60 protein-coding genes (1 of these 60 only partly in view) are annotated in these 53,910 nt (G+C 65.5%); 30 read left to right on the plus strand and 30 right to left on the minus strand.

The features are described from left to right. Window positions 1–94: 94 nt before the first annotated feature. Complete coding sequence (locus tag ACE3TJ_RS04435) at window positions 95–253, minus strand: hypothetical protein (RefSeq protein ID WP_374594252.1); 159 nt, start codon at window positions 251–253, stop codon at window positions 95–97. 175 nt (window positions 254–428) lie between these two features. Between ACE3TJ_RS04435 and ACE3TJ_RS04440 the strand changes: the two genes are divergently transcribed. Further along, the gene (locus ACE3TJ_RS04440; RefSeq protein WP_374594254.1) at window positions 429–1,373 is read left to right on the plus strand and encodes an aldo/keto reductase; all 945 of its coding nucleotides are present in this window, start codon (window positions 429–431) and stop codon (window positions 1,371–1,373) included. Here ACE3TJ_RS04440 and sdhA read toward each other — a convergent pair. The 5 genes from sdhA to ACE3TJ_RS04465 form a co-directional block, all read right to left on the minus strand. After that, window positions 1,370–3,172, minus strand: a complete 1,803-nt coding sequence (sdhA, locus tag ACE3TJ_RS04445; RefSeq protein ID WP_374594256.1) for a succinate dehydrogenase flavoprotein subunit — start codon at window positions 3,170–3,172, stop codon at window positions 1,370–1,372. The two genes, ACE3TJ_RS04440 and sdhA, sit on opposite strands and share 4 nt — an antisense overlap. A gap of 14 nt (window positions 3,173–3,186) precedes the next feature. Then, window positions 3,187–3,564: a succinate dehydrogenase, hydrophobic membrane anchor protein gene (gene sdhD, locus ACE3TJ_RS04450; RefSeq protein WP_374594258.1), complete on the minus strand. Its 378-nt coding sequence runs from the start codon at window positions 3,562–3,564 to the stop codon at window positions 3,187–3,189. Between the two features lie 11 nt (window positions 3,565–3,575). Then, complete coding sequence (gene sdhC, locus ACE3TJ_RS04455) at window positions 3,576–3,962, minus strand: succinate dehydrogenase, cytochrome b556 subunit (protein ID WP_374594260.1); 387 nt, start codon at window positions 3,960–3,962, stop codon at window positions 3,576–3,578. A gap of 100 nt (window positions 3,963–4,062) precedes the next feature. Then, window positions 4,063–4,422: a DUF6285 domain-containing protein gene (locus ACE3TJ_RS04460; protein ID WP_374594262.1), complete on the minus strand. Its 360-nt coding sequence runs from the start codon at window positions 4,420–4,422 to the stop codon at window positions 4,063–4,065. Window positions 4,423–4,425: 3 nt separating this feature from the next. Then, window positions 4,426–5,436 (minus strand): phosphotransferase family protein, encoded by a 1,011-nt coding sequence (locus tag ACE3TJ_RS04465; protein WP_374594264.1) that lies wholly within the window; start codon window positions 5,434–5,436, stop codon window positions 4,426–4,428. A gap of 129 nt (window positions 5,437–5,565) precedes the next feature. On the opposite strand from ACE3TJ_RS04465, the gene ACE3TJ_RS04470 reads away from it, so the two are divergent. After that, on the plus strand, window positions 5,566–6,894 hold the full coding sequence (locus tag ACE3TJ_RS04470) for a methyl-accepting chemotaxis protein (protein ID WP_374594266.1): 1,329 nt from the start codon (window positions 5,566–5,568) through the stop codon (window positions 6,892–6,894). Between the two features lie 57 nt (window positions 6,895–6,951). After that, window positions 6,952–7,665, plus strand: a complete 714-nt coding sequence (locus ACE3TJ_RS04475; protein WP_374594269.1) for an SDR family NAD(P)-dependent oxidoreductase — start codon at window positions 6,952–6,954, stop codon at window positions 7,663–7,665. A gap of 3 nt (window positions 7,666–7,668) precedes the next feature. Here ACE3TJ_RS04475 and ACE3TJ_RS04480 read toward each other — a convergent pair whose 3' ends face one another. Beyond that, on the minus strand, window positions 7,669–8,640 hold the full coding sequence (locus ACE3TJ_RS04480; RefSeq protein ID WP_374594271.1) for an NADPH:quinone oxidoreductase family protein: 972 nt from the start codon (window positions 8,638–8,640) through the stop codon (window positions 7,669–7,671). A gap of 76 nt (window positions 8,641–8,716) precedes the next feature. On the opposite strand from ACE3TJ_RS04480, the gene ACE3TJ_RS04485 reads away from it, so the two are divergent. Further along, complete coding sequence (locus ACE3TJ_RS04485) at window positions 8,717–9,748, plus strand: 2-dehydropantoate 2-reductase (RefSeq protein WP_374594273.1); 1,032 nt, start codon at window positions 8,717–8,719, stop codon at window positions 9,746–9,748. Here the strand turns inward: ACE3TJ_RS04485 and ACE3TJ_RS04490 are convergent. Continuing rightward, window positions 9,718–10,620: a hydrogen peroxide-inducible genes activator gene (locus ACE3TJ_RS04490; RefSeq protein ID WP_374594275.1), complete on the minus strand. Its 903-nt coding sequence runs from the start codon at window positions 10,618–10,620 to the stop codon at window positions 9,718–9,720. The genes ACE3TJ_RS04485 and ACE3TJ_RS04490 overlap by 31 nt on opposite strands. A 139-nt stretch (window positions 10,621–10,759) precedes the next feature. Beyond that, window positions 10,760–11,503, minus strand: coding sequence for a sulfite exporter TauE/SafE family protein (locus tag ACE3TJ_RS04495; protein WP_374594277.1), 744 nt, complete (start codon window positions 11,501–11,503; stop codon window positions 10,760–10,762). Between the two features lie 202 nt (window positions 11,504–11,705). Here ACE3TJ_RS04495 and epsC point away from each other — a divergent pair, with 202 nt between their 5' ends. Next, window positions 11,706–12,404: a serine O-acetyltransferase EpsC gene (epsC, locus tag ACE3TJ_RS04500; protein ID WP_374594279.1), complete on the plus strand. Its 699-nt coding sequence runs from the start codon at window positions 11,706–11,708 to the stop codon at window positions 12,402–12,404. Then, on the plus strand, window positions 12,401–12,742 hold the full coding sequence (locus tag ACE3TJ_RS04505) for a DUF2794 domain-containing protein (RefSeq protein ID WP_374594281.1): 342 nt from the start codon (window positions 12,401–12,403) through the stop codon (window positions 12,740–12,742). Before epsC ends, ACE3TJ_RS04505 begins: the two co-directional genes overlap by 4 nt. Here ACE3TJ_RS04505 and ACE3TJ_RS04510 read toward each other — a convergent pair. From ACE3TJ_RS04510 to ACE3TJ_RS04540, 7 genes are all read right to left on the minus strand, one after another. Beyond that, the gene (locus tag ACE3TJ_RS04510; RefSeq protein ID WP_374594283.1) at window positions 12,739–13,647 is read right to left on the minus strand and encodes an SDR family NAD(P)-dependent oxidoreductase; all 909 of its coding nucleotides are present in this window, start codon (window positions 13,645–13,647) and stop codon (window positions 12,739–12,741) included. The genes ACE3TJ_RS04505 and ACE3TJ_RS04510 overlap by 4 nt on opposite strands. A 66-nt stretch (window positions 13,648–13,713) precedes the next feature. Continuing rightward, window positions 13,714–14,421: a phosphate regulon transcriptional regulator PhoB gene (phoB, locus tag ACE3TJ_RS04515; protein WP_121051814.1), complete on the minus strand. Its 708-nt coding sequence runs from the start codon at window positions 14,419–14,421 to the stop codon at window positions 13,714–13,716. A 4-nt stretch (window positions 14,422–14,425) separates the two neighbouring features. Next, on the minus strand, window positions 14,426–15,160 hold the full coding sequence (phoU, locus tag ACE3TJ_RS04520; protein WP_374594286.1) for a phosphate signaling complex protein PhoU: 735 nt from the start codon (window positions 15,158–15,160) through the stop codon (window positions 14,426–14,428). 14 nt (window positions 15,161–15,174) lie between these two features. Then, window positions 15,175–15,975 (minus strand): phosphate ABC transporter ATP-binding protein PstB, encoded by an 801-nt coding sequence (gene pstB, locus ACE3TJ_RS04525; protein WP_374599307.1) that lies wholly within the window; start codon window positions 15,973–15,975, stop codon window positions 15,175–15,177. A gap of 5 nt (window positions 15,976–15,980) precedes the next feature. Beyond that, complete coding sequence (gene pstA, locus ACE3TJ_RS04530) at window positions 15,981–17,279, minus strand: phosphate ABC transporter permease PstA (protein ID WP_374594288.1); 1,299 nt, start codon at window positions 17,277–17,279, stop codon at window positions 15,981–15,983. Further along, a complete protein-coding gene (gene pstC / locus ACE3TJ_RS04535; protein ID WP_374594290.1) occupies window positions 17,272–18,678 on the minus strand; it encodes a phosphate ABC transporter permease subunit PstC in 1,407 nt (468 codons plus the stop codon). The genes pstA and pstC overlap by 8 nt, the downstream gene beginning before the upstream one ends. A 133-nt stretch (window positions 18,679–18,811) precedes the next feature. After that, the gene (locus ACE3TJ_RS04540) at window positions 18,812–20,068 is read right to left on the minus strand and encodes a sensor histidine kinase (protein ID WP_374594292.1); all 1,257 of its coding nucleotides are present in this window, start codon (window positions 20,066–20,068) and stop codon (window positions 18,812–18,814) included. A gap of 133 nt (window positions 20,069–20,201) precedes the next feature. On the opposite strand from ACE3TJ_RS04540, the gene ACE3TJ_RS04545 reads away from it, so the two are divergent. Genes ACE3TJ_RS04545 through ACE3TJ_RS04560 form a run of 4 tightly spaced genes read left to right on the plus strand, consistent with a single transcriptional unit; the run spans window position 20,202 to window position 22,934 of the window. After that, window positions 20,202–20,717 (plus strand): hypothetical protein, encoded by a 516-nt coding sequence (locus tag ACE3TJ_RS04545; protein ID WP_374594294.1) that lies wholly within the window; start codon window positions 20,202–20,204, stop codon window positions 20,715–20,717. Between the two features lie 50 nt (window positions 20,718–20,767). Beyond that, entirely contained in the window at window positions 20,768–21,010 is a 243-nt protein-coding gene (locus ACE3TJ_RS04550; protein ID WP_374594296.1) for an HPr-rel-A system PqqD family peptide chaperone, read from the plus strand. Continuing rightward, complete coding sequence (locus ACE3TJ_RS04555) at window positions 21,007–21,897, plus strand: HprK-related kinase A (RefSeq protein ID WP_374594298.1); 891 nt, start codon at window positions 21,007–21,009, stop codon at window positions 21,895–21,897. Before ACE3TJ_RS04550 ends, ACE3TJ_RS04555 begins: the two co-directional genes overlap by 4 nt. Beyond that, on the plus strand, window positions 21,894–22,934 hold the full coding sequence (locus tag ACE3TJ_RS04560; protein WP_374594300.1) for a nucleotidyltransferase family protein: 1,041 nt from the start codon (window positions 21,894–21,896) through the stop codon (window positions 22,932–22,934). Before ACE3TJ_RS04555 ends, ACE3TJ_RS04560 begins: the two co-directional genes overlap by 4 nt. On the opposite strand, the gene gph is transcribed toward ACE3TJ_RS04560, so the two are convergent. Then, window positions 22,903–23,586 carry a phosphoglycolate phosphatase gene (gene gph, locus ACE3TJ_RS04565; RefSeq protein WP_374594302.1) on the minus strand — a complete coding sequence of 228 codons (684 nt, stop codon included), beginning with the start codon at window positions 23,584–23,586 and terminating at the stop codon, window positions 22,903–22,905. The genes ACE3TJ_RS04560 and gph overlap by 32 nt on opposite strands. A 152-nt stretch (window positions 23,587–23,738) precedes the next feature. Here gph and glmU point away from each other — a divergent pair, with 152 nt between their 5' ends. From glmU to ACE3TJ_RS04580, 3 genes are read left to right on the plus strand one after another with little or no spacing between them, the layout of a single operon-like run. Beyond that, window positions 23,739–25,094: a bifunctional UDP-N-acetylglucosamine diphosphorylase/glucosamine-1-phosphate N-acetyltransferase GlmU gene (glmU, locus tag ACE3TJ_RS04570; RefSeq protein ID WP_374594304.1), complete on the plus strand. Its 1,356-nt coding sequence runs from the start codon at window positions 23,739–23,741 to the stop codon at window positions 25,092–25,094. Continuing rightward, complete coding sequence (glmS, locus tag ACE3TJ_RS04575; RefSeq protein ID WP_374594306.1) at window positions 25,094–26,917, plus strand: glutamine--fructose-6-phosphate transaminase (isomerizing); 1,824 nt, start codon at window positions 25,094–25,096, stop codon at window positions 26,915–26,917. Before glmU ends, glmS begins: the two co-directional genes overlap by 1 nt. A 2-nt stretch (window positions 26,918–26,919) precedes the next feature. Then, complete coding sequence (locus ACE3TJ_RS04580) at window positions 26,920–27,288, plus strand: GFA family protein (protein WP_374599309.1); 369 nt, start codon at window positions 26,920–26,922, stop codon at window positions 27,286–27,288. Here the strand turns inward: ACE3TJ_RS04580 and ACE3TJ_RS04585 are convergent. Beyond that, a complete protein-coding gene (locus tag ACE3TJ_RS04585; protein ID WP_374594308.1) occupies window positions 27,285–27,680 on the minus strand; it encodes a response regulator in 396 nt (131 codons plus the stop codon). The genes ACE3TJ_RS04580 and ACE3TJ_RS04585 overlap by 4 nt on opposite strands. Window positions 27,681–27,772: 92 nt before the next feature. Here ACE3TJ_RS04585 and gor point away from each other — a divergent pair, with 92 nt between their 5' ends. Continuing rightward, window positions 27,773–29,116 carry a glutathione-disulfide reductase gene (gene gor, locus ACE3TJ_RS04590; protein ID WP_374594310.1) on the plus strand — a complete coding sequence of 448 codons (1,344 nt, stop codon included), beginning with the start codon at window positions 27,773–27,775 and terminating at the stop codon, window positions 29,114–29,116. Here the strand turns inward: gor and ACE3TJ_RS04595 are convergent. Next, window positions 29,113–29,730, minus strand: a complete 618-nt coding sequence (locus tag ACE3TJ_RS04595; RefSeq protein ID WP_374594312.1) for a TetR/AcrR family transcriptional regulator — start codon at window positions 29,728–29,730, stop codon at window positions 29,113–29,115. The genes gor and ACE3TJ_RS04595 overlap by 4 nt on opposite strands. 219 nt (window positions 29,731–29,949) lie before the next feature. Here ACE3TJ_RS04595 and ACE3TJ_RS04600 point away from each other — a divergent pair, with 219 nt between their 5' ends. Both ACE3TJ_RS04600 and ACE3TJ_RS04605 read left to right on the plus strand, forming a co-directional pair. Next, on the plus strand, window positions 29,950–31,335 hold the full coding sequence (locus tag ACE3TJ_RS04600; protein WP_374594314.1) for a class II 3-deoxy-7-phosphoheptulonate synthase: 1,386 nt from the start codon (window positions 29,950–29,952) through the stop codon (window positions 31,333–31,335). 78 nt (window positions 31,336–31,413) lie between these two features. Beyond that, on the plus strand, window positions 31,414–31,809 hold the full coding sequence (locus ACE3TJ_RS04605) for an MAPEG family protein (RefSeq protein WP_374594316.1): 396 nt from the start codon (window positions 31,414–31,416) through the stop codon (window positions 31,807–31,809). 152 nt (window positions 31,810–31,961) lie between these two features. On the opposite strand, the gene ACE3TJ_RS04610 is transcribed toward ACE3TJ_RS04605, so the two are convergent. Then, window positions 31,962–32,243: a hypothetical protein gene (locus tag ACE3TJ_RS04610; RefSeq protein WP_121051845.1), complete on the minus strand. Its 282-nt coding sequence runs from the start codon at window positions 32,241–32,243 to the stop codon at window positions 31,962–31,964. Between the two features lie 72 nt (window positions 32,244–32,315). Continuing rightward, complete coding sequence (gene lepA / locus ACE3TJ_RS04615) at window positions 32,316–34,121, minus strand: translation elongation factor 4 (RefSeq protein WP_374594319.1); 1,806 nt, start codon at window positions 34,119–34,121, stop codon at window positions 32,316–32,318. Window positions 34,122–34,371: 250 nt separating this feature from the next. Between lepA and ACE3TJ_RS04620 the strand changes: the two genes are divergently transcribed. Next, on the plus strand, window positions 34,372–35,283 hold the full coding sequence (locus ACE3TJ_RS04620) for a PEP-CTERM sorting domain-containing protein (protein WP_374594321.1): 912 nt from the start codon (window positions 34,372–34,374) through the stop codon (window positions 35,281–35,283). Between the two features lie 14 nt (window positions 35,284–35,297). Here ACE3TJ_RS04620 and ACE3TJ_RS04625 read toward each other — a convergent pair whose 3' ends face one another. From ACE3TJ_RS04625 to pnuC, 3 genes are read right to left on the minus strand one after another with little or no spacing between them, the layout of a single operon-like run. Then, window positions 35,298–35,987, minus strand: a complete 690-nt coding sequence (locus ACE3TJ_RS04625; protein ID WP_374594323.1) for an RluA family pseudouridine synthase — start codon at window positions 35,985–35,987, stop codon at window positions 35,298–35,300. Further along, a complete protein-coding gene (locus ACE3TJ_RS04630) occupies window positions 35,984–36,520 on the minus strand; it encodes an AAA family ATPase (RefSeq protein ID WP_374594325.1) in 537 nt (178 codons plus the stop codon). The genes ACE3TJ_RS04625 and ACE3TJ_RS04630 overlap by 4 nt, the downstream gene beginning before the upstream one ends. Beyond that, complete coding sequence (pnuC, locus tag ACE3TJ_RS04635; protein WP_374594327.1) at window positions 36,517–37,077, minus strand: nicotinamide riboside transporter PnuC; 561 nt, start codon at window positions 37,075–37,077, stop codon at window positions 36,517–36,519. The genes ACE3TJ_RS04630 and pnuC overlap by 4 nt, the downstream gene beginning before the upstream one ends. A gap of 139 nt (window positions 37,078–37,216) precedes the next feature. Between pnuC and rpoZ the strand changes: the two genes are divergently transcribed. After that, window positions 37,217–37,558: a DNA-directed RNA polymerase subunit omega gene (rpoZ, locus tag ACE3TJ_RS04640; protein WP_374594329.1), complete on the plus strand. Its 342-nt coding sequence runs from the start codon at window positions 37,217–37,219 to the stop codon at window positions 37,556–37,558. Between the two features lie 132 nt (window positions 37,559–37,690). Then, the gene (locus ACE3TJ_RS04645; protein WP_374594331.1) at window positions 37,691–38,485 is read left to right on the plus strand and encodes a class III extradiol ring-cleavage dioxygenase; all 795 of its coding nucleotides are present in this window, start codon (window positions 37,691–37,693) and stop codon (window positions 38,483–38,485) included. A gap of 23 nt (window positions 38,486–38,508) precedes the next feature. Here the strand turns inward: ACE3TJ_RS04645 and ACE3TJ_RS04650 are convergent, their stop codons facing one another. Continuing rightward, window positions 38,509–40,458, minus strand: coding sequence for an alpha/beta hydrolase family protein (locus tag ACE3TJ_RS04650; RefSeq protein WP_374594333.1), 1,950 nt, complete (start codon window positions 40,456–40,458; stop codon window positions 38,509–38,511). A gap of 201 nt (window positions 40,459–40,659) precedes the next feature. Between ACE3TJ_RS04650 and ACE3TJ_RS04655 the strand changes: the two genes are divergently transcribed. The 6 genes from ACE3TJ_RS04655 to ACE3TJ_RS04680 all read left to right on the plus strand — a co-directional run bounded on the left by ACE3TJ_RS04655 (window position 40,660) and on the right by ACE3TJ_RS04680 (window position 45,831). Beyond that, on the plus strand, window positions 40,660–42,765 hold the full coding sequence (locus ACE3TJ_RS04655) for a bifunctional (p)ppGpp synthetase/guanosine-3',5'-bis(diphosphate) 3'-pyrophosphohydrolase (RefSeq protein ID WP_374594335.1): 2,106 nt from the start codon (window positions 40,660–40,662) through the stop codon (window positions 42,763–42,765). Further along, window positions 42,762–43,346 (plus strand): orotate phosphoribosyltransferase, encoded by a 585-nt coding sequence (gene pyrE / locus ACE3TJ_RS04660; protein WP_374594337.1) that lies wholly within the window; start codon window positions 42,762–42,764, stop codon window positions 43,344–43,346. Before ACE3TJ_RS04655 ends, pyrE begins: the two co-directional genes overlap by 4 nt. Next, window positions 43,343–44,092, plus strand: a complete 750-nt coding sequence (locus tag ACE3TJ_RS04665; RefSeq protein WP_374594339.1) for a pyridoxine 5'-phosphate synthase — start codon at window positions 43,343–43,345, stop codon at window positions 44,090–44,092. The genes pyrE and ACE3TJ_RS04665 overlap by 4 nt, the downstream gene beginning before the upstream one ends. Before the next feature lie 2 nt (window positions 44,093–44,094). Further along, window positions 44,095–44,502: a holo-ACP synthase gene (gene acpS, locus ACE3TJ_RS04670; RefSeq protein ID WP_374599311.1), complete on the plus strand. Its 408-nt coding sequence runs from the start codon at window positions 44,095–44,097 to the stop codon at window positions 44,500–44,502. After that, entirely contained in the window at window positions 44,499–45,320 is an 822-nt protein-coding gene (gene lepB / locus ACE3TJ_RS04675; RefSeq protein WP_374594341.1) for a signal peptidase I, read from the plus strand. The genes acpS and lepB overlap by 4 nt, the downstream gene beginning before the upstream one ends. A 151-nt stretch (window positions 45,321–45,471) precedes the next feature. Next, window positions 45,472–45,831: an endonuclease domain-containing protein gene (locus ACE3TJ_RS04680; protein WP_374594343.1), complete on the plus strand. Its 360-nt coding sequence runs from the start codon at window positions 45,472–45,474 to the stop codon at window positions 45,829–45,831. A gap of 48 nt (window positions 45,832–45,879) precedes the next feature. Here the strand turns inward: ACE3TJ_RS04680 and ACE3TJ_RS04685 are convergent, their stop codons facing one another. Together ACE3TJ_RS04685 and rpsU are read right to left on the minus strand one after the other, a co-directional pair. Continuing rightward, the gene (locus tag ACE3TJ_RS04685) at window positions 45,880–46,371 is read right to left on the minus strand and encodes an FKBP-type peptidyl-prolyl cis-trans isomerase (RefSeq protein ID WP_374594345.1); all 492 of its coding nucleotides are present in this window, start codon (window positions 46,369–46,371) and stop codon (window positions 45,880–45,882) included. Between the two features lie 64 nt (window positions 46,372–46,435). Then, on the minus strand, window positions 46,436–46,642 hold the full coding sequence (rpsU, locus tag ACE3TJ_RS04690; RefSeq protein ID WP_004208618.1) for a 30S ribosomal protein S21: 207 nt from the start codon (window positions 46,640–46,642) through the stop codon (window positions 46,436–46,438). A gap of 180 nt (window positions 46,643–46,822) precedes the next feature. On the opposite strand from rpsU, the gene ACE3TJ_RS04695 reads away from it, so the two are divergent. The 4 genes from ACE3TJ_RS04695 to ssb all read left to right on the plus strand — a co-directional run bounded on the left by ACE3TJ_RS04695 (window position 46,823) and on the right by ssb (window position 50,212). After that, window positions 46,823–47,491, plus strand: coding sequence for a COQ9 family protein (locus ACE3TJ_RS04695; protein ID WP_374594347.1), 669 nt, complete (start codon window positions 46,823–46,825; stop codon window positions 47,489–47,491). 73 nt (window positions 47,492–47,564) lie between these two features. Beyond that, complete coding sequence (locus tag ACE3TJ_RS04700; RefSeq protein WP_374599313.1) at window positions 47,565–47,831, plus strand: ferrous iron transport protein A; 267 nt, start codon at window positions 47,565–47,567, stop codon at window positions 47,829–47,831. After that, on the plus strand, window positions 47,828–49,681 hold the full coding sequence (locus tag ACE3TJ_RS04705; protein WP_374594349.1) for a ferrous iron transporter B: 1,854 nt from the start codon (window positions 47,828–47,830) through the stop codon (window positions 49,679–49,681). The genes ACE3TJ_RS04700 and ACE3TJ_RS04705 overlap by 4 nt, the downstream gene beginning before the upstream one ends. A gap of 21 nt (window positions 49,682–49,702) precedes the next feature. Continuing rightward, window positions 49,703–50,212 carry a single-stranded DNA-binding protein gene (gene ssb / locus ACE3TJ_RS04710; protein ID WP_374594352.1) on the plus strand — a complete coding sequence of 170 codons (510 nt, stop codon included), beginning with the start codon at window positions 49,703–49,705 and terminating at the stop codon, window positions 50,210–50,212. 231 nt (window positions 50,213–50,443) lie between these two features. Here the strand turns inward: ssb and ACE3TJ_RS04715 are convergent, their stop codons facing one another. Both ACE3TJ_RS04715 and ACE3TJ_RS04720 read right to left on the minus strand, forming a co-directional pair. Next, window positions 50,444–50,971, minus strand: coding sequence for a DUF177 domain-containing protein (locus ACE3TJ_RS04715; RefSeq protein WP_374594354.1), 528 nt, complete (start codon window positions 50,969–50,971; stop codon window positions 50,444–50,446). After that, window positions 50,968–51,483: a ubiquinol-cytochrome C chaperone family protein gene (locus ACE3TJ_RS04720; protein WP_374594356.1), complete on the minus strand. Its 516-nt coding sequence runs from the start codon at window positions 51,481–51,483 to the stop codon at window positions 50,968–50,970. Before ACE3TJ_RS04720 ends, ACE3TJ_RS04715 begins: the two co-directional genes overlap by 4 nt. A 136-nt stretch (window positions 51,484–51,619) precedes the next feature. On the opposite strand from ACE3TJ_RS04720, the gene ACE3TJ_RS04725 reads away from it, so the two are divergent. Continuing rightward, a complete protein-coding gene (locus tag ACE3TJ_RS04725) occupies window positions 51,620–52,078 on the plus strand; it encodes an outer membrane protein assembly factor BamE (RefSeq protein WP_374594358.1) in 459 nt (152 codons plus the stop codon). Between the two features lie 80 nt (window positions 52,079–52,158). Here the strand turns inward: ACE3TJ_RS04725 and ACE3TJ_RS04730 are convergent, their stop codons facing one another. Next, window positions 52,159–53,910 carry the 3' portion of a sodium-translocating pyrophosphatase gene (locus tag ACE3TJ_RS04730; RefSeq protein WP_374594360.1) on the minus strand. The gene runs 336 nt beyond the window's last position, so the window shows 1,752 of its 2,088 coding nt (coding positions 337–2,088); its start codon lies beyond the right edge, outside the window — the gene reads right to left on this strand; its stop codon occupies window positions 52,159–52,161.

Here is a 53,910-nt window from a genome sequence, read left to right on the forward strand (position 1 = left end):
GTTCCGGTTCTGAGTGAACCGGAACGACTCTAAATATCTTTTGTTTACCGTTATTTCCGAGCCGGCCGGTGATTCCACCTGCCTCGAAATCACTCTAGGCGGCTTCGTCCTTGGCCTTTTCTGCCCGCGCAGCAAACTGGTCCGCGAGCGATTCATGGATTTTCCGCAAGGCGGGCGCAACGGCACGGGCCGCCATCTCACGACATTCGGCCTCCCTCCGCAGGAGATATTCACGCACTTCGGGGACTGACATGAGACTCTCCTGGTGCCGCGGCTGACGCCGCGGAGCCGAGCGGTTCGGGAATGAGTCGCTGGTATGCGTGCCTTATAGCACGCGCGGCGGAATGTGCCGAATCGGGACAGATTTGAAGGGGTTGCAGCACAGGCGACAACGCGGGATGCTTGCCGCCTTGCGACAGGAGACACGGATGAAACAGCGCACGCTCGGCGCCAGCGGCCTTTCGGTCGCGCCCATCATGCTCGGCGGCAACGTCTTCGGCTGGACCGCCGACGAGAAGACGAGTTTCGCGGTGCTCGATGCCTTCGCCGCGGGCGGTGGCAATTTCATCGATACGGCAGACGTTTATTCGGCGTGGGTGCCGGGGAACAGCGGCGGCGAATCCGAAACGCTCATCGGCAAATGGCTGCGGGCGCGCGACAGGCGCGATAGCACCGTGATCGCGACCAAAGTTGGAATGCTCGATGGCGAAGGCGGCGCAGGACTGAAAGGTGGCCGCATCGCGGCGGCGTGCGAAGCCTCCCTGAAACGCCTGCAAACCGATGTGATCGATGTTTACTTCGCACACAAGGATGATCCCGAGACGCCGCTGGAAGAGACGCTGGCCGCGTTCGATGCGCTGGTGAAGGCGGGCAAGGTGCGCGCAATCGGGGCGTCGAACTACAGCCCCGCGCGGCTTGCGGAGGCGCTGGCGATCAGCGACCGGAACGGCTGGGCGCGCTTCACCGTGCTGCAGCCGCAATACAACCTGTTGAAACGCGACGAATATGAAGGCGCACTGCAGCGGCTCGCCATCGACGAGACGATCGGCGTGGTGCCCTACTACGGCCTTGCGAGCGGGTATCTCTCCGGCAAATACCGGACGCCCGCCGACCTCTCCGGGCCGCGCGCGGGCGCTGTGAAAAAATGGATGGAAGGCCGGGGCCCCGCTGTCCTCGCCGCGCTGGACATGGTTGCGGCGGAAACCGGCGCCAGCCTCGCCGCCATCGCGCTCGCTTGGCTGAAAGAGCAGCCCGGCATCACTGCACCGATCGCCAGCGCGAGCCGGCCGGAACAGGTCGCGGATTTGATTGCCGCGGCGACGCTGACGCTAACACCCGATCAGCTTGACCGTCTGACGGCGGCAGGGCGTTAGTAAACGCGCGCCTTCGGCTTGATGTACTCGATCTCGTCGGTGAGCGTGTAGGTGTGGACCGGGCGGTAATCGAGCTTCACGCCGCCACCCTTGCCGCCCCAGCCGTCGAACCATGAGACCGTGTGCCGCATGAAGTTCTCGTCGTCGCGGTTCGGGTAGTCCTCGTGCATGTGTGCGCCGCGGCTTTCCTTGCGGTTCGCAGCGCCGTGGATCGTCACCATCGCCTGGCTGATGAGGTTGTCGAGTTCCAGCGTTTCGACGAGGTCGGTGTTCCAGACGAGACCCTTGTCGGTGACGCGGATGTCCTGAACGCGCTCGTAGGTCTTCGTGAGCTTGCCGATGCCTTCCTGCAGCAGCTCGTCCGTGCGGAACACCGCGCAGTGCGCCTGCATGGTCTTCTGCATCTCGAGCCGCACGTCGGCAGTCGGCGAGCCGCCTGACGCATTGCGGAAGTGATCGAGGCGGCCGAGCGCGAGGTCGGTGGAGTCGCCCGGCAGCGGCTTGTGTGCGGTGCCCGGCTTGATGGTCTCGGCGACGCGGTGCGCTGTGGCGCGGCCGAAGACGACGAGATCGATGAGGCTGTTGGAGCCGAGACGGTTGGCCCCGTGCACCGAGACGCACGCCGCCTCGCCGACCGCGAACAGGCCGGGGACGACCGTGTCCGGGTTGCCGTTCTTCAGCGTGACGACCTCGCCGTGATAGTTCGTGGGGATGCCGCCCATGTTGTAGTGGACGGTCGGCACCACCGGGAGCGGCTGGCGCGTAAGGTCCACGCCCGCGAAGATCTTGCCGGTTTCGGTGATGCCGGGCAGGCGCTCGTGCAGGATCTTGGCGTCGATGTGGTTGAGGTGAAGGTAGATGTGGTCCTTCTCCTTGCCGACGCCCCGGCCCTCGCGGATTTCCATCGCCATCGAGCGCGAGACGACGTCGCGGCTGGCGAGATCCTTCGCCGACGGCGCATAGCGCTCCATGAAGCGCTCGCCTTCGGAGTTGGTGAGGTAGCCGCCCTCGCCGCGCGCGCCCTCGGTGATGAGGACGCCCGCGCCGTAGATGCCGGTCGGGTGGAACTGGACGAACTCCATGTCCTGCAGCGGCAGACCCGCGCGCAGCACCATGCCGCCGCCGTCACCCGTGCAGGTGTGCGCTGAGGTGGCGGAGAAGTAAGCGCGGCCGTAGCCGCCCGTCGCCAGCACGACGCTGTGCGAGCGGAAGCGGTGGATCGTACCGTCTTCCATGCACATGGCGATGACGCCGCGGCACTCGCCGTTCTCCATGATGAGATCGAGCGCGAAATATTCGATGAAGAAATCGGCGCTGTAACGCAGCGACTGCTGGTAGAGCGCGTGCAGCATGGCGTGCCCAGTGCGGTCGGCGGCGGCGCAGGTGCGCTGCGCAGGCGGACCGGCGCCCATGTTCTGCATCATGCCGCCGAACGGGCGCTGGTAGATCTTGCCCTCGCTGGTGCGGCTGAACGGCACGCCCGCGTGCTCAAGCTCGTAGACGGCGGCGGGCGCCTCGCGGCAGAGATACTCGATCGCGTCCTGATCGCCGAGCCAGTCCGACCCCTTGACGGTGTCGTACATGTGCCAGGTCCAGTGGTCCGGCCCCATGTTGCCGAGCGATGCAGCGATGCCGCCCTGCGCCGCGACAGTGTGCGAGCGCGTGGGGAACACCTTGGTGATGCAGGCGGTCTTCAGGCCCGCCTCGGCGATGCCCATCGTTGCGCGGAGCCCTGAGCCGCCTGCGCCGACGACGACGGCATCATAGGTGTGATCGATGATCTGATAGCTGCTGGTCATGCGTATTCAGTCCGTCAGGCGCCGAGCGCGATCTTGAGAATGGAGAAGACGCCGACGAGGCCGCCGGCAACCGCGAAGGCGCTGAGCGCGAGGAGCGAGGCGACCTTGGCGCCATCATGCAGATAGTCTTCGATCAGAACCTGAAGACCAAGCCGCAAGTGCCAGAAAACACTCACCACGAACAGGATGAGCGGTACTGCGACCAGCGGCTGCGCCATCCAGTCCGTAACCGTCTTGTGACCAAGATCCGGCAGGCGGACGAGCGACACGATGAACCAGACGACGAGCAGCAGGTTCGCAATCGCGGTGACCCGCTGGAGCCACCAGTGGTGCACGCCGGTTTTCGCCGCGCCGAGGCCGCGCACGCGGCCGATTTCGGTTCCACGTCCCATGGGTCGGCTCCTCAGAGGTACAGGATTATCGCCCAGGTGATCGCGGTAAGCGTCAGCGAGGCAAGGATGGTGAGCGTGGCGGTCAGCTTCGAGGTGGCGAGGTCGTAGCCCCAGCCCGTGTCCATCGCGAGATGGCGGATGCCCGACATCATGTGCTGATAGACCGCCCACGTCATCGCAACGAGGATCGTGATCCCGAACCAGCCCGACGCGATCGACAGGAACGTCTCGTAAGCCTCCGGTCCGGTCGCAGCGGCGACCAGCCACCAGAGGAACAACAGTGTACCGCCGATGGCGAGGCCGTCGCCCGTGGCGCGGTGCAGGATCGAAACCAGCATGTGGACGCGCCAGCGCCAGATGCCGAGGTGCGGTGAAAGCGGCCGGTTTACGGATGCCACGCTTTTATCCCCAGTTGAGTGCCCTTTTCACGGGTGCTTTTAGGGCGCGCGGCGAGTCGTGCAACTCTTATGCTTGCGAACGATTCTCAACTATGCCGATTCAGGCGCCGCGAAGGCGCTGGAGCGTCGAGAAGCGCGGGTTATCAACGGCAAGGCGCGCTGCGACACCCGCCTCCAGCGCATCGAGAAGCCCCGGCGTTTCCGCCGTCCACGCGCCCGAACGAATGCGCGCGCAGGCGGCGGTCACACGTTCCTCTGCCGGGACATCCGGCAGCAGCGCGCTGAGGGCCGCCGCTTCAACCTCACCAGGCCGTTCGCGCAGTTCGCGGGCCGCGATGGCAAGCGCATTCGCGGCAACCTTGGCGTGAAAGGCCATGCGGCCCGCGAGTTCGGCCTCGGCCTCTTTCAGAAAGGCGGCGGCGGCCTCGACAAGGTCAGCGGCTTCGATTCTCGACCGCATCGTTCAAAGCGCTCCGTGCTTCAGCATGAAGAGAATATCGGCTTCAGTTTCCGAGACGCGGCGCGCGATCGCGGCACGCTCGACGGACGCCACCTCGCCCGAAAGATGTGCGGCACCCATCTGCATACACATCACGCCCCAGCGCAGCGAACCCAGCATTTCGAACGCGAACGCAAGATCGCGGTCCACCGGCCTGCCGCCGGCCGCTTCATAGGCCGCGTAAAACGCCTCACGCTCCGCGAAGCCGCCAACGGGCATCTGCGTCTGGCCGAAGCGCCACGTGTTGGTGGAAAGCCATCCGATATCGAGCAGCGGATGGCCGACATGCGCGAGTTCCCAGTCGACGACCGCCGCAAGGCCGGTATCGCCGACAATGAAGTTCCCCGAACGGAAATCACCGTGGACGAGCACAAGATCGCCATCTTCGGGCAAACGATCGGCCAGCATGGCAAACGCCAGTTCGAACACCGGCACGGCGCCCTCGCAGCGATCATAGGTCTCGCGAAGCGCGCGAAGCTGCGCCTGCGGCGTCAACACGGGAAGCCGGAGGTCGGCGACGGCTTCGGCGCCGATCGCGTGGATGCGGGCGAGCGCTTCCGCGCAATCGGCGAGCATCGCGGCCCGCGCCTCGGCATAGGCATCGTCGCGCAGCCAGCGCGGCGCGAGCGTTTCGCCCTCCACGAACGCCATGACGAAGCCCTCGCCAAGGCCATCCTGCGGCGTCAGCACAGCGACCACCTCGGCAACGCGCACGCCCGCATTTCCGGCCCGTGTCTGCAGTGCGGCCTGCACTGCCCGCGACATGCCCTCCGCCGTCTGGCCGGGCGGCGTTACCTGCAGGATGAGCCGCCACGTCTGGCCTTCGCGAATGGCATCGACCGCATAGGTGAGCGAACTGGCCCCGCCCGAAAGCGGGATGACCGCCTCCACATCGACATGGCCGGGCACGGCCCGCTCGAGCACACGGGCAAGACGTGCGCGCGCTGCCCCCGGATCGGTCCTGTCTTGTTCCATTATGGATACGGTAGCGCCTCTTCGTAGCGCCGCAACTGCGCGATCTAACGGGGCGTTAACCCCGATCGGCTATATCGTTTCGCACTCGGCACCCCTATTTGCGCGAAAAGCAGGCGACAGAACCAACGCATGATCGACAACGAAACGGTCTCCTGGCGGGAGCGGCTGCGCTCTTATCGCATCACGGACGAGGATCAGCGTCTGATGCCCGAGCTTTGGCACGCGCTGGAACCGGTCGCGCCGCAGATGGCGCAGGCGTTCTGGGAGGTCTTCGGGCCTTCCGCGGGCGCGGGCGACGACCTGACGCCCGAACACAAGCGCATCATGATCGAAAACAGCGTTGCTTACACGCGCCAGAACCTCACCGATCCGCTCGATGCCGCGTGGATGGAGCGCGTTGCCCTGCACGGCAACGGCGTATTCGCGGCGGGCGCCAAGAGCCATGAGGCCGTGGGCGCATTCAGCTGCGCTTACGATGTCGCCTACGAACATCTGCCGCACGTGATCGAGGACCGCACGAAGCTCGCCAAGATGCTGCGCGTGCTTTCCAAGATATGCGAGCTTGAAGTGGACCTCGTGCTGACGCGCGTGCTGGTGCTGCGCGACAAGCAGCGCACCGACGAGATTCATGCGTATGGCGAGAAGTTCCGCACGCTGATCGCAAGCGCGGTCGAGCGCACCTCGCAGCGCTCCGCCGCCGTGCGCACACAGTCCGCGACCGCCGCGATCAAGGCGCGCGACATGCTTTCGAAATCGGCCGAAGTCGCCGCCGCTGCCGAGCAGTCCGCGATGGCGATGCGGCAGGCCGCAGAGACCGCCGCAGGCCTCATCCGCACCATCGAGGAAACCCGCGCGGAGGTGGACGGCGCCGCGACCGTTGCCGACCGCGCCACCGCGCAGGCTGGCGATGCGGTCGATTCCGTGACGCTGCTCGCCAAGCACAGCGAGACAATCGAATCGATCGTGAGCCTGATCCGCGACATTGCGGGGCAAACGAACCTCCTCGCCCTCAATGCCACGATCGAGGCGGCGCGTGCGGGTGACGCCGGGCGCGGCTTTGCCGTGGTTGCGCAGGAGGTGAAGTCGCTCGCCGGGCAGACGGCGCGCGCCACCGACGATATCGCCAAGCAGATCGCCGCGATTCAGGCCGCGACGCAGAGCACGGTCGCCGCGAACGGTTCGATCCGCGAGACGGTGGATGGCGTGCGCAAATCCGCCGATCGCATCAAGGGGGCGATGGACAATCAGGCAGCGACGGTGACGATGATCACCGGCTCAGTCGACGAGACCGCACTTTCCGCCGACGCGATGTCCGCCGCCATTGCCAGCATCCGCCTTTCGACCGAAAGCGTCGCGAGCGAGGTGGATACGGTGCGCGTGGTGTTCGCCGAGGTGGACGAACAACTGACGCAACTTCAAAGCGCGGTCGGCGAGTTCATGGCGGCCATCGCCGCCTGACACATTCCCCGCCGGGGATGGTGACAGGGCAGCCACGCGGCGGATAGACTCGCGCGCATGGCACGTCCCCACATCTTCATCACCGGCGCTTCGCGTGGCATCGGCGCAGCGACCATGGCCCTTATCCGCGAGGAAGACGCCCGCGTCGTCGGCCATGCCACAAGCGATGGCGGCGGACTGATCGGCGCCGATCTCAGCCTGCCGGGCGCGGGCCGGGCACTTTGGTATAGGGCGCTGGAGGCGCTGGATGGGCGCATCGACGTGCTCGTGAACAACGCGGGCGTCTTCGAGGACAACCCGCTGGACGCGAGCGATCCCGACTGGGACGCGCAGTGGGAGCGCGGCCTCGCCATCAATCTCAAAGCCGCGGCGGACCTCTCGCGCGCGGCGATCCTGCACTGGCGCGAACGCGGCAGCGGCGGGCGCATCGTCAACGTTGCAAGCCGCGCCGGGCACCGGGGCGATTCGCCCGCGCACTGGCACTATGCGGCGGCGAAGGCCGGCATGATCGCCATGACGAAAACAATCGCGCGGGCCCATGCGAGCGAAGGCATCCTCGGCTACGCAGTCGCGCCCGGCTTCACGATGACCGGCATGGCGGAAGACTATCTTTCGAGCCGCGGCGGCCAGCAGCTTCTCGCCGACATTCCGCTCGGCCGCGTCGCCGACCCCGGCGAGGTGGCGAACGCGATCATCTACCTGTCGCTGAAAGCGCCCGCCGCGATGACGGGCGCGACGCTCGACATCAACGGCGCGAGCTACGTCCGCTAAACCTCAGGCTTCGATGAGCACCTTGCCCATCGCCTTGCGGTCCATCATCCAGCGGATCGCCTCGGCACCGTCGGCCAGGCTGAAACGCCGGGAGATGTGTGGGTGCAACTTGCCCTCGGCAAGCCACTCGATCAGCTCTGCCATGTTCGCAGCGTGCAGCTTCGGCTCACGCATCGTGAACGCGCCCCAGAACACCCCGACGATCGACGCGCCCTTGATGAGTGCGAGGTTGAGCGGCAGCTTCGGAATCTCGCCGCCCGCGAAGCCGACGACGAGATAGCGGCCGTTCCAGCCGATCGAGCGGAACGCGGGCTCGGCGAACTTGTCGCCGACGGGATCGTAGATCACATCCGGCCCGGCGCCGCAGGTGCGCTTGATGCCCTCGCGGAGGTCTTCGGTGGAATAATTGATCGTCTCGTCCGCGCCGTATTCGCGGCAGAGCGCCAGCTTCTCGTCGGAAGAAGCAGCGGCCACGACACGCGCGCCCATCACCTTGCCAAGTTCCACCGCCGCGAGGCCGACGCCGCCCGCCGCGCCGAGTACGAACAGTGTTTCGCCCGGCTGGATGTTCGCGCGCTGCTTCAGCGCATGATGCGAGGTCGCGTAAGTCATGGTGAAGCCGGCCGCGATGTCGAGCGGCATCGAATCGGGCAGCGGCACGGCCTTCGATGCCTCCGCGATCAGATATTCGGCGAAACCGCCCGTTCCGATCATCGCGAGCACGCGATCGCCCGGCTTCAGGTGCGTGACGCCCTCTCCCACCGCATCGACCGTGCCCGCCGCCTCGCCGCCAGGCGAAAACGGCAGCGGCGGTTTGAACTGGTAGAGGTTCTGAATGATGAGCACGTCCGGGAAATTGACGCCCGCCGCCGCCACCCGGATGCGCACCTCTCCCTTGCCGGGTTCCGGCGTCGGCACCTCGCGCACGACCAGCTTTTCAGGGGGGCCGTGCTCCACGCAAAGCAGTGCCTTCATATTCTGTCCCTTTCACGATCCGCAGGTTGCCATTCGGCGTTCGGTCGGCACAATAACCGCATGAAGGGTGGGGACAATGCACGACAAAGATAGGCTTTCCGTCGCCGTGATGGGTGCCGGGCTGATCGGCTGTTACATCGGCGGGGCGCTTGCGGCGGGCGGCGCGCGGGTGACGCTGATCGGCCGCCCGACCTACATGGATGCGATCCGCGCGGAGGGCCTGCGCATTTCCGACGCGAGCGGGCGCGATACACTCGTTCCGGCTTCGGACGTTGTGCTGACGGAGAACCCGGCGGCCGCAGCGGGCGCGGACGTGGTGCTGGTGACGGTGAAGAGCGACGCGACGGCGGAAGCGGCCGCGGCGCTCGCGCCGTACCTTGCGGCGGGAACGCCGGTGCTGTCGCTTCAGAACGGCGCGGACAACGTTGCCGCCATTGCTGCCGCATTGCCGGAGGTACGCGCCTTTGCGGGCATGGTGCCGTTCAACGTCGCTGCGCGCGGCCCCGCCCATTTTCACCAGGCAACCGGCAGCCCCGTACAGATCGATGCCGACCCTGCGCTCGACCGGTTCGCAGACGTGCTTGCCGCAGGCGGCCTCCCGCCTGTGCGCAGCGCCGACATGGAGGGCGTGCTGTGGGGCAAGCTGCTCGTGAACCTCAACAACGCGATCAACGCGCTTTCGGGCAAGACGCTGGCGCAGGAGTTCGCCGACCGCGATTACCGGCGCGCGTGGGCGCTTTCGATGCGCGAAGGGCTCGGGCTCGTAAAGGCGGCGGGCATTCGCCCGGCGAGCGTGCTGCCGCTGCCGATCGAGCGGATGCCGCTCCTGCTGTCGCTGCCGAATTTCCTCTACCGGCGCATCGCCGCGCGGCAGAAAACCACGGTGGATCGGCACGCCCGCTCATCAATGGCGGACGACCTTGCGCGCGGGCGGCGCACGGAAGTCGATCACCTGAACGGCGCCGTCGTGCGACTCGCTGCAAGGCTGGGGCGCAAGGCGCCGGTGAACGCGAAACTTGTCGAGCTGGTGCGCGCTGCGGAAGCGGGCGCGCCGCCGATCCCCGGCAAGACGCTGCGTCAGACGCTCGCGGCGTCGACGAGGGCCTGAGCGAGCAGGCGGAACTCCTCCTCGCGCGGGCTCGATTTGCGCCAGACGAGTGCGATCTCGCGGAACGGCTTTTCGCCGTCGATCGGCCGCGTTTCGACATCGGTGCCGTTGAGGATACCCGCCTTCAGCGCCATGTCCGGCACGAGCGTGGTGCCCAGGCGATTGTCGACCATCTGGATGAGCGTGTGCAGCGAGGTGCCGACGACCGACGTTTCCGCACGGTACTCCGGCCGGCCACAGGCGGCGAGCGCGTGCTCCTTGAGGCAGTGCCCGTCCTCCAGCAGCAGCAGCCGGTCGGTATCGATGTCCTCGGGGTGGATCACCTTGCCGGCGCCGTGAATGTCGTCCTTGTGCGCAGCGATGTGGAAATAATCGCGGAACAGCTTCACACTTGCCACGTCGCCGCAGGGAAACGGTAGCGCGAGCAGCACGCAGTCGATCTGTCCCCGCCCGAGCGCATCGCACACCGAGGCACTCGTTTCCTCGCGCAGGTAGAGCTTGAGATCGGGCCAGGAGGCGCGCAGGCGCGGCAGCGCCTTCGGCAGGAAGAAAGGCGCGATCGTAGGGATCACGCCCATGCGGATCTCGCCCGTCAGCGGCCGCGCTTCGGCCTGCGCCAGCGCGGCGAGGTCTTCGGCCTCACGCAGCACGAGGATCGCCTTGCGCGCGATCTTCTCGCCGAGCGGCGTGAAGCGCACGACGCGGCGCGTGCGCTCGACGAGTGCGGCGTCGAGCAACGTTTCAAGCTCGCGGATGCCCGAAGAGAGCGTCGACTGGGTGACGAAGCAAGCATCGGCAGCGCGGCCGAAATGCTGGTGCTCGTGAAGCGCCGCAAGGTACTGGAGCTGCTTGAGCGTGGGCAGAAACGTCATCGGCTTTTTCGATCAGTCTGACCAGAATTATCCATTGGCTCCATAACGCGCCAGACGGATATACACAAGTCACTGAAGCCCCCGCGGCCCGCCGGATCATCCCCCTCCCGGCGGGCCGCATCCGTTTTGGGGATCGACGTTAAAAGAAGGCGCGCCAGATTCCATAGCCGCTGGTCAGCGTGAGAATGACGCCGACAATCATCAGGAGCGGGCGCGGCTCGACCTTTTTCGCAAGCCAGGCGCCGAGCGGCGCCGCGAGAACGCCGCCAATGAGGAGGCCAAGCATCGCCTTCGTGAAGAACTCGATGCCGAGCGAGAACAGGAATGTCGCCGAAACAGTGAGCGTCAGAAAGAACTCGGCGGTGTTGACCGTACCGATCGTCTTGCGCGGCGAGGCGCCCTGGATCAGCAGATTCGAGGTGACGACCGGACCCCAGCCGCCGCCGCCCGCCGCATCGAGAAACCCGCCGGCGAGACCGAGCGGCTCGACGATGCGCGGGTTCTTGATTTTCGGCGGATAACGCCAGCTGCGCCACATCAGCAGGATGCCGATGCACGACAAATAAGCCAGCACCATCGGCCGCGCAGCCTCCGCGGAAACCTGCGTGAGCAGATAGGCGCCGATGACACCACCGATGACGCCGGGAATGACGAGGCGCGCGAACAGCTTCCAGTCGACGTTGCGGTGTAGCGCATGGCTGATGCCCGAAACCGCCGTCGTGAACGTCTCCACCGTATGAACGCCGGCCGAGGCCGCCGCAGGCGGGACACCCAAGCTGACGAGGAGCGTCGATGAAATCACGCCGAACGCCATGCCAAGGGCACCGTCGACGAGCTGAGCCGCGAAACCCACGGCAATAAAAGACAAAAGTTCCGTCGACATAGGCGAGAGCGAATCCATCCTCGGCAATTCTCTACCGCTTTGATGGCATATAGCATCGCGGCGACAAACGAATTTTTCTTGGTCGCGCCAAACCCATATCCTTGCCGGGCTTTCAGCAGCCTCTGCACGGGGGCTGGCAATTCCGCCTTGCGCGCCTTAGATTCGGCTACGATCAGACCGAACCGGGGAAGCGTTCATCGCCATGTTCGAAACATTTGTTACCTACCTCGATTCGGTGAAGGCGCGGGACCCCTCGCCGCGCTCGCGCTGGGAAATCCTGCTGTATCCGGGCGTCCTCGCGCTTGGTCTGCACCGGGTGGCGCACTGGCTCTACCGTGGCGAGATGTTTTTTCTCGCGCGCTTCGTGAACCATCTTTCGCGGGCGCTGACGGCCATCGACATCCACCCCGGCGCGAAGATCGGCGAGCGGCTCTTCATTGACCACGGCTTTGTCGTGATCGGCGAAACCGCCGAGATCGGCGACGACGTGACGATGTACCAGGGCTCGACGCTCGGCGGCACGAATCCCACGAACGGCGTCGGCGGCAAACGCCACCCGACGATCGGCGACGGCGTCATCATCAGCCTCGGTGCGGCGATCCTCGGCCCGATCACGGTGGGCGCGGGCGCGCGTATCGGCGCGAACGCAGTCGTCACCAAGGACGTGGCGGAGGGGGCGACGATGGTCGGCATCCCGGCGCGCTCCACGCTTGTCGAGGTGAAGCCGGAAACGCAGGACTTCGTGCCCTACGGCACGCCGTGCAGCGAGAAGTTCGATCCGCAGACGCAGCAGCTCGAAATCCTGCGCTGCGAGGTGGAAACGCTGCGCAAGCGGCTCGCGGAGCTGACCCCCGCCGACCTCAAGCCCGCCAAGCCGGGGGCCTCCGCCCGGAAGGCATGAACAACGTCACGCCCCTTTTCGCGGGGCGTGGCCCCACTCAGGTCATCTTCGACCGCCACGAGCTGAACCACATTATGAGCCTGTACGGCCGCATGGTGGCCGCTGGGCTGTGGCGCGACTACGCGGTGGACATGAACCGTGACGAGGCTGTGTTTTCCGCCTTCCGCCGCGCGTCCGAACGCCCGGAAATCCGCGTTGTGAAACGGCCCGAACTGCGCGCACGACAGGGGCAGTACCTACTTCTCGGCGAAGCTGGCGCCGTGCTGCGCCGGGGCCACGAGCTGCCGCCGCTGCTTGCGCCGCTGGAGCGCAAGCTTTTGAAGCTGGTCGAAGTCTAGCCCTTCAGCTCGCCGAGCCGCGACATAACGAGGCCGCCCTGCTCGGCGCCGTTCGTTGGCACGGTTTCGCCAGTGCGGTCGGTGATCTCGGCGATCCGCGCTGCGACAGTTTCCACCGTGCGATCGGCTTCGGGCACCATGATGCCGTGCGTCAGCGTAACGTGGGCGGCGTGGAAGCCCCCTGCCCCAGCGCCAAGGATCGTGCTCGTCGGCGCCACGTTGCTGACGAGATAGAGCGCCGCAGGAACCACGTTTTTCGGCGCGAGCAGCCGCAGCATCTCTTCGGGCATGATGTCCTCGGTCATGCGCGTGCCCGCGACCGGGAAGATCGAATTGACGTGGATGTTCGACTTGGCGCCCTCAAGCGCGAGTGTCTTCATAAGGCCTACCAGGCCGAGCTTCGCCGCACCATAGTTCGCCTGTCCGAAATTGCCGTAAAGGCCGGTCGACGACGAGGTCATCAGGATGCGGCCGTAGCCGGCATCGCGCATCGCGTCCCAGACCGCCTTGGTGCAGTTCACCGAGCCCATCAGGTGCACATCGAGTACGAAGCGGAAGTCATCGAGCGTCATCTTCGCGAAACTCTTGTCGCGCAGCACGCCCGCGTTGTTGATGAGGATGTCGATCCGACCCCAGCGTGAGAGCGTATCGGCAACCATCGCCTCGACTGCTCCGAAATCGGTGACGCTCGCGGGGTTCGCAACCGCTGTGCCACCCTTCGCCACGATCTCCGCGACCACAACCTCCGCCGCGCTCGCCGATCCGCCGCTGCCGTCGCGCGCACCGCCGAAATCGTTGACGACGACCTTCGCGCCGCGTGCAGCCAGCTCCAGCGCATATTCGCGGCCGAGACCGCCGCCAGCGCCGGTAACGATGGCAACGCGGTCCTTGAAATCGATGGTCATAAACAGCTCCCCGAAGACAAAATCGGGGATTTGCCTAGCGAAGCACCACGTCCGCGAAAACCCGTCTTATGCGACAGCTTCCCGGCGGCCATCCGTATCGAGCGAGTACCCCGCCGAGCGCACCGTGCGGATCACATCCGGCAGACCATCGAGGTTGATAGCCTTCCGGAGCCGGCGGATATGCACGTCGACCGTGCGCTGCTCCACGTAGACGTCGCGGCCCCAGACGGAATCCAGAAGCTGCTCGCGCGAGAAGACACGGCCCGGATGCTCTAGGAAGTGCCGCAGCAAGCGAAACTCCGTGGGTCCGAGCGCTACGGGCTGGCCGTCGCGCGTCACCTTGTGCGCGGTCGTATCCATGAAGATACCCGCATATTCGAGGTTACCGCCGGCAAGCGCCGGGCGCAGGCGACGCAGCACGGCGCGGATGCGCGCGACGAGTTCGCGCGGGCTGAACGGCTTCGTGATGTAATCGTCGGCGCCGATTTCAAGGCCGCGGATGCGGTCCGCCTCCTCTGTACGCGCCGTCAGCATGATGATCGGCAGGTTCGCGGTGGCGGGCTCGCGGCGCATGCGGCGACAGACCTCGATGCCCGAGAGGTTGACGATCATCCAGTCGAGCAGAACGAGATCGGGCTTCTCCTCATCCGCCAGAACCAGCGCCTCTTCGCCGTCTTCCGTGCTGACGACCGCGAAATCTTCCTGCTCCAGATTGTACCGGATCAGCTCGACGAGGTTCGCGTCGTCCTCGACCACCAGAATCTTCGGCTTCATGTCGCTATCGCTCCTGTTCGCCTTCGACGTCCTCGCTCACCGTGTAAACGGTTTCATCGGCCTTCTGCCGATCGGTCAGATGTTCGCCCGTGGCGGAATAATAGACGACCTCGGCGATGTTGGTGGCGTGGTCGCCGATCCGCTCGAGGTTCTTTGCGATGAACAGCATGTGCGTGGAGGGCGTGATGTGATGGGGGTTTTCCATCATGAATGTCAGCAGCGCCCGGAACAGGCTGTTGTAATATTCATCGACCGAATTGTCGCGCTTCCACACGTCGCGCGCGAGTTCGGGATCGCGGCGCGCATAGGCATCGAGCGCGTCATCCACCATCTGCGAAACGATGCGCGCCATTTCGGGCACGATCACCATCGGGCGGATCGGCGAATCCTGCGCGATCGAATTCACGCGCTTCGCATTGTTCTTGGCGTAGTCGCCGATGCGTTCGATCACTGCCGAGATCTTGAGCGCGGCGATCACCTCGCGAAGGTCGTCGGCAAGCGGCGCACGGCGTGCGATCGTGGCGATGGCGAGCTGCTCGACCTCCGCCTCGATCCTGTCGATGCGTGGATCGGACTGGACGACCGCCTGCGCGGCCTCTGCGTCGCGCGCGACGATGGCGGCGACCGAGCGATCGACCTGATCCTTCGCAAGCCCGCCCATCTCGCCGATGAGCAGGCGCAGCTGCCGCAGATCCTCGTCGAAGGATTTGACCGTGTGCGCGGTGGGCGTGGTGTTCATGGCGTTCCTGCCTTCTAGCCGAAGCGGCCGGTAATATAGTCCTTGGTACGCTGCTCGCGCGGATTGGTGAAGATTTCCGCGGTATCGCCGTATTCGACGAGCGTGCCCAGATGGAAGAAGGCCGTGCGCTGGCTGACGCGCGCCGCCTGCTGCATGTTGTGCGTGACGATCACGATCGCGTAGCGGCCGCGCAGATCGTCGATCAGCTCTTCGATCTTCGCAGTGGCGATGGGATCGAGCGCCGAGCACGGCTCGTCCATCAGGATCACCTCGGGATCGACGGCGATGGCGCGCGCGATGCACAGGCGCTGCTGCTGGCCGCCCGAAAGCGCCGTGCCGCTGTCCTGCAGGCGATCCTTCACCTCGTTCCAGAGGCTGGCGCGCACGAGGCTCTGTTCGACGATGGCGTCGAGTTCCGCCTTGCTGGAGGCGAGCCCGTGGATGCGCGGGCCGTAGGCGACGTTCTCGTAGATCGATTTTGGAAACGGGTTCGGCTTCTGGAACACCATGCCGACACGCGCGCGGAGTTGCACCACGTCCATATCAGGCGCGTAGATGTCGTGGCCTTCGAGTTCGATGCGACCTTCGATGCGGGCTGCGTCGATCGTATCGTTCATGCGGTTGAGGCAGCGCAGGAAAGTGGACTTGCCGCAGCCCGACGGACCGATGAAGGCTGTGACGAGATCGGTGTGCACGTCGATGGAGACACCGTTCAGTGCCTGTTTCTCGCCGTAAAAGACCTTGACGTCGCGCGCCGTCATTTTCGGCTGCGACGACACAGTCGCCTCCGCACTCGCCGTCATGGTCGCCATCATATCGTTCACCAGCGTTTCTCGAACTTGTTGCGGAGGTATATCGCGAGGCCGTTCATCAGCATCAGGAAAACGAGGAGCACGATGATCGCCGCCGAGGTCTTCTCGACGAAACCGCGCGCGACCTCGTCCGACCACAGGAAGATCTGCACCGGAAGTACGGTTGCGGGGGTCGTAAGGCCGCCCGGCACATCGGTGACGAAGGCGCGCATACCGATCATCAGCAGCGGCGCCGTCTCGCCGAGTGCGCGCGCCATGCCGATGATCGTGCCGGTGAGGATTCCGGGGAGCGCCAGCGGCAGCACGTGGTGGAAGACCACCTGAATCTGCGAGGCGCCGACGCCGAGCGCAGCGTCGCGGATCGAGGGCGGCACCGACTTGATGGCGATGCGACCGGCGATGACGATCACCGGCAGCGTCATCAGCGCGAGAGTCAATCCGCCAACGATGGGCGCCGAGCGCGGCATCCCGAAGAAGTTGAGGAACACCGCGAGGCCGAGCAGACCGAAGATGATCGAGGGCACCGCGGCGAGGTTGTTGATGCTGACCTCGATGATGTCGGTGAAGCGATTCTTCGGTGCGTACTCTTCCAGATAGATCGCCGTCATGACGCCGATCGGGAAACAGAGGAGCAGCGTGACGATGAGCGTGAGCAGCGAGCCTTTGGCCGCACCCCAGATGCCGGCAAGCTCGGGGCTCGTCGAATCCGCCATCGTCAGGAAGGTCGTGTTGAGCGTGGTGCGCACCGCGCCCTCCGACTTGAGCTTGTCGAACGCGGCGACCTCCGTGTCCGACACCGGCCGGTTCGCTTCGGGCACGGCGCGGTCGATGAGACCCTTGCCGAGCAGATCGAAATCGCCCGAGGTCGGCACCCACACATCAACCCGCTTGCCGATGAGGCCGGGATCGGCGCGTACCGCCTCGCGGAGTGCAAGCCATGCACCGTCGCTGACAAGATCCTTCGCAGCAATGCCGAGCGCCTGCGCGCGCGCGTTCGCCGCTGCGGTCATCACGCCCTGGAAATTCGCCGTGTTGAGCGCGTTCTCGTCGCCAGGGCCTGAAAGGGCACTGCTGTCGATGCCGAGCGTGAAAGGATCGTATTCGACCGATAGCTTCACTTCGGTGCGCAGGAAGCCCGTGTAGCCGTTGGCGAAGATCGTCCCCAGGAGGAACAGCAGAAACGCGCCCGCCAGCGCCAGCGCGGCGAACCCCATGAAGCGGAAGCGGCGTTCCTTCGCATAGCGGCTGCGCACGCGCGCCTGCATGACGGGCGAGGCCCAGTCGGTCTGTACGCGCGGGCTATTCATAAGCTTCCCGGTAGCGCTTCACGACCGCGAGCGCGTAGATGTTGAGGCACAGGGTCACCGCGAACAGCACGAGGCCGAGCGCGAAGGCGGAGAGCGTCTTCGCCGAATCGAATTCCTGGTCACCGGTGAGGAGCTGCACGATCTGCGCGGTGACGGTGGTCACTGACTGGAACGGATTCGCCGTGAGATTGGCGGCAAGGCCGGCAGCCATCACCACGATCATCGTTTCGCCGATCGCGCGGCTGACGGCGAGGAGAACACCGCCGACGATGCCCGGAAGCGCCGCCGGTATAAGCACGCGCTTGATCGTTTCGGAAGTCGTCGCACCCATCGCGAGGCTGCCGTCGCGCATCGCGGCGGGCACGGCGGTGATCGAATCGTCGGCCATCGAGGAGACGAACGGGATGATCATGATGCCCATGACGACACCGGCCGCGAGCGCGCTTTCGGAGCTGGCGTTCGAGATGCCGATCGAGAGCGCGAACTCGCGCACGGCAGGCGCGACGGTGAGCGCCGCGAAATAGCCGTAGACGACCGTGGGCACGCCCGCGAGCACCTCCAGCATCGGCTTCATGATCTTGCGTGCCTTCGGCTTCGCGTACTGCGTCAGATAGATCGCCGACATCAGCCCGAGCGGGATCGCAACGATCATGGCGATGATCGCGCCGATGAAGATCGTGCCCCAGAACAGCGGCACCGCACCGAACGCGCCCGACGAACCGACCTGATCGGCACGGATCGCGGTCTGCGGGCTCCAGTTCGTACCGAAGAGGAACTCGATCGGCGAGACGCGGCGGAAGAACTCGACGCTTTCGTAGATGAGCGAAAGCACGATCCCAAAGGTCGTGAGAATCGCCACCAGCGACGAGAGGACGAGTACGACCATAACGAACCGCTCGACACGCGGCCGCGCCCGGAAGTGCGGCCGCACGCGCAGCCACGCGAAACCGCCGCCGGAAATGGCCAGCAGCGCGGCCAGCCCCGCGATCACCAGCGACCACTGCGTCTTGATCGATCGGTAGATCGGCACCGCCGCATCGGCGGCCGGGTTGAATGCGCCCGCGAGCTGGCCCGAGACGACGCCGCGCACCTCGGTGAGGAAGGCTTGCCGGTCGAGCGTCGTCTGCGGCTGGCTTTCGGCCGGGAGCGAGGCGATCGTGCGGTCCGCGACGATGCTTTCGCCAACGAGCGACCACGTCAGCACGAGGATGAGCGCCGGCACCAGCGCCCAGAGCGCGACGTACCAGCCGTGATAGGCGGGGCGGGAATGGATCGATGCGATCCTGTCGGCGGCATTCGCGAACTTACGTCCGGCGAAAGCAGCGGCACGGGCGCGGGCGGCGAGAAACGCCGCGACGGCCAGACCAAACAGGGCAAGGATCAGGGCAGCTGCTGACATGATCGAACGGCGCCATGCCTAACCACGGCACGCACACCTTCATCCTTTCCCGTTGATACGCCCACTGCCGCAAAGTTGCGGCCGACTGATTCGCCCGGTTCCACGTTCCGCGCGCTTTTGTGGTCTCATCTTTTCAGATTTGTGACACCGACGCGGGCAAAGTGAAGCTGACGGTGGTACCGACGCCCTGTTCGCTGGTGATTTCCAGCGTTCCCCGATGCCTTTCGACAATATGTTTGGCGATTGCGAGACCGAGCCCGGTGCCGCCGAGGCGGCGCGAACGACCCGTGTCGACGCGGTAGAAGCGTTCCGTGAGACGCGGGATGTGCTCGGCGGCGATGCCGTCGCCGACATCGGCGATGGCGATGCGAACGATTTCACCCTGCAAAGCCTTCGCCCGCTCGGCCGAGACTGTGATCGGCGTTCCGGCGCGGCCATATTTGATCGCGTTAGTCATCAGGTTGTGGAGCACCTGAAGCACCTGATCCTTGTCTGCGATCACCTGCGGCAGCTCTGGCTCGATGGCCATCACGAGCTGACGCTTGTCCGCCTCCAGCGCCACCGCGGAGGTCGTCGCGACGTTTTCGAACAGCGGCGCAAGGTCGATGATCTCGCGCGGGCGGATGTTCTTGTCGAGCTCGATGCGCGACAGCGACATCAGGTCGTCGACGAGCCGTGTCATGCGCGCGGCTTCATTCGCCATCACGTCGAGAAAGCGTGCGCGCGCCGCAGGGTCGTTCGCGGCCGGGCCTTGAAGGGTCTCGATGAAGCCGACGAGCGTCGCGAGCGGCGTCCTGAGCTCGTGGCTGGCGTTTGCCACGAAATCGGCGCGCATCCGCTCCGCGAGCCGCGCGGGCGAAACGTCGGCGAACGACAGCAGCAGCCGCGCGTCGCCCGCAGGCCCGGCGCGCAGGCGAAACACCGTGGAATGCCGCCCGATACCCTCGATCTCGCGGATCGAATCGCGGTTCTGCCGCATCGCGGTCGTCACCGTCTCGATCACGGCGGGATGCCGGATGGCAATGCGGATATCCTCGCCAAGCGTATGGGCGCCGAAAGCGTCCACCGCCTCGGCATTCATGGCGAGAATGCCGAAGTTGCGATCGACGAGCACGGCTGCGTTTTCGAGCGAGTCGAGCGTGATCGACGGCTGTGCATCGTCTGGGCTCGCCGCGCCCTGCTCGGCAGGCTGGGGGGGCGCTCGCGTCGCGCGTGCGGCGAACGCCCCCGACACGGCAGCAAGCAACGCAAGCACGGCCGCTCCAATCAGCTCATGCCACGCAAACGCATAGCCCGCCGCCGCCGCGAGCACGACCGCAGAAGCGACCGCGATCCACCGGTTCCGGCCGGCGCCGTCAGCGTCCTGGGCATCGCCCGCAGATGTCGGCACGTTTTACAACTTTCGCTTTTCCGGCTGCCGTTTACGTCGCAACCCATTAGAAACGCAGCAATGGTATGGTCCTTGCTTCCCATGAGGGCAAGATGGCGTATAGTGTGTATTCGAGGGATTTCGGGACAGGCATATGACAGACGAACGCAAAAGCGACGAGATGGAGCTGGCAGCCGGCAAGGCTTCGCGGCGTGCCCTTCTGCGGCTTGGCGCGGTGGCGGCACCGGCAGTCGTCACGCTGCGTCCCGCATGGGCGACCGGCGGCCATCACGGTGGCGGCGGTGGCGGCGGCGGCGGTGCGACGACATCGCTCGCCATGTGCCAGATTCCGATCGACAAGGTCTGCGACAAGGACGGCAAGGGCTACGACGCCTACGGCTACGACATGTCCACGGCCGACGACGAGGGCATGGTCGCCTATGGCGGCGGCAGCAGCAGCACCACGAGCAAGGACAAGGGCAAGTGCTACGCACCCCCGCCCAAGGGCTACTACTACGGCCAGGAACTCATCGACTACGAAGAGTCCGGACGCCTTCCTGACGGCATCTACTCGACGAAGCAGTTCGACGCCCACCTCAAGTACATCAAGAACCTGAAGCCGGGCCAGAGCGGGTTCACCTGCCTCACCTCGCTCGTCCACAAGCTCTGACCGGCGGCACCGACCCGCGTTATCGCGCCGCGGCGCGGGATGCTTATGTCGTGCGGCCGGTGGACGAACTGACGCTCGTCTATCATCGGCCTTCGGGGATGACGCATGTCGTCTCCCCCGCTGTCGTCGCCATCCTCGACCTGCTACACGAGCGAACGCTCGATATCGGGGAGGTTTGCGGCGCGCTTGCACAGCATCATGATCTGGACGGCGAAGGCGACGATATCGCGCGCGTCGTCGGTGCGCGGCTCGACGAGATGGCCGCGATGGACATTATCGACCGCATCGCATGATTGCTGACCGCTGGCCGTCCCGGACGCTGCGGATCGGCCCGGCGTCCTTCCATCTGCGCTCGCCCTTCCGGCGCGTGATCGACGATGTGAACGCGCTCTATCGCGACTATCCGTCAGCCACTGCCGACGGCATCTACGACTATGCCGTAAGCGCCGTGCCTTCGAGCCCCTTGCGGCGGTGGATAAAGCCGAACCTTCGCCTGGAATGCGATTTCGAGCCCTTCGACACGCTGCCTCTGCCTGTGGACCTGGGGATGCTCGGCCTTGAAATGGGCATGAACCTGCAAATGGCGGTCGGCTATCGGCGGCATGTCGTGGTTCATGCGGCCTCATCTGCGCAGGGTGGCAAGGCGGCGCTGCTGATCGGCGATTCGGGAGCGGGCAAGAGCACGCTCTCGGCGCTGCTCGCGTATCGCGAGGGCTGGCGCCATCTTGGCGACGAGTTCGCGCTGCTCGATCTCCACGCGCCGCTTCTGCACCCCTTCCCCCGTCCCATCTCGCTCAAAAACGCCTCGATCGGTGCGATGGAAGCCTGCGCGCCTGCGGATCGCTTTGGACCAGTGCTCGAAGGCACGGTGAAAGGTACGATCCGGCACCTGCTGCCGCCTGCCGCTGCGATCGATGCGATGCAGACGCCTGCCGAGATTGCCCTCGTCATCGCCCCGCACTTCCGCGAAAACGCTGCGCCCGCGTGGCGCCCGATGACGCGGACCGAAACCTATGTGCGTCTCGCCGCCTCCTCGACCAATCAGGCGCTGATGGGCGAGGCCGGATTCGAGGCGGTGTGGCGCTGCCTCGCGCACGCTCCCGCGTTCGATATCATGTACGGATCAAGCGATGACGCGCTCGACCTGTTCGAGACGCTGTGGCGCAAGGTGACGGAATGACGCCGGCCGCGATCCTGCACCGCGCGCTCGCGGCGCCCGAATCGATGCGGGCGTTGTCGGCGGAAGACTGGAACGCGCTCATCCGCGTCGGCCGTGCCGAGCGGCTGCTGGGCACGGTCGCCGCGCGCGCTGCGCCGCTGTGGGACGCACTGCCGGAAGGCGCGCGGACGTGTCTTGCCGAGGAACAAGACCTCACGCGCGGCGACCATCTCGCCGCCGGCTGGGAAATCAACCGCGCTGCACTGGCGCTTAAAAACGTTGGTTGCCCTGTCATCATGATGAAGGGCTCCGCCTATCTCCATGCCGGGCTTGCAGCCGCCGAAGGGCGACGGATCGGCGACCTCGACATTCTCGTGCCGCGCGCCGCACTTCCCGCCGTCGAGGCCGCATTGTTGGCCCATGGCTGGATTCAGGCGAAGGAAAACGCCTACGACGACCATTATTACCGCACATGGATGCACGAGCTGCCGCCGATGGTGCACAAGGAGCGCGGCGGCGTGATCGACGTGCACCACACAATCCTGCCGCTCACCGCGCGGCTGAGGCCGGATGTGGACGCGCTCATTGAAAGCCGCGTGGCGGTAGCGGATGGCCTGTTCGTGCTCGGCCCGGCGGAAATGCTTCTGCACAGCGCCGCGCACGTTGCCTACGATGGCGAGTTTGAGGGCGGCACGCGCAACCTTTGGGATATTCACTGCCTCGCGACCGATTTCTCCCGCGATGACGCCTTCTGGGACAGGCTTGCCGAGACCGCGGATCGGCACCAGCTCCGCGTGCCACTGTCACGCGCGCTACGGCTCGCCCAACGGCTCTACGGAACGAACGTGCCGGAAACGCTGGCCGGCCGCATGGACCTTGTCGATGGGCTCGCGCTCCGCAAACTCCACGGCCGCGACCGCTTCGGGCATCAGGGCGCGAAGATCAGCGACCGGCTGCTCTACATCCGCGGTCACTGGCTACGGATGCCGCCGCTGATGCTGGCGCAGCACCTTGGGCGCAAGGCGCTCAGGCGAAGAGCGCAGGCGCAACCCGTTTGAGCGTCGGCATCAGAGCATCGAAATGGTCGATCATCGCGTCGGCGCCGAGCGTATCCGGCGGCACGTCGCTGTAACCGAAGCTGGTGAGCACCACGGGGACGCCCGCCGCGCGCGATGCTTCCACGTCGGGCCGCGAATCGCCCACGAACGCGGCGCGCGCCGGATCGCCGCCGATGCGCGCCAGCGTTTCGAGCACATGCGCGGGGTCTGGCTTCCTCACCGGCAGGCTGTCGCCGCCGAGGATCGCATCGAAAAGATCGCCCCAGCCAAGCGCGTCGATCAGGTCCACGGCCAGCCGTTCGGGCTTGTTTGTACAGATCGCGAGGCGGGCACCTGCATCCGCGAGGGCGGCGAGCGACGCTTCGACCCCCTCCCATGGGCGGGAGCCGACGCAGACGTTCACGCCGTAAAACTCCAGGAATACCGGCACACCTGCATCAAGCATCGCCTCGTCGCCGCCGCCGGTGAGCGCGAGGCCGCGCTCAATCGTACGGCGCGCGCCATGGCCCACCATGTGGCGCACGGCTTCGGGGTCCACGGGTGCCCGCCCGAAATGCGCCAGAACGTGGTTCATCGCCGCCGCAAGGTCGGGGGCCGTATCGACGAGCGTGCCGTCGAGGTCGAAAACGATGGAGGGTGCTGTCGGATTCATGCAAGCCTTTTGCCCGGCGTTATGGAAATGGCAATCCGGTGCTGTCGGATTCATGCAAGCCTTTTGCCCGGCGTTATGGAAATGGCAATCCCGATATGGCACAGCGGCGCGAGGAATCGCCCTAGGGAATCGATTGAGTCTGTGAGAGTTTCATGAGCCGCCGGCCTGTCGCCGCCATCATCCTCGCCGCCGGAATGGGCACGCGGATGAAATCCGAAACGCACAAGGTGCTGCACCCCATCGGCGGGCGGCCGATGCTGCTGCACCTGATGGCAAGCGTGGACGAGATCGCGCCCGAGCGCACCGTCGTCGTCGTGGGCGCGCGGCGCGAGCAGGTCGAAACCGCCGTCGCGGGCACCGGCGCCGTCGTCGTGACACAGGAGCCGCAGCTCGGCACTGCCCATGCTGTGCTGCAGGCAAAGGCCGCGCTGGCCGATTTCGAAGGCGACATCCTCGTTCTCTACGGCGACGTCCCCTTCATCGAGAGCGCCACGATGCGCCTGATGCTGGCGAAACTGAACAGCGATACTGCGCCCGCCGCCGTCGTGCTGGGTTTCCGCGCTGCCGATCCCGGCGCCTACGGCCGCATCGACGCCGACGACGGCCTTATCCGCAAGATGGTCGAGTTCAAGGACGCGTCGCCTGCCGAACGGGGCATCAACCTCTGCAATTCCGGCCTGCTCGCCGTACGATCCTCTGACCTCTGGCTGCTCCTCGATCGCGTTGGCAACGACAATGCGGCGGGCGAATACTACCTGCCCGACATCATCATGCTGGCGAAAACGGATGGGCGCGCCTCGCGTGTCGTCGAAACCGCCGAGGCCGAGGTGATGGGCATCAACAGCCGCGCCGAGCTCGCGGTCGCCGAGGCGCGCTTTCAGACCGAGCGCCGCGCCTATTTCATGAAGGAAGGCGTCACGCTCACCGATCCCGGCAGCGTGTTCTTCGCCTTCGACACCGAGATCGCAGCCGACGTGAGCATAGCGCCGAGCGTGGTGTTCGGCCCCGGCGTTTCCGTGGGTGCGGGCACGCGCATCCATGCTTTCTCGCACATCGAAGGTGCGAAGGTAGGCGAAAAGGCTGAAATCGGACCTTACGCACGCCTCCGCCCCGGCACCGATCTCGCGAAGGGCGTCAAGATCGGGAACTTCGTCGAGACGAAGAAGGCGGTGTTCGCCGAGGGCGCGAAGGCGAACCACCTCTCCTACATCGGCGACGCCAGCGTGGGCACGAAGGCCAACATCGGTGCGGGCACGATCACCTGCAACTACGACGGCTTCTTCAAGTACAAGACGGAGATCGGCGCGGGTGCCTTCATCGGCTCCAACAGTGCGCTCGTCGCCCCGGTGAAGATCGGGGACGGCGCTATCGTCGGTGCGGGTTCAGTGATGACGAAGGACGTGGAAGCCGACGCGCTCGCAGTGGCGCGCGGTGTTCAAAACAGCAAACCCGGCTGGGCCGCGCGATTCCGCGAGGCGATGACGGCCAAGAAGAAAGCGGCGAAGTAATGTGCGGCATCATCGGCATTCTCGGTAAAGGCGACGTCACCGACCAACTCGTGGCTGGCCTCCGCCGGCTTGAGTATCGCGGCTATGATTCGGCGGGCGCCTGCACGATCGTGGACGGGCATTTCGATCGCCGCCGCGCGGAAGGCAAACTCGACAACCTCGCGAAGAAGCTGGCGCTCGACCCTCTGCCCGGCCACATCGGCATCGCCCACACGCGCTGGGCGACGCACGGCGCACCCACCGAGGACAACGCGCACCCGCACATCGTCGGCGACGTGACGCTCGTTCACAACGGCATCATCGAGAACTTCAAGGAACTGCGCGACGAGCTTTCCGCCGAGGGCCGCACGTTTGCCAGCCAGACCGATACGGAGGTCGTCGCCCACCTCGTCGCGCGGGAGCTTGAGTGCGGCAAGGCCCCGATCGAGGCGGTGAAAGCCGTGCTTCCGCGCCTCCACGGTGCGTTCGCGCTCGCCATGATGTTCAAAGGCCACGACAATCTGCTGGTCGGCGCCCGCCTCGGCGCGCCGCTCGTCGTCGGGCTCGGCGAGGGCGAGAACTATCTCGGCTCCGATGCGCTGGCGCTCGCGCCGATGACGCAGAAGATCGCGTACCTCGAAGAGGGCGACTGGGCCGTGCTCAGCCGCGAGAAGATCGAGATCTTCGACCGCGACAACGCGCCCGTTACCCGCGAGGTGACACTGTCTGGCGTTTCCGGCGCGATTATCGACAAGGGCAACCACCGCCACTTCATGCAGAAGGAGATCTTCGAGCAGCCGGTGGTCGTGGCACAGACCCTGCAGGCCTATCTGAAGCCGCTCGACGGCAAGGTCGCGCTCCCCATCCCCGAGTTCGACCTCGCCGAAGTGAAGCGCGTCACCATCGTCGCCTGCGGCACCAGCTACTACGCGGGCCTCGTCGCCAAATACTGGTTCGAAAAGTTCGCGCGCGTGCCGGTGGACATCGATGTCGCCTCCGAGTTCCGCTACCGCGAGCCGGTGCTGGAGCCGGGCGGCCTTGCGCTCTTCATCAGCCAATCGGGCGAGACGGCGGACACGCTCGCCGCGCTCCGCCATTGCCGTGCGGAAGGGCAGAAGATCGCCGTCGTCGTCAACGTGCCCACAAGCTCGATGGCGCGTGAGGCAGACCTGCTGCTGCCGACGAACGCCGGGCCGGAGATCGGCGTCGCCTCCACGAAGGCGTTCACTTGCCAGCTCGCTGTGCTTGCCGCCTTCGCCGCCAACCTCGCGCGCGCCAAGGGCAAGATGACCGCCGAAGAGGAACGCGGCATCGTCCAGCATCTCGCCGAAGCCCCCGCCGCGCTCAACGCAGCGCTCGCACACGATGAGGAGATCGAGAAGATGGCGCCCCTCGTCGCAGTTGCCCGCGACGTGCTCTACCTGGGGCGTGGCCCGGACTATCCGATGGCGCTCGAAGGCGCGCTGAAGCTGAAGGAAATCAGCTACATCCACGCCGAAGGCTATGCCGCGGGCGAGATGAAACATGGCCCGATCGCGCTCATCGACGACAGCGTTCCCGTCATCGTCATCGCACCCTCGGGGCCGCTCTTTGAAAAGACCGTCAGCAACATGCAGGAAGTCGCGGCGCGCGGCGGGCGCATCGTGCTGATCTCCGACGCGGCGGGCATCGCCAAGGCCGGCGACGGTGCGGTCGCGACGATCGAGATGCCGGACTGCCATCCACTGATCCAGCCGCTCGTCTACGCCGTGCCGGTGCAACTCCTCGCCTATCACGTCGCCGTGGCGAAGGGCACAGACGTCGACCAGCCGCGCAATCTCGCGAAGTCCGTAACGGTCGAGTGACGATGCTTGCCGGCGGCTGCCACTGCAAGGCCGTGCGCTTCACCGTGGATGTGGCGGACGGACCGATCCCACTGCTCGATTGCAACTGCTCGATGTGCTCGGCGACAGGATTCCTGCACCTGATCGTCACGAAGGATACGTTCCGGCTGCTTTCCGGCAGCGATAATCTCGGCGAATATCGCTTCGGCGAGGGTGTCGCACGGCACCTGTTCTGCAAGACCTGCGGCATCAAGAGCTTCTACGTGCCGCGCTCACACCCGGACGGGTACAGCGTCAACGCACGCTGTCTCGATGATTACGCATCGCTGACGTTCGCGGTGGAAGCCTTCGACGGCCGCAACTGGGAAGCCGCACGGGAACGTCTCGGCTAGAGATCCTCGCCGACAATCTCGCGCAGCAGGACCTCAAGCTCGGCGATCTGGAAGGGCTTGCTCACGAGCCGCGCGTCGCAGTGTTCTTCCGGCAACATCGATGCACCATCGTACCCTGTGGCGAACACGAACGGGACGCCGCGGGTCTTGAGCACGTCCGCGACCGCCCAGCTCATCTCGCCGTCGAGGTTCACATCAAGGAGCGCGATATGGGCGTCCGTCGTCTCGGCAAGCGCGAGCGCCTCCTCGAGCCGGGTGGCCGGCCCCTGCATCTCCCAGTCCATGTCCTCGAACAGTGTTTCGAGCGACATAGCGACAAGCGGAGAATCCTCCACCAGCAGAACCTTGCGCCGGGCAGGTATGTCCTGGGGCGCCGTTGCGACCGTTGTCATCTCACCCTACCTTCCCCCGTAGACGTTGCCGGATGTGTCCGCCAATCGCTACACAGCCGTAATCTACCGCCACAAAGGGCCGGACCGCAAATATGAACGCATACGACTACGACCTCTTCGTCATCGGCGCCGGTTCCGGCGGGGTGCGCGCGGCCCGGATTTCCGCGGGCTACGGCGCGCGCGTGGCCATCGCCGAGGAGTATCGCGTCGGCGGCACGTGCGTGATTCGCGGATGCGTGCCGAAGAAGCTGCTCGTCTACGGCGCGCACTTTGCCGAAGACCTTGAAGATGCGCGCAACTTTGGCTGGACGGTGGAGGCGAAGCGCTTCGACTGGGCGACGCTACGCGACAACGTGCTTTCGGAGGTCGACCGGCTCAACAAGGCCTATATCTCGACGCTCGAAAGCCAGAAGGTGACGATCCTTAACGGCCGCGCCGTGCTGGAGGACGCGCACACGGTTCGGATCGGCGACAAGACCGTCACCGCCGACAAGATCCTGATCGCGACCGGTGCGCGGCCGGGCCTCCCGGACTGCGAAGGCGCCGAGCACGGCATCACCTCGAACGAAGTGTTTCATCTCGAAGCGCTGCCGAAGCGCGTGGTGATCGCCGGCGGCGGTTATATCGCCAACGAATTCGCGGGTATCTTCAATGCGTTCGGCGTGAAGGTGACGCTGCTCCTGCGCGGCGACCGTCTGCTGCGCGAATACGACCAGCAGCTTGCCGAGCGCCTGCAGGCGATCAGCACTGCAAAGGGCATCGATTTCCGCTTCAACGCGCCGTTCCGCAAGGTCGAGAAGCAGGCGGACGGCAGCCTCCTCGTTCATGCCGGCAAGGATGCGCCGATCGAAACCGACCTCCTCGTCTATGCAGTCGGCCGCCCGCCAAACAGTGCCGGGCTGGGCCTCGAGGCGATCGGCGTTGAACTTGCCGAAAACGGCGCAATCAAGGTCGATGCGGACAGCCGCACCAATATCGAGAACATCTACGCGGTCGGCGACGTGACCGACCGCGTGCAGCTGACCCCCGTCGCGATCCGCGAGGGCCATGCCTTCGCCGACACTGTGTTCGGCGGCAAGCCATGGCGGGTCGACCATAGCTGCATCCCGTCCGCCGTGTTCAGCCATCCGCCGATCGCGGCCGTCGGCCTCACGGAATCGCAGGCGCGCAATGCGTATGGCTCGGTGCGCGTCTATGCCTCGGACTTCCGGCCGATGAAGAACGTGCTGGCGGGTCGCACGGAGCGGTCGCTTTACAAGCTTGTCGTCGACGATGCTTCCGGCCGCATCCTCGGCGCGCACATCATTGGGCCGGAGGCGGCCGAGATCATGCAGCCGCTCGCCATTGCCGTGAAGGCCGGGCTCACCAAGGCGCAGCTCGATGAAACCGTGGCCGTTCACCCGACGATGGCGGAAGAACTCGTCTTGATGCGTTAGATGGCGAGCGCGTGATTGGGGTCGACGACGGCCTCGATCATGCGGTCGACCTCGCTGTGCGCGATGCGCAGCTGGCCGTCGATGAGCAGCATGGACAGACCGTGCACGAGCGACCAGGCGCGGAGCGCCGCCTTGCGCCGCATCGCGGACGAGAAGCGCGGCCCCGCGAGACGGGCGACGGCATCCTCTATGTTGGCGGTGAGGGGTTCGATCGCGAACATCAGCGCGGCATCGCGGCTGGAATCGATCTGGTCGCTGAACATCAGGCGGAACAGCGCGGGATTGCGGACCGCGAAGCGAACATAGGCGCGACCCATGTCGGCAAAGCGCACCGGCGTCACCACGGCATTCGAAACCGGCTCGATCTGCACGGCCGTGAGGCGCTTGAAGCCTTCAATGGCCATCGCGGTGAGCAGCGCCTCTTTCGAGGTATAGTGACGGTAGACGGCAGCGGGGCTCACCCCGACCTCGCGGGCGACTTCGCGCAGCGCAAGCTCTGCGCAGCCTCTCCGTTCCAGTAGCTCCAATCCGGCGTTCAGCAGCGCCTCCTGAAGATTGCCGTGATGGTAGCTGCTTGGAGCCTTGCGTTCAAAAACCGGCGACTGTTTCAGCATCGGAGTTTTCCCTCGTCCCCCCGGAACATGTGAACAATGTACGCATCAATGGTTAATATCAAGTGCATTCATTGTCTTAGCCCCTTCTTTTGCGATGAATTGTTACGAGAGCGTTAACCACGACGGAAAAAACGCTGCGCCAAAGCGGCCAGAAGAGGCATCCGATCCCCAAGAAAGCATTGCTTGCGCTCCTTGAAGTGACACGTCAAAAGGCGCGCGATGAAGACGTCCGAGCGATCCTGGGCCCCGGCCAGCTGGCGCAATTCCGAAGCGCGGCAGCTTCCCGCCTATCCAGACACGGCAGCACTTGCGGCCGTGGAAAGCGAGCTTTCGAGCTATCCGCCGCTCGTCTTCGCGGGCGAGGCGCGCGCGCTTGAAGCCCAGCTCGCCGATGTCGCGGCGGGCAAGGCTTTCCTGCTCCAGGGCGGCGACTGTGCCGAAAGCTTCGCCGAGTTCCACCCGAACCACATTCGCGACACGTTCCGCGTGCTGCTGCAGATGGCGGTCGTACTGACCTTCGCGAGCCGGATGCCCGTGGTGAAGGTGGGCCGCCTTGCCGGGCAGTTCGCCAAGCCCCGCTCGGCGGACATGGAAGAGCTGAACGGTGTTTCGTTGCCGAGCTACCGCGGCGACATCGTCAACGACATCACCTTCGAAAGTGCGGCGCGGGAGCCGAACCCGCAGCGGATGCTTCGCGCCTACATGCAATCGGCCGCGACCCTCAACCTTCTGCGCGCCTTCGCGCAGGGCGGCTTTGCGAACCTGCATCAGGTTCACAAGTGGAACCTCGATTTCGTGGGCCGTTCGCCCTGGGCCGAAAAATACAAGGACGTCGCCGACCGCATCGGCGACGCGCTTGCCTTCATGGAAGCGTGCGGCATCAGCCCGGAAACGGTTCCGCAGCTGAAGGGCACGGACTTCTACACCAGCCACGAGGCGCTGCTGCTTGGCTACGAGCAGGCGATGACGCGGCAGGATTCGCTCACCGGCCGCTGGTACGACACCAGCGCGCACATGTTGTGGGTGGGCGACCGCACGCGTTTCGAAGGCTCGGCGCACATCGAGTTCCTGCGCGGCGTCGGCAACCCGCTTGGCCTGAAGGCCGGACCGAGCCTGCAGCCGGACACGCTGATCCGCCTGATCGACACGCTGAACCCAGATAACGTGCCGGGGCGCATCACGATCATCAGCCGCTTCGGGCACGACAAGGTGGAAGCCGGCCTGCCGCCGCTCGTCCGCGCCGTGAAGCGCGAAGGGCGCCATGTCGTCTGGTCGTGCGACCCGATGCACGGCAACACGATCAAGTCGGCCAGCGGCTACAAGACGCGGCCCTTTGACCGCATCCTCGCCGAGGTGCGCGGCTTCTTCGCGGTGCACCGCGCCGAGGGCACGCACGCGGGCGGCATCCACGCCGAGATGACCGGCCAGAACGTGACCGAATGCACCGGCGGCGCCATGGCGATCACCGACGAGGCGCTTGCAGACCGCTACCATACGCACTGCGACCCGCGCCTCAACGCCGGCCAGAGCCTTGAACTCGCCTTCCTGCTTGCCGAATGCATCAAGGCCGAGGTTGACCTCGCCGCACGGAACCAGGCGGCCTGACCCCCTCACCTTTCCGCCCGCTTGCGAAGCGGCGCTGAATAAGGGATCGTCCGCCCCTTCCAAGGGGGAGGGGTCACCATGCCGATCGAACTTTATCTGCTGGGTGCAGCCGTGGTGCTGGGCCTTGTCCACATCCTGTGGGCCGTGAACGTCAAGACCGCGCAGTACGGCATCGAATGGAACATGGGCGCGCGCGATGCCGAGATGCCGCCCTTGAAGCCGCTTGCCGGACGGCTGGCGCGGGCGCAGGCGAACTTCTTCGAGACCTTCCCGCTGTTCGCGGCGGTACTGCTGGCGACGGTCGCGGCGGACCGGCTGGGCTGGAAGACCGAGCTTGGCGCCCACCTCTATTTCTGGGCGCGGCTGATCTACCTGCCGCTCTATGCCGCGGGCATTCCCAAGCTGCGGACGCTGGTGTGGCTCACCTCTCTGGCCGGTGTGGTGCTGGTGCTCTCCGCGCTGCTGATGGGCTGAACGGCCTGTCCCGAAACGGTACGAAGTTGAGGAAGTTGAGGCAAAGACGCGGAAATTCAATTCCACGGCGGGTGCGCGCGTCTGCGATATTGGAAGCACTTGAGCAGGCACCGCCCCTGGCTGGCACAGGTTTTCCTATTTCGGAAGCGTCCCTATTTCCGCTGCGGCCAGCACTTCTCGCAGCGGCGCCAGCATTTGATGTTCGGCATCACATCGGCGGGCTTCACGCCTGGCGGCGGATTGAGGCCGACGAGGATTTCGGGGGCGACACCTTCGGGCGCAGCGCTCTTGTGGCAGAACAGGCAGCGTTGGCGGTAAATCTGCGGCGTGAGCGTTTGCGCGCCTTGATGCGGCATCGCGAACACCGGGGACGCGGTCACCGCGATCCCTGCGAGCATGGCAAGCGCGCAGAGCAGGACGCTGTATCTCGGCATCAGGAAGCCCTCTTCGGAGAGCGCCCACTCTGACCCCGATGAAAAACTTGTCAACTGTCCTAAATTGACAGCCTACCCCTCGTCGCCCATGCGGAGCGCGGCGATGAAGGCTTCCTGCGGGATGCTGACCGAGCCGTACTCGCGCATCCGCTTCTTGCCTTCCTTCTGCTTGTCGAGGAGCTTGCGCTTGCGGCTGATGTCGCCGCCGTAGCACTTGGCGGTGACGTCCTTGCGGAGCGCTGCGATCGTTTCGCGCGCAATGACCTTGCCGCCGATCGCCGCCTGGATCGGGATCTTGAACAGGTGGCGAGGGATCAAGTCCTTCAGCCGCTCGCACATGTGGCGGCCGCGCGCTTCCGCCGCGCCGCGGTGGACGATCATGCTGAGCGCGTCGACAGGCTCGTTGTTGACGAGGATCGACATCTTGACGAGGTCGCCCTCGCGGTAGCCGATCTGGTGATAATCGAAGCTGGCGTAACCGCGGCTGATCGACTTCAGGCGGTCGTAGAAATCGAACACGACCTCGTTCAAGGGCAGTTCGTACGTGATCTGCGCGCGCCCACCCACGTAGGTGAGGTTCTTCTGGATGCCGCGGCGATCCTGACACAGCTTCAGGAGCGAGCCGAGATACTCGTCCGGCACGTAGATCACCGCCTCGATCCACGGCTCCTCGACGAAATCGATCTTCACGACGTCAGGATAGTCGGCGGGATTGTGCAGTTCCTGCACCGTCCCATCCGTCATGTGCATCCGGTAGACGACCGAGGGCGCGGTGGTGATGAGATCGAGGTCGTACTCGCGGGTCAGCCGTTCCTGAATGATTTCCAGGTGCAGGAGGCCGAGGAAGCCGCAGCGGAAGCCGAAGCCGAGCGCGGCGGAGGTTTCCATCTCGAAGCTGAACGAGGCGTCGTTGAGGCGCAGCTTCGAAATGCTGTCGCGCAGCTTCTCGAAATCCGCCGCATCGACCGGGAACAGACCGCAGAAAACCACGGGCTGCACTTCCTTGAAGCCGGGGAGCGCAGCCTTCGCCGGGTTCTTCACGGTCGTGATGGTGTCGCCGACGCGGGTTTCGGAGATGTCCTTGATCTGCGCGGTGATGAAACCGATCTCGCCAGCCGCAATCTCGTCGAGCGTCTCGATCTTGGGCCGCATACAGCCGACGCGGTCGATCAGGTGCTCGGTGCCGCCGGCCATGAACTTGATGTTGAGCCCCTTGCGGATGACACCGTTCACCACGCGCACGAGGATGACGACGCCGAGGTACGGGTCGTACCAGCTATCGACCAGCATCGCTTCGAGCGGGGCGTCGCGGTCGCCCTTCGGCGGCGGGATCTTGTTCACGACGGCTTCGAGCACATCATCGATGCCGATGCCGGACTTGGCGCTGGCGAGCACGGCCTCCGACGCATCGAGGCCGATGATGTCCTCGATCTCCGCCTTCACCTTCTCCGGGTCGGCGGCAGGCAGATCGATCTTGTTGATGACGGGCACGATCTCGTGGTCGTGCTCGATCGACTGATAGACGTTCGCCAGCGTCTGCGCCTCGACACCCTGTGCGGCATCCACCACGAGCAGCGCGCCTTCGCACGCAGCGAGACTGCGGGAGACTTCGTAGGCGAAATCGACATGGCCCGGCGTGTCCATGAGGTTCAGTGTGTATGTCTCGCCGTTCTTCGCCGTGTATTCGAGGCGCACGGTCTGCGCCTTGATGGTGATGCCGCGCTCGCGCTCGATATCCATGTTGTCCAGCACCTGCTCCGACATCTCGCGGTCGGTGAGCCCGCCGGTGCGCTGGATAAGGCGATCGGCCAGCGTCGACTTGCCGTGGTCGATGTGGGCGATGATCGAGAAATTACGGATGTGCGCGAGATCGGTCATGGGAGGGCCACTTAGGGGGCGCGGGCGCCTTCGGCAAGCGCAGGGCCGTGCCACTGTCGCCGTTTTTTACATACTTGTTGTACGCAAAATCGCTTAGCCATTTACGAAACGAAAAAACAGGGCCTAAATCCGTGACTTGTTGGCGCAGACACCGATTTGGCACGCGTTATGCTTTCCTCCGTTTTCGACGTTTGTGTCCACCCGGCAGTGTTTCGCCCGGTGTGCGTAGAAACACAGAGGGGATAAGATCATGCGTTACACGACCTCAATTCTGGCGGCCTGCGCCTCGCTCGCGATTGCGGGCACCGCCCAGGCGACGACACTTACCAACGGTAATGTCACCATGGGCCTGTTCGACGACGGCGGCCTTGGTTCGGGCGGCGTTGGCCTCAATCTTTCCGGCGTCGGCGACGCCATCACGCCGGGCTGCCTCTGCGAAGGCTGGGGCGTCGCTGCCAACGGCACCGGCACCTACACCTACGGCGGCAGCAACACGTTTGACTCGTCCGCGATTTCCGACGTGACGGCGTCGAGCGCCAAGTCGACGGTGAGCACCAACGGCCTCACCGTGACGCACACGTACTCGCCCGTCGACGGCGGCACGCTGTTCCGCATCGACATCAAGATCACCAACGACACCGGCGCCGACGCAACGGACATCCGTTACGCCCGCACGCTCGACTGGGACGTGCCCCCGGGCCACTTCTCGGACGACTTCACCTCGATCTACGGCGGCACGCCTTCGGGCCCCGGCGGCAAGGTGCTGCACACGTCACTCAACCCGTTCGCCGCTCCGGATCCCATGGTCCTCCGCGGCACGTACGGCGGCGTTGCGGCTGACACCAACGCGACGGACGCCACGGGCGATCTCGGCGGTTACTTCATCTTCTCGTTCGGCGATCTCGCCATGGGCGAGTCGGTTGAGTTCACCACCTACATCGGCGCGGCGCGCACGCTCAGCGGGTTGTTCTCCGAGTTCATCTCCGTGGGCGTCGAAGCCTACTCGTACACGCAGGACAACGACGGCGACTGGGCGTTCGGCTACGGCTTCACCGGTCTCGACCTGCCGCCGATCGGCGAAGTGCCGGAACCGGCTGCGCTGGCGCTGTTCGGTCTCGGTGTCCTCGGGCTGGGGGCAGCCCGTCGTCGCCGCAAGGCCTAAGACTTACAGTCTCGTCACGCGGAAGGGGTCGCCCGAAAGGGCGGCCCCTTCTCATTTATAGTCGCCTCACGTGCCCACAGCGGCCAGCTTTCGGGCAGCGGCGCGCTGACGGAGACGGGCGCTTCATCACGGTAGGGGATGACGAGGCCCGCCGAATGCAGCCGCATCGGGCCCTTCCCATCCCCATAAACCGGATCGCCCGCGATCGGCGCGAGCGCATGTGCGGCGTGGACGCGGATCTGGTGGGTACGGCCGGTTTCAGGGAAGAAAGCGATGAGCGCCTGCCCTTCGTGCGCAGCGAGCAGGCGCCAGCGCGTGGCGGCAGGCTTGCCGGCCGGATCGATGACCATGCGCCAGCCCGCCTCCGCGCTCGAAACCTTGGCGAGCGGTGCGTCGATACGGCCTTCGCTCTGCTCCGGCACCCCATCCAGAAGCGCAAAATAGGTCTTGGTGATGCGCCCGTCGGTGAAAAGCTGACCGAGGCGCTTCGCGGCCTTTGGATGCCGTGCGAGCACAAGACAGCCGGAGGTGTCGCGGTCCAGCCGATGCGCGGGTTGCGGCAGGCGATGGAAGCCGAAGGTGAGTTCGCGGAGGCGTTCCTCCAGACTGTGCGGTGTCTTCGGCCCCGGATGCACGGCAAGCCCCGCCGGCTTGTCGATCACCAGCATGTGCGCATCGATGTGAAGGACGGGCAGCGCCGTCATGCGATCCCGGCGGAGGCGATCGCCGCGACCGCCGCGGCGAACCGCTGCTCGGCGTCGCCGGAAACAAGCACCCACGGCACCGAGCGCCGTTCCAGCTCCTCTCGCGACAGGTCCATGAAGCGCGCACGCGCCTGCGGCGTGCGATGCAGCCGGACGCCGTCGTCCACCCACGGGATATCGTCCGCCATCAGCAGGTAAAGATCGCCGACATCTGTGAACGCATCGAGCGCCGACAGGCGGTGCCCGAGCCCCATCATCGCCCACGCCGCGGTCATCAGCGGATCGGTATCCGAGACGACGAGGCGCGCACCTTGCGCCGCCGCATCGTCCCGCGCGGCCTCCGTGAGCGCGACATGACCGTGCATGATAGAAACGAGATCGTCGGCATCAGTTTCGCTGCCACGCACCTCGCAGTAAAGACGCCCGTATTCGGGTATCAGCCGCGTGCCATAGTGCGCCGCAAGCCGGGCGCCGAGCGTCGACTTCCCCGTGCTTTCGGGGCCGTGGAGAACGACATTCGCGGGCCGCTTCATGCCGCCACCGCCGCGGCGCGGCGCCACTGGAAGAGCCCGGCGAAGGCGAGGCCGAGGAACACGGTATAAAGTGCCGACGTGACGGGAAGATCGCGCCACCAGAACAGCCCGATCGCGAGCATGTTGACGACGATCCAGTAAATCCAGTTCTCCACGAAGCGCCGTACCATGAGGATCTGGCCGGCCACGCTGAGGCAGGCGACCGCGCCATCGACATAGGGCGCGGCGGCATCCGTGAAACGGTGCATCACGCTCGACCACAGGAACCAGAGGACCGCCGTGACCGCAATCACGACGGCATTGCCGCGAAGCCCCATCCAGCGCACGGGAACGGCATCGCGCTGCTGCACGCGACGCCAGCTGATCCAGCCGTAGATATTGAGAACAAGGAAGAAAATCTGCAGCAGCGCATCGCTGTAAAGCTGCGCCTCGTAGAATACCACTCCGTACAGGCTGACCATCGCGATGCCGAACGGATAGTTCCAAACGCTGCGCCGGACGACGAGCGCGACATTGGCAAGGCCGAGCAGGGCAGCGATGATTTCGACGGCGGACATCCGCCTCCCGCATAGCATTCGCCGCGCCCCGTGCAATGCGCCGAAACGTCTGGATCGGGGCTTTTCCTTGACTCCTGTTGCGCGCACGCCTACATCGCGGCCCTTACGAATTTCCCGATTTTTTGCTGGAGTTTGCCCGATGGCGCGCGTCACCGTCGAAGATTGCGTAGACAAGGTTCCCAACCGCTTCGAACTCGTGCTGCTCGCAGGCCAGCGCGCGCGCCAGATTTCGAGCGGCGCAGAGCTAACCCTCGATCGCGACCGCGACAAGAATCCGGTCGTCGCGCTGCGCGAGATCGCCGAAGAAACCGTGAAGCCGGTGCAGCTGAACGAGGCGCTGGTTTCGGGTATGCAGCGCGTGATCGTGGACGACGAAGACACGGTGGACGAGATCGGCAGCCTCGCCGAGAGCGCCGAAGCACTGCGTCTCACCGCCGCCGCGCCGCCCAAGCCGACGCCGATCGTTCCCGACTACGACTGATCGGGACGAAGCAGTGAACTGAAACGGCGGGGCCTTCCCCGCCGTTTTCGTTTGTGCGCGTTGCCGTGCGCGCAACGCGGGATTGCGAAATCAGCGCTTTGCAAAGCGCTGACCGCGCCCCACATCGTGTTCATGCAACACAGCAGGCAGCCCGCATTGTTCATCCCGCACGGCGGCGGCCCGTGCTTCTTCATGGACGACCCGCGCGGAATCTGGCGCGGCATGGCGGCGTATCTCCTGAGCATCGCGGCAACCCTGCCCGCACGGCCCCGTGCGATCCTCGTCGTTTCCGGCCATTGGGAAACGGAAGGCTTTGCCTTCACCGGGGCGGAACGCCCGGCGCTGGTCTACGACTATTACAACTTCCCGCCGCACACCTACGAACTGCGCTACGACGCACCCGGCGACCCCGCACTCGCGGCGCGTGCCTCGGCGCTTTTACGCGGTGCCGGACTGCCGGCGACGATCGACGCGGAGCGCGGCCTCGATCACGGCGTCTTCATTCCGCTGAAGGTCGCCTTTCCCGACGCGGCGATACCGGTCGTCGAAATGTCGGTCGATCTCAGCCTCGATCCCGCGCTTCACCTCGTGGCGGGCCGCGCGCTCGCACCCTTGCGCGATGAGGGCGTGCTCATCGTCGGCTCGGGCATGAGCTTCCACAACATGCGCGGCTACGGCGACCCCCGCTTCACCGCGCCTTCTGATGCGTTCGACGCCTGGCTGACCAAGGCCGTGGAAGCGGATGCGGAAACCCGCGCCGCAGAGCTCGGCCACTGGGAAGACGCCCCCGCCGCCCGCGCCAGCCACCCGCGCGAGGAGCATCTGATCCCGCTGATGGTCGCCGCCGGCACCTCGGATACGCCAGGCCAGAGCGACTACCGCGAGCATGTTCTCGAAACGGTGATCTCGGGCTTCCGCTTTAACTGAGCCCTTCGCCGCGAGCGGGGAGTTTAGGGGGCTGCGGGATTGTGCTTTTCGACAAAGGCCAGCGCAGCCTTCAGCATGGCCAGCCGCGTCTCGCTTCTCGAGAGCCAGTGGTCCTCACCCTTCAGCGTTACGAGTTGCACAGGCTTCCCCGCCTTCCGCAACGCGCGGTCCATCGCCGCGCTCTGTTCGTGGAGAACCACGGTGTCGTCCTTGCCGTGCACGAGCAGGACCGGCGCGTCCGCTTGCTCTGCAAGGCGTAGCGGTGACACGACATCGAGATCACGCCCGAAGCCGATCTCAGCCTTCAGCGAGCGGATCAGCGTCTTGTTGAACCCGCTTTCCCGCGCCTCGGTCGTATACAGGCGCTTCACGTCGCTGACGCCCGCGACGGAGACGGCACAGCGATAGAGCCCCTGCTGGAGCGTGACACCCGCGAGCGCCGCATAGCCACCGTAGCTTGCACCCATGATGCACGCGCGTTTCCGGTCGACGACCCCTTGCCGCACAAGTTCGGCAAGCCCATCCGAAATGTCGGTCTGCATCTTGCGACCCCATTCGCCGTACCCCGCCCGCTCAAAGTCCACTCCAAGGCCGGTCGAGCCCCGAAAATTCGGCTGGAACACCGCGTATCCGCGGGAGGCGAATGCCTGCGCCCACCAGTCGAACACCGGGTAGTCGCGTGAGGCGGGGCCGCCATGCGGAAGCACAACCACCGGCAGGGCCTTCGCCTCGCGGTGCGGCGGCAGCGTGAGAACACCCGCCATCTCGAGCCCGTCTCCCGCCTTGTAGGACACCATTCGTACGGGCCCGACATCCGCGGGTTTGACCGTGTAGGAAACGCCGAGCACTTTCGCTGAGCGGGCCTTGATGTCGACGATCCACCATGTCGGCGGTTCGCCGGTTGCCTCCGTGCGCACGATCAGACGATCGAAGGCGTCGTTCCAGTCGATGAGATCGACGCGCTTGCCGGAAAAGGCCTTACGCGTCGCTTCCATCACCTTTTCGCGCTGGGCGTCGTGGAAGCGCACCACCGGCACGTCGCCTTCGACGACATGCCCGATAATCCTGCGCGTACGCCTGTCGGTGAGCCGCCATCGCGCCTCCTCGCCAAACGTAATTTCCTTGCCCTGCCCGCCCACCAAGGGCTGCTCGATCCAGCGCGGATCACCTGTTTCGTCATCGACGATCCCGTAAACGAGTGTGCCGGGCGTACTGCCAAGGCCGACAAGGCTGACGTCGCCGAAAGGCGCCCGACCGGAAACGATCGTGCGATTGTCCGGCGCCTTGATCTGCCAATCCCCCTGCCGCGAGGAGAAATCCAGCGTCGCGGCTACAGCCCCGGTCTCATCAAGCAACCAGCGCCGGTGGATTTCCTGACTGTCCAGACGGCGCGCAATCCGGCTGTATTTGCCGGTTTCGAGATCGACTTCGTAGAGTTCCGGCGCCGTATTTCCGAGGCGAAGCCCATCCCTTGAATTGCCCTCAAGCGTGATGCCGCCGAAATAGCCGTACCAGCGGCCCTGCTTTTCGATCGCCCCGTAATAGCCGCGAACCCCGCCGGTGATCTCCCTGGTTTTCTGAAAAATGTTCCAGACAGCGCCGCCGCTCAGCGACACGACCGTGATCGAGGAGAGCTCGGCCTGCGCCGCCGTGAAATCCGGCCCCAGATCAACCGTATGGCTCGTTTTCAGCAGGAGCCGATCTTCCCCGGCCCAATACACATCGCGCAGCTTGTTATCGCCCAAGGGCACCGCGAGCAGGAGCTGGTTGTTCCTGTCGACAACCATCAGCCTGCGCGCGTCGGCGGCAACGCCGACAACTGCGATGCGTTCGCCGGAACCGGAAATCGCAGCCATCTCGAAGCCGGGCAATTGCCCGTAGACCTCCACAGGTGGCGGAGCCGCGACGGCGAACCGTGCCGCGAATAAAGACAGGAAAATCGCCAGCGTTACTTTTGAGAAATGAAATCGCATTTCTCTGCTTCCCCCAAACGCACACTGTTTCACACAAAAGGACAGAGAACACCGCGAACTCAAGAACTGAAAGTCAGAAACATTCTGGACAGCGCGCACTTGCCGATGAAAACGCCAGCGGCATAAAACAATCAACTCTCCCCTTGCCCCGCACTGCCCCATGCCCCCAAATAGTGACGGGAGGATGAAAGAAAGGCACGTGTGCTCAGACAGTTCGAACTTGTCGAGAAGGTAAAGGCCTACGATCCGGGCGCGGACGAGGATTTGCTGAACCGTGCCTATGTGTTTTCGGTGAAGGCGCACGGCAGCCAGCTGCGCGCGAGCGGCGACCCGTATTTCTCGCACCCCATCGAGGTGGCGGGCATCCTTACCGACCTGAAGCTCGACGACGAGACGATCGCCACCGCCATTCTGCACGATACGCTGGAGGATACCGTCGCGACGCCGGAAGAGGTCGAGGCGCTGTTCGGCAAGAACGTCGCGCGGCTGGTGGACGGCGTTACCAAGCTGTCGCGCATCGAGGCGCAGACCGAGAGCGAGAGGGCCGCCGAGAATTTCCGCAAGTTCCTGCTCGCGATGTCGGACGATATTCGCGTGCTGCTGGTGAAGCTCGCCGACCGGCTGCACAACATGCGGACGCTGCACTTCATCAAGGATCCCGAGAAGCGCAAGCGCATCGCCCGCGAAACCATGGACATCTACGCGCCGCTCGCCGAGCGGATCGGCATGTACGAGTTCATGGACGAGATGAAGCAGGTGTCGTTCCGCGAGCTGGAACCCGAAGCCTATCAGTCGATCACCACGCGGCTGGAGCGCCTGCGCGCGGCGGGCGGCGATCAGCTGACACGGATCAGCGCCGAGATCACGGACGTGCTCGGCAGTCACGGCGTCGATGCCGATGTGGCGGGGCGCGAGAAGCGGCCGTTTTCGATCTGGCGCAAGATGCAGGAACGGCACATCCCGTTCGAGCAGCTTTCGGACGTGATCGCGTTCCGCGTGATCGTGAACAGGCCAGACGACTGCTACCGTGCGCTCGGCGTTATCCACCAGCGCTGGCCGATGGTGCCGGGGCGATTCAAGGATTTCATCTCGACGCCGAAGCGCAACGGCTACCGTTCGCTGCACACTACGATCATCCACGGCGAACAGATGCGCGTGGAGATCCAGATTCGCACGCGCGCCATGCACGAACAGGCGGAAATGGGCCTCGCCGCGCACTGGGCCTACAAGCAGGACGAGAACGCGCGCGCCTCCGAACGCTACCCGTGGCTATCCGATCTGCTTGAAATCCTCGACCAGGCGGGAAGCCCCGAGGAGCTGATGGAGAACGCCAAGCTTGGCCTCTATCAGGACCAGGTGTTCTGCTTCACCCCCAAGGGCGAACTGATCCAGCTGCCGCGCGGCGCGACGCCAGTGGATTTCGCCTACGCTGTCCATTCCAAGATCGGCGAGACGACCGTGGGCGCCAAGGTCAACGGGCGCGTCGTGCCGCTGCGCACCACGCTTGCGAACGGTGATCAGGTGGAAATCCTGCGCTCCGCCCGCCAGCAGCCGGACGCGACATGGGAGAGCTTCGTGGTGACCGCGAAGGCGCGCGCCGCGATCCGCCGCTTCATCCGCCACAAGGAGCATGAGGAGCAGGCCGCGCTCGGCGAACGCCTGCTCGCGGACATCATCAAGCGGCTCGACGTGAAGCTGAACGATACGGCGATCAAGGACGCGCTCGGGCGCCTTGGCCTGCAGGACCGCGACGACCTCGTGATGGGCCTCGCAGCGCACCGGATCGAGGACGACGCCGTGATCGATGCGCTGCTGCCGGGACGCATCCTCAACGCACGCGCCAAGCGGCGGGCGAAGCGCAACCCGAAGGCGAAGCTTTCGATCAAGGGACTGACTCCGGGCGTCTCCGTGCACCTCGCGCAGTGCTGCAGCCCGATTCCCGGCGACCGCATCATCGGCATCCGCCGCCAGAGCGGCAGCATCGACGTGCACACGATCGACTGCTCGACGCTGGCCGACGCGGACGGACGCGAATGGCTCGATCTCGGCTGGGGCGACGACAACGACGGCGCGGTCGTGCGGCTTTCGGCGGTGCTGCGCAACGAGACGGGCAGCCTCGCCACGATGACCGGCGTGCTCGCGAAGCAGGGCGCCAACATCGTGAACATGCGCACGCACCACCGTGACCGTGATTTCCACACCTTCGTCGTCGACGTCGAGGTGGACAATCTGGCGCATCTCACGAATATCATCGGTGCGTTAAGGGCGACCGACGCCGTGACATCCGTGGAGCGCATGAAGGCATGACAGACGAAGAGGTTCTTGGGGAATTCCGTGCCGCCGAAGCCCTGCTGGAAGGACATTTCATCCTGTCCTCCGGCCTGCGCTCGCCGAAGTACCTGCAATGCGCACGCGTGCTGATGGACCCGGCGCGTGCCGAGCGTCTGGCGAAGGCGCTGGCTGCGAAGATTCCGGCGGAGCTGCGCGGGCAGATCGAGGCGGTGGTGGCGCCCGCGATGGGCGGGCTCATCGTCGGTTACGAGGTCGCACGCGCGCTCGGCGTCGAATCGATGTTCGTGGAACGCCCCTCGGGAACCTTCGAACTTCGCCGCGGTTTCCGGCTGGAACCGGGCACGAAGGTGCTGATGATGGAAGACGTGGTGACGACCGGGCTCTCCTCGCGCGAGGCGATCGCGGCGATCGAAGCGGCGGGCGGCGAGGTGATCGCGGGCGGCTGCCTCGTGGACCGCTCAAACGGCACCGCCGACATCGGCGTGCCGCTCTACGCGCTGATCCGGCTCGACGTTCCCACCTACAGCGCGGACAGGCTGCCGCAGGACCTTGCCGCGCTGCCCGCGGTGAAGCCGGGATCGAGGGCCGCCGCGTGAGCAAACTGCGCCTTGGCGTGAACATCGATCACGTTGCCACGATCCGCAACGCGCGCGGCGGCGTGCATCCCGATCCCGTGAAGGCGGCGCTGATCGCAGCGGCTGCGGGCGCGGACGGCATCACCGCGCACCTCCGCGAAGACCGGCGCCACATCAGCGACGACGACATCGCACGGCTTTCAAACGAGATCGACCTGCCGCTCAACCTCGAAATGGCGGCGACCGAGGAGATGCTGGACATCGCGCTGCGCCATGCGCCGCACGCCGTGTGCATCGTGCCCGAGCGGCGCGAGGAGCGCACGACCGAGGGCGGGCTCGACGTCGTCGGCAACCAGCCGAACCTGCGCACGTTCGTGGAGCGGCTTTCGGCGCGCGGTTGCCGTGTCAGCCTGTTCATCGAAGCCGATCCCGAGCAGATCGAGGCTTCGGCGGCGATCGGTGCCGCCGTCGTCGAACTGCACACCGGCCGCTACGCGCTGACCGAAGGCATTTCGCGCGACGAGGAACTGGAGCGGCTGACCGCGGGCGCGGCGCTTGCGGCAAAACGCGGCCTCGAGGTTCATGCCGGGCACGGGCTTCGCTTCGATAACGTGGCGGCGATCGCCGCGATTCCCGAGGTCGCCGAACTCAACATCGGGCATTTCCTTGTCGGTGAGGCCGTGTTCATCGGCCTCGATGCCGCGATCCGCGAGATGCGGCGGCTGATGGACGAAGCGCGCGCCACGCCCACCGCCGCGGGAGCCTGATCCTGCCCCACGTCGTCGGCCTCGGCTCTGACCTCTGCAACATCGAGCGTATCCAATCGAGCCTCGACCGGTTCGGCGCGCGCTTCATCAACCGCGTGTTCACCGAGATCGAGATCGCGCGGTCCGAACGCCGCGTGCTGACGCGCGCAGCCTCCTACGCCAAGCGCTTCGCGGCAAAAGAGGCCTGCTCGAAGGCGCTCGGAACCGGGTTCCGGCGCGGCGTGTTCATGCGGGACATGGGCGTCATCAACCTCCCCTCCGGCCAGCCGACGCTGGCGCTGACCGGTGGCGCAGCACTGCGGCTCGCCGAGATCACGCCCGATGGCCACACGCTCGACATCCACCTGACACTGACCGACGACTACCCGTGGGCGCAGGCGATGGTGCTGATCACAGCGCGGCCGCTATGAGCGGCAAGAAGCCCGGCATCGACTGGAAGAAGGAACTGCGTTACGCGGCGCTGCTCGGCGTCGCGGTGATGGGCATCTGGTCGTTCGTCGCCAAGCCCTTCTACATTCCATCGGAATCGATGGTGCCGACGTTGCTGGTGGGCGACCGGCTCGTCGTCACCAAATATCCCTACGGCTTTTCATACCTGTCGCCGTTCCTGCCCGTGCTGCCGAAGATGGAAGGACGCGCGTTCGGCAAGATGCCGGAGCGGGGCGACATCGTCGTGGTGAAGTCACCGAGCGACCACAAGGACTGGATCAAGCGCGTGATCGGCCTTCCGGGCGACACGGTGCAGATGCAGGGCGGCGTGCTCTACCTCAACAACACCGCCGTGCCGAAACGCCCCGCCGCGCCGACGATGATCCCGGAAACCGACAACATGCCCTGCGCGCGGCCGGAGTTCCGCGTGGTCGAGGCCAATGGGACACGCTTCTGTCGCTATCCGCGCTTCATCGAGACACTGCCCGGAACGCAGGGAACCGGGCGCAGCTATGCCGTGCTCGACCTTCTGTTCAGCTACGCCGACGACACGCCGCCGGTGCTCGTGCCGCAGGGCCACGTGTTCCTGATGGGCGACAACCGCGACCGCTCCGCCGACAGCCGCTTCTCGCCTGAGGAAGGCGGGCTCGGCCTGCTGCCGATCGAGAACGTGATCGGCCGCGCCGAATTCACGACCTTCTCGCTCGACGGCAGCCAGCGCTTCTGGAACCCCGTGAGCTGGTTCACCGCACTGCGCGGGGAGCGGGCCTGGGTGTCGCTGCGGGACGGGGACGAGTAGCGGCGGCGCAGGCCACCCTCACCAACTTCGCCTATGGCCTGCGGCCAAGGCTTCGTATCCTCTCCCATCAAGGGAGAGGTTGGTCTGTATCCCCTCTCCCTTGATGGGAGAAGGAGGGGCCCGCCGCGAAGCGGTGGGAGGGTGAGGGTGGGTGAAACGCTATCCAACGGCAGCAGCAATTCCGCGTGCACGACGATTGCGGCGCGATGCGACCGTGTTCGAGCGGATACTTTGGGCCGCACTCCGGGAGCGGCTGCCGGGATTGAAGTTTCGCAGGCAGGTACCGTTCGGCCCCTACATCGCCGATTTCGCAAGCCATCGGGCACGGCTGATTATCGAACTCGACGGCGACGGACACGCGTTCCAGATCGAAGCGGACGCCGAGCGGAGCCGGTTTCTGGAAAGCGAAGGTTATCGGGTGCTGCGGTTCTGGAACGCAGAGGTTTTGGATAATCTCGATGGGGTCATCGACACGATCAGCGCTGCTGCCACCCTCACCGACTGCGACTAGCCGGTTTCACCGGCAAGTCTCGTTTCCTCTCCCATCAAGGGAGAGGATTTATTGCGGCGGCATACCCTGTTCGAGGGCTTCGCGCGGGGCGATTTCCAGGAGTTCGACGTCGAATTCCAGCGTCGCGTTCGGCGGGATGACGCCGCCTGCGCCTTCCGCGCCGTAGGCAAGCTGCGGCGGGATGCGGAAGCGGTACTTGGAGCCCTTCGACATGAGCTGGATGCCTTCCTGCCAGCCGGGGATCACGGCGTTCACCGGAAAGGCTGCGGGCTGGCCGCGGTCGTAGCTCGAATCGAACTTGGTGCCGTTGGCCAGACGGCCTTCATAGTGGACGAGCACCACGTCGTCAGCGGTCGGCTTCTGGCCGGCGGCCTCGCGGATCACCTCGTACATCAGGCCCGAAGCTGTCGTTTGCATATTGGCAGGCACCGCGAATTTCTGTGTTCCGGCCCATGCGAGCACGCCCATGCCGACGAGAAGAACCGCGATGAGCAGAACCCAACGGCCAAGGCCGCTACCGCGCGTCGCAACAGTCGCCATCAGCGCACACTCCAGACCTGAAACCTGAACGAGATCCGGCCCTCATTTTGGACCGGAGACCGGCTTAACGAACGCCGTCGCGCTCGGCGCGCTTGCGCTCCAGCTTACGGGCGCGGCGGACGGCGGCAGCCTTCTCGCGGGCACGCTTCTCGGAGGGCTTCTCGTAGTGACGGCGCAGCTTCATCTCGCGGTAGACACCTTCACGCTGCAGCTTCTTCTTGAGCGCACGAAGGGCCTGATCGACGTTGTTGTCGCGAACGATGATTTGCATTGCGGCCGTCTACTCCAATCCAGTTTTGCCGTTTGCCCGGCACAATAAAACGAGCCGCCAGAGGCAAGCCTTGGCGGAAAGAGCGCGCGATCTAGCAGATTCGGGCCAGTGCGGCAAGGGTCTGCGGGTAGCGCCCGAAGCAGGGCTGACGCCCCGGCACGGCTCGTGTATCACATCGCCATGACCGACACCATCGCGCCCGCTGACATGACGCTCGACGAGCTTCGCCCCGTGCTGGTGGAAGCTCTGCTGCCCAACGTGGCGTTCGACGGCTGGAGCGCGGCGGCGCTGGATGCCTCTGCCGCTGCGATCGGCATCCCGGCGGACCGGGCGCGGCTGGTGTTCCCGGGCGGCGCGACCGAGATGATCGATGCCTGGATCCTGAAAACGGACCACGACATGGCTGCGGAAATGGCGCGGCGCGGTGCGGCCGCGATGAAGATTCGCGACCGCATCACCACCGCGATCCGCATCCGCATCGATCAGGCGCGCCCGCACAAGGAGGCCGTGCGCCGTGCGTTCGCCGTGCTCGCACAGCCGCAGAACGCCGCGCTTTCGGCGCGTACGCTGTGGCGCAGCGCCGATGCCATGTGGCGCGCCGCAGGCGACACGGCGACCGACTTCAACCATTATACCAAGCGCCTCTCACTCGGCGGCGTCTATGCCGCGACCCTGCTCTACTGGCTGCAGGACGAGAGTGAGGACGATGCGGACACGTTCGCGTTCCTCGGCCGCCGCATCGACACGATCATGCAGGTGGAAAAGGCCAAGATGCGCTTCCGCGAGCAGGCCGGAAACCGCCCTCGCCTCTCCCGTTTCCTGGGCCGCCTGCGCTATCCTGCCGCGTAGGGCACGCTCGCCCTAGTCAAGCCACATTGAACATGATAATCGCTCGCAACAATACGAGCAGATCAGAGTGTTCATGCGGATCGAGGACCTCAAGACCGGGCAGACGGCCAGCGTCGTGAAGATCATGGAGACCGGCACGCACGCCCCCGAAGCGCTGCGCCTGCGGGAAATGGGCTTCGACGAAGGCGTCGAGATCGAAGTGCTGCACCGCGGTCTGATCGGCGGCTGCCCCATTGCTCTGCGTGTCGGCAACAACGTCATCGCGCTGCGCAAGGCCGCGACGCGGTTGCTGGAGGTCAGCACAATACCCGCCGGCATACAGGCCGAGGCTGCCGAATGAATGCAGTGACCGCCGCGCCGATGGTGGCGCTGGTCGGCAATCCCAACGCCGGCAAGACATCGCTGTTCAACGCGCTGACCGGCGCGCGGCAGAAGGTGGGCAATTATCCGGGCGTTACGGTGGAGCGGAAGGTCGGCTCGATGCAGCTTCCCGACGGCTCGCACGTCGAGATCGTCGACCTGCCCGGCACCTACAGCCTCAGCCCCCATTCGCCCGACGAGCAGGTGACGCGCGACGTTCTGATGGGCGAGCACGGCATCGAGCGGGCGCCCAACGCGATCATCTGCGTGGTAGATGCCACGAACCTGCGCAATCACCTGCGCTTCGTGCTCGAACTCGCGCGGCTCGGGCGGCCGATGGTCGTCGCGCTCAACATGATCGACCTTGCTGACCGCGACGGCACGAAGATCGATACCGCAAGACTCTCCCAGCTTCTCGGCCTGCCGGTCGTGCCCACGGTCGCGGTCCGACGGCGCGGGCTTGCCGATCTGGGGCAGGAAACGCTTTCGATGCTGATGCGCGAGGCGGTTCCGCCCGGGCCGGGCGCGGATATCCGCGCGCTTCAGCACGAGGCGCAGCGCATCGCACAGGCGGTGACGACACTGTCCGGCGGCGCGGGCGCCGCAACGCGGCGCATCGACAATGTCGCGCTCCATCCCGTGTTCGGACCCGTGATCCTGGCGGCGCTGCTGTTCATCATGTTCCAGGCGGTGTTCGCGTGGGCCGAAGCGCCGATGGCGTGGATCGAAGAGGGCATCGCCGCGCTTCAGGGACTTGCGACCGGCATGCTTCCCGAAGGCTGGTTCCGATCGATGATCGTGGACGGCGTTCTCGCGGGCGTCGGCGGCGTCGTGGTGTTCCTGCCGCAGATCCTGATCCTCTTCGCGTTCATCCTCGTGCTCGAACAATCGGGCTACATGACGCGCGCGGCGTTCCTGATGGACCGGCTGATGGCGTATGTCGGCCTCAACGGGCGCGCGTTCATCCCCCTCCTCTCGTCCTTCGCCTGCGCGATTCCGGGGATCATGGCGACGCGCAGCATCGACGATCCCAAGGACCGGCTGACCACCATCCTGATCGCACCGCTGATGACGTGCTCGGCACGGCTTCCCGTCTACGCCGTGATGATCGCCGCGTTCATCCCGGATCGGCAGGTCGGTTTTGCAAACCTGCAGGGCCTCGTGCTGTTCGGTCTCTACGTATTCGGCATCGTCGGCGCGATGGTGGCAGCGCTTGTGCTGCGGCGGACGGTGACGCGGGGTACGGGCAGCGGCTTCATGATGGAAATGCCGAAATACCAGTGGCCCATCCTGCGCGACCTCATCATCGGCCTGTGGCAGCGCGGCGTCGTTTTCATGAAGCGCGCGGGCGGCATCATCCTTGCCTCGACAATCCTGCTGTGGGCGTTCGCGAGCTATCCGGTGCCGCCGGAAGGCTCGGACGAATCGCCGATCGAATATTCGATTGCGGGACGCATCGGCAGCGCGCTCGAAGTTGTGTTCTCGCCGATCGGCTTCAACCACGAGATCAGCATGACGATGCTGCCGACGCTCGCCGCTCGCGAGGTTTCCGTGGCGGCGCTCGGCACGATCTACAGCCTGCAGACCGACGACGAGGATGCATTGCAGGAAAGCCTCGTCGACCGCCTGCGTTCGGCGTGGCCGCTGCCGACCGCGCTCGCCTTCCTCGTGTGGGTGGTGTTCGCCCCGCAGTGCATCTCGACGCTCGCGGTCGTGAAGCGCGAGACGAACGGGTGGAAGTGGCCGCTGTTCATGTTTGCGTACCTGTTCGCACTTGCTTATGTCATGGCCGGGATCACTTACTGGATCAGCCGGGCACTCATCGGCTGATTCCCACGACAAGGGAAAAGCATGGCGGGCAGCGTCAACAAGGTCATTCTGATCGGCAATCTCGGCGCAGACCCGGAAACGCGTACGATGGGCAGCGGCGGCAAGGTCGTGAACATGCGCATCGCCACCTCCGAGAACTGGACGGACAAAGCGAGCGGCGAACGCCGCGAGAAGACCGAGTGGCACACCGTCGTGATCTTCAACGAGAACCTCGCGCGGGTTGCCGAGCAGTATCTGCGCAAGGGCAGCAAGGTCTATGTCGAAGGCCAGCTCCAGACCCGCAAGTGGCAGGACCAGTCCGGACAGGATCGCTACACGACCGAGATCGTGTTGCAGCGCTTCCGCGGTGAACTGACGCTGCTCGACGGCCGCGGCGAAGGCGGTGGCGGCGGTGGCAACTATGGCGGCGGCGGATCCGGTGGTGGATCGGGGGGCGGCTTCGGTGGTGGAAGCGGCGGCGGTGGCGGCGGATCGCGCCAGGGCAGCCGGCCGAGCTTCGACGACGATCTCGACGACGACGTGCCGTTCTGATCGTCCGGCTGTCGGCACCGTTTACAGTTTGAAGGGGCGTCCGTTCGGACGCCCTTTTCATTAACTATCCAAGGGGTTGGCGGCGTTTAATGAAGCGGCGCACCACGCTTGCTGGCACGGCGTTTGCAAAGCAGAGGGCGTGGGCAACGGCTCTCGCCCACAACAGAGTTCCCAGTCTCTGATCTCAAGCAAGGCCGGGGAGCCAAAACTTCCCGGCCTTGCACTCCTTTTTCAGCTGTTGCGCTTCAGCGCCGCGAATGGATTTGCCTGCGCCTTTTCCGCAGCCTCGCGCTCCGCCGCCTCCTCCTCGCTCAGCAGACGCCGCCGCGCGGCGGCAAGCACTTCGGCATCCGCATGCGGGTATGGATCGAGCGCGAGACCGAAGGTCTGCGCAGCAACCTCGCCGAGGTCTATGCTTCGCCCCTCGATGGGCAGCACGTCGCAGTCCCCTTCGTGAAGTTCGATCTCCTCGCCCTGCCCGAGGTCGTGGAGGAACAACAGCTCGACAGGCTCATCGATCCGCGCCGGGACATCCTCGCCCGAAGTGACGCAGGCCTGCACGGCATCGCCCTCGACCCGGCCCGTCACACGCACGCCGCCGGGGGCGGGCGCCGCGGTCAGCGCCGCCTCCAGCCGATCCAGCGCGCGAAGATCGAACCGCGCGGCGAGCGCCGCACGCTCTTCCGCGTTTGCCGCAATCCGGCGTTCAACGCCCGCGCCGACCTCGTCGAGCGTGAGCAGCCTCACGAATTCGCTCATCCCAGAATCTCCGAAAGCGGCCGCGCGGTGCAGCGTGCCCATTCCTCGCGCACGCGCGCACCCAGCCAGTCCGGCGCGGCATCCTCACCGCGCAGCACGTTGCGGGCGAGCGCCGCGCTCAGCAAGGCGGGGTCGGCGTCTGGGCCAAGCGCCTCTCGATAGCTGCCGAGCCGGCCGCCGAGCGCCTGCATCGCGCGACCCATGTGCTTGCCGATCACCATGTCGCCGATGCCGATCTCGCGGAAGCTGCCGTCCATGTCCGCCGCGAAGCGCTCGACGAGCAGGCTGGAAAGCGCCCGCGCACGCGCATCGTCCGCATCGCGTTCGAGCCGCACGAGCAGCAGCGACAGCGCCAGCACGACCATGTCGAAACGGCCGTCGATGCTGTCGGGCACGCCGCCCTCGACGTACCAGTCCGGCCGGCGCGCCACCGCGACGATCTCGTCATAGAGTTCCGCCGCGCGCACCTCTCCATCGGTCCCGGCATTTCGCCTTTGCAGCCATTTCAGCATGGTTCAGTCTCGTTTCATCCCGTATGCGCTAGCGAAAGAGGCGCGGCTCCAGCTTGCGGGGCCGCGGCAACATGCATATTGAGTGGCGAGGCCGCGAGGTCAATGCGCGAGGCCTCGGCCAAGGTCAGGAGTGTTCATGTCGGTGAAACGGGTTGTCGGAACGCTTGCGATCGTTGTCGCACTCGGCGCGTGCACGCGGATCACCGACCGGCAGGGCTTCCTCGCCGATCAGGAGCTGATCGCCGCGATCTCGCCGGGCGTGGACAACCGCGCCTCGGTTGAAAAGACGCTGGGCCGCCCGACCTTCGTTTCCAAGTGGGACGAGAACAGCTGGTACTATCTCGCCCGCACGACGAGCCAGCTCGCCTTCCTGCCATCGAAGCCGACATCGCAGGACATGCTGAAGATCACCTTCGACAGCGCGGGCAACGTCACCGGCGTCAACCGCGACCAGACGCTCGCCCAGATCGTTCAGGTGATGCCGTCCGGCGACAAGACGCCGGTCTATGGCCGCGACTCGGGCTTCTTCGAAGACATCTTCGGCAACATCGGCGCAGTCGGCGCCGTGGCTCCCGGCCCGAGCCGAGACCAGTAAGCCGCTCTTCCCGTCCAAGGGTAAAAAGAACCCCGCCGGAGCGATCCGGCGGGGCTTTTTGTTCGCGCGGACGCGCGAGATCAGTGCGCGGCGAGGCTCGCGAGGAGGAGCAGCGCCACGATGTTGGTGATCTTGATCATCGGGTTCACCGCCGGGCCAGCCGTATCCTTGTACGGATCGCCCACGGTGTCGCCGGTAACCGCAGCCTTGTGGGCTTCGGAGCCTTTGCCGCCGTGATGACCGTCTTCGATGTATTTCTTGGCATTGTCCCACGCGCCGCCGCCCGAGGTCATCGAGAGCGCCACGAAGAGACCCGACACGATCACACCGAGGAGCAGCGCACCGAGGGCAGCGAAGCCCTGCGCCTGGCCCGCGATGGCGGTGATGATGAAGTACACCGCGATCGGCGCCAGCACCGGCAGCAGCGAGGGGATGATCATCTCCTTGATCGCCGCCTTGGTGACGAGGTCCACCGTGCGGGCATAATCCGGACGGCTGGTGCCCTCCATGATGCCCTTGTTGGTGGCGAACTGGTCGCGCACGTCCTTCACCACGTCGCCCGCCGCGCGGCCGACGGCGGTCATGCCCATCGCACCGAACAGGTACGGGAGCAGCGCGCCGAGCAGCAGACCGACCACGACGTAGGGGTTCGAGAGGGCGAAATCGACCTGCACGTCCCCGAAGAAGGTATTGAGATCCGCCGTGTAGGCACCGAAGAGCACCAGCGCGGCGAGACCCGCCGAACCAATGGCGTAGCCTTTGGTGACCGCCTTGGTGGTGTTGCCGACGGCATCGAGCGCGTCCGTGCGCTGGCGCACGTCCTTGTCGAGGCCCGCCATTTCGGCGATGCCGCCCGCGTTATCGGTCACCGGCCCGTAAGCGTCGAGCGCCACGACCATACCGGCGAGCGCCAGCATCGCCGTCGCCGCGAAGGCGATGCCGATGTAGCCGGCGAGCGCATAGCTGCCGAGCATACCCGCACAGATGACGAGCGTGGGCAGCGCGGTGGCTTCAAGGCTGATGGCGAGGCCCTGGATGACGTTGGTACCGTGGCCGGTTTCAGACGCCTTGGCGATGGACTGCACCGGACGATAGTTCGTGCCCGTGTAATACTCGGTAATCCAGACGATGAGGCCGGTAACGGCAAGGCCGATCAACATGCAGTAGAAGAGCGCCCGGCCGGTGAAGCCGCCGATCTCCGTATCCATGCCGCCGAGCGCCACGCCGGTGACGTACCAGAGCGCCGGGATGGCGAGGATCGCGGAAACCGCGAAGCCCTTGTACATCGCGCCCATGATGTTCTGCGAACCGCCGAGGCGGACGAAGAACGTGCCGATGATCGAGGTGATGATGCACACGCCGCCGATGATGAGCGGCAGGCCCATGAGGCCGTAGAGCGCATCGCCGGCCGCAGCACCGACGAGCAGCGCCGTCAGCACCATCGTGGCGCCGACGGTGACGACGTAGGTTTCGAAAAGGTCGGCAGCCATGCCGGCGCAGTCGCCGACGTTGTCACCAACGTTGTCCGCGATCACGGCGGGGTTGCGGGGGTCGTCCTCGGGGATGCCCGCCTCGACCTTGCCGACGAGATCGGCACCGACGTCGGCAGCCTTGGTGAAGATGCCGCCGCCGAGACGCGCGAAGATCGAGATCAGCGAGGCGCCGAACGCGAGCGCGACGAGCGCGTCGATCACGAGCCGGCTATCCGCTGCGTTCCCCGCGATGTTCACGAGGTAGTAGAAGAAGCCCGCGATCGCGAGAAGCGCGAGACCCGCCACGAGCAGACCCGTCACCGCACCGGCGCGGAATGCCATGGTGAGGCCCTGCTGGAG

The sequence above is a fragment of the Sphingosinicella sp. genome, from assembly GCF_041916975.1.
Classification (GTDB): Bacteria; Pseudomonadota; Alphaproteobacteria; order Sphingomonadales; family Sphingomonadaceae; genus Sphingosinicella.

Coding starts and splice junctions, on each gene's coding strand:
- ACE3TJ_RS04435 (WP_374594252.1), bottom strand. CDS start 253: ATGTCAGTCCCCGAAGTGCGTGAATATCTCCTGCGGAGGGAGGCCGAA.
- ACE3TJ_RS04440 (WP_374594254.1), top strand. CDS start 429: ATGAAACAGCGCACGCTCGGCGCCAGCGGCCTTTCGGTCGCGCCCATC.
- sdhA (WP_374594256.1), bottom strand. CDS start 3,172: ATGACCAGCAGCTATCAGATCATCGATCACACCTATGATGCCGTCGTC.
- sdhD (WP_374594258.1), bottom strand. CDS start 3,564: ATGGGACGTGGAACCGAAATCGGCCGCGTGCGCGGCCTCGGCGCGGCG.
- ACE3TJ_RS04460 (WP_374594262.1), bottom strand. CDS start 4,422: ATGCGGTCGAGAATCGAAGCCGCTGACCTTGTCGAGGCCGCCGCCGCC.
- ACE3TJ_RS04465 (WP_374594264.1), bottom strand. CDS start 5,436: ATGGAACAAGACAGGACCGATCCGGGGGCAGCGCGCGCACGTCTTGCC.
- ACE3TJ_RS04470 (WP_374594266.1), top strand. CDS start 5,566: ATGATCGACAACGAAACGGTCTCCTGGCGGGAGCGGCTGCGCTCTTAT.
- ACE3TJ_RS04475 (WP_374594269.1), top strand. CDS start 6,952: ATGGCACGTCCCCACATCTTCATCACCGGCGCTTCGCGTGGCATCGGC.
- ACE3TJ_RS04480 (WP_374594271.1), bottom strand. CDS start 8,640: ATGAAGGCACTGCTTTGCGTGGAGCACGGCCCCCCTGAAAAGCTGGTC.
- ACE3TJ_RS04485 (WP_374594273.1), top strand. CDS start 8,717: ATGCACGACAAAGATAGGCTTTCCGTCGCCGTGATGGGTGCCGGGCTG.
- ACE3TJ_RS04490 (WP_374594275.1), bottom strand. CDS start 10,620: ATGACGTTTCTGCCCACGCTCAAGCAGCTCCAGTACCTTGCGGCGCTT.
- ACE3TJ_RS04495 (WP_374594277.1), bottom strand. CDS start 11,503: ATGTCGACGGAACTTTTGTCTTTTATTGCCGTGGGTTTCGCGGCTCAG.
- epsC (WP_374594279.1), top strand. CDS start 11,706: ATGTTCGAAACATTTGTTACCTACCTCGATTCGGTGAAGGCGCGGGAC.
- ACE3TJ_RS04505 (WP_374594281.1), top strand. CDS start 12,401: ATGAACAACGTCACGCCCCTTTTCGCGGGGCGTGGCCCCACTCAGGTC.
- ACE3TJ_RS04510 (WP_374594283.1), bottom strand. CDS start 13,647: ATGACCATCGATTTCAAGGACCGCGTTGCCATCGTTACCGGCGCTGGC.
- phoB (WP_121051814.1), bottom strand. CDS start 14,421: ATGAAGCCGAAGATTCTGGTGGTCGAGGACGACGCGAACCTCGTCGAG.
- phoU (WP_374594286.1), bottom strand. CDS start 15,160: ATGAACACCACGCCCACCGCGCACACGGTCAAATCCTTCGACGAGGAT.
- pstB (WP_374599307.1), bottom strand. CDS start 15,975: ATGATGGCGACCATGACGGCGAGTGCGGAGGCGACTGTGTCGTCGCAG.
- pstA (WP_374594288.1), bottom strand. CDS start 17,279: ATGAATAGCCCGCGCGTACAGACCGACTGGGCCTCGCCCGTCATGCAG.
- pstC (WP_374594290.1), bottom strand. CDS start 18,678: ATGTCAGCAGCTGCCCTGATCCTTGCCCTGTTTGGTCTGGCCGTCGCG.
- ACE3TJ_RS04545 (WP_374594294.1), top strand. CDS start 20,202: ATGACAGACGAACGCAAAAGCGACGAGATGGAGCTGGCAGCCGGCAAG.
- ACE3TJ_RS04555 (WP_374594298.1), top strand. CDS start 21,007: ATGATTGCTGACCGCTGGCCGTCCCGGACGCTGCGGATCGGCCCGGCG.
- ACE3TJ_RS04560 (WP_374594300.1), top strand. CDS start 21,894: ATGACGCCGGCCGCGATCCTGCACCGCGCGCTCGCGGCGCCCGAATCG.
- gph (WP_374594302.1), bottom strand. CDS start 23,586: ATGAATCCGACAGCACCCTCCATCGTTTTCGACCTCGACGGCACGCTC.
- glmU (WP_374594304.1), top strand. CDS start 23,739: ATGAGCCGCCGGCCTGTCGCCGCCATCATCCTCGCCGCCGGAATGGGC.
- glmS (WP_374594306.1), top strand. CDS start 25,094: ATGTGCGGCATCATCGGCATTCTCGGTAAAGGCGACGTCACCGACCAA.
- ACE3TJ_RS04580 (WP_374599309.1), top strand. CDS start 26,920: ATGCTTGCCGGCGGCTGCCACTGCAAGGCCGTGCGCTTCACCGTGGAT.
- ACE3TJ_RS04585 (WP_374594308.1), bottom strand. CDS start 27,680: ATGACAACGGTCGCAACGGCGCCCCAGGACATACCTGCCCGGCGCAAG.
- gor (WP_374594310.1), top strand. CDS start 27,773: ATGAACGCATACGACTACGACCTCTTCGTCATCGGCGCCGGTTCCGGC.
- ACE3TJ_RS04595 (WP_374594312.1), bottom strand. CDS start 29,730: ATGCTGAAACAGTCGCCGGTTTTTGAACGCAAGGCTCCAAGCAGCTAC.
- ACE3TJ_RS04600 (WP_374594314.1), top strand. CDS start 29,950: ATGAAGACGTCCGAGCGATCCTGGGCCCCGGCCAGCTGGCGCAATTCC.
- ACE3TJ_RS04605 (WP_374594316.1), top strand. CDS start 31,414: ATGCCGATCGAACTTTATCTGCTGGGTGCAGCCGTGGTGCTGGGCCTT.
- ACE3TJ_RS04610 (WP_121051845.1), bottom strand. CDS start 32,243: ATGCCGAGATACAGCGTCCTGCTCTGCGCGCTTGCCATGCTCGCAGGG.
- lepA (WP_374594319.1), bottom strand. CDS start 34,121: ATGACCGATCTCGCGCACATCCGTAATTTCTCGATCATCGCCCACATC.
- ACE3TJ_RS04620 (WP_374594321.1), top strand. CDS start 34,372: ATGCGTTACACGACCTCAATTCTGGCGGCCTGCGCCTCGCTCGCGATT.
- ACE3TJ_RS04625 (WP_374594323.1), bottom strand. CDS start 35,987: ATGACGGCGCTGCCCGTCCTTCACATCGATGCGCACATGCTGGTGATC.
- ACE3TJ_RS04630 (WP_374594325.1), bottom strand. CDS start 36,520: ATGAAGCGGCCCGCGAATGTCGTTCTCCACGGCCCCGAAAGCACGGGG.
- pnuC (WP_374594327.1), bottom strand. CDS start 37,077: ATGTCCGCCGTCGAAATCATCGCTGCCCTGCTCGGCCTTGCCAATGTC.
- rpoZ (WP_374594329.1), top strand. CDS start 37,217: ATGGCGCGCGTCACCGTCGAAGATTGCGTAGACAAGGTTCCCAACCGC.
- ACE3TJ_RS04645 (WP_374594331.1), top strand. CDS start 37,691: ATGCAACACAGCAGGCAGCCCGCATTGTTCATCCCGCACGGCGGCGGC.
- ACE3TJ_RS04650 (WP_374594333.1), bottom strand. CDS start 40,458: ATGCGATTTCATTTCTCAAAAGTAACGCTGGCGATTTTCCTGTCTTTA.
- pyrE (WP_374594337.1), top strand. CDS start 42,762: ATGACAGACGAAGAGGTTCTTGGGGAATTCCGTGCCGCCGAAGCCCTG.
- lepB (WP_374594341.1), top strand. CDS start 44,499: ATGAGCGGCAAGAAGCCCGGCATCGACTGGAAGAAGGAACTGCGTTAC.
- ACE3TJ_RS04685 (WP_374594345.1), bottom strand. CDS start 46,371: ATGGCGACTGTTGCGACGCGCGGTAGCGGCCTTGGCCGTTGGGTTCTG.
- rpsU (WP_004208618.1), bottom strand. CDS start 46,642: ATGCAAATCATCGTTCGCGACAACAACGTCGATCAGGCCCTTCGTGCG.
- ACE3TJ_RS04695 (WP_374594347.1), top strand. CDS start 46,823: ATGACCGACACCATCGCGCCCGCTGACATGACGCTCGACGAGCTTCGC.
- ACE3TJ_RS04700 (WP_374599313.1), top strand. CDS start 47,565: ATGCGGATCGAGGACCTCAAGACCGGGCAGACGGCCAGCGTCGTGAAG.
- ACE3TJ_RS04705 (WP_374594349.1), top strand. CDS start 47,828: ATGAATGCAGTGACCGCCGCGCCGATGGTGGCGCTGGTCGGCAATCCC.
- ssb (WP_374594352.1), top strand. CDS start 49,703: ATGGCGGGCAGCGTCAACAAGGTCATTCTGATCGGCAATCTCGGCGCA.
- ACE3TJ_RS04715 (WP_374594354.1), bottom strand. CDS start 50,971: ATGAGCGAATTCGTGAGGCTGCTCACGCTCGACGAGGTCGGCGCGGGC.
- ACE3TJ_RS04720 (WP_374594356.1), bottom strand. CDS start 51,483: ATGCTGAAATGGCTGCAAAGGCGAAATGCCGGGACCGATGGAGAGGTG.
- ACE3TJ_RS04725 (WP_374594358.1), top strand. CDS start 51,620: ATGTCGGTGAAACGGGTTGTCGGAACGCTTGCGATCGTTGTCGCACTC.